Source organism: Marinitoga sp. 1197, assembly GCF_001021165.1.
Classification (GTDB): domain Bacteria; phylum Thermotogota; class Thermotogae; order Petrotogales; family Petrotogaceae; genus Marinitoga.
Map to the genome: position 1 here is coordinate 57672 of NZ_AZAY01000016.1, position 57671 is coordinate 115342.

Sequence of the window (57671 nt, forward strand, 5' to 3'; positions counted from 1 at the left end):
GATCTGTAATTTAAAATTTTTCCATTATAATAAAATATCGAAGAACTTCCCCCATCTAACATCATTGCTTGTTTAATATCTCCTATTTTTTCTAATAATAACTGAGCTTCATCATAATTAATTCCTGGATTTGATTCCATATATCCATCTACTACTATAAATAATACCATATTATTATTATCAATTGCAACTATTGTTCTGGGTGTTTTTCGATTAATAATGCTTGATGAGTAGGCTAATTTCTCTTCTTTTAACGCTTCTTGCATTAAATCATCTGTTACTATTAAAGGACCACCTTCTACCATTTCTTTTATAGATATTTTCTGATTAATGTCAATATTAAAAACAACTTTATCGCCTTCGGATAAATTTGGTATATATTTAGAATATTTCTTATCAATTAGTAATAATCGTTGATCATTTATAGGTTTTTCTTTTCCAACCTTAACTATATAACTATTTTCTATTAATAAGAATATGTAATCATCTTCACTTTCTTTAATTCTTCCTTTATATTCACTTGTGTATAGCTTCACATCACCTTTCCAAGCTGTGTTTATTGCTTTTATCCAGAAAGGTACATCCTTTACATAAATTTTATATTCCATAACTACGTCTTTTATATAAGGATTGTTATATCTATCAATTATAAAACACGGTCTTAAATAAGAAGAAATATGCTGAATCTTTCCATCTGTAATTATTTTTCCTATCGGTTCCAATGTTGAAACATCAAAATAACCACCATTTATTGCTAATAGTGGGTTTACATTATTTAGAAATGTTTCTGCATCCTCAGATGATCCCAAATTATTAAATAAAACCTTTATTTCAAGTTCTTTTGGATTAATTCTTGCAATATGAACTGGTATAATTCTTCCATTTATATCTATCATTTTATTTTCAACTTTTAATAATTCTGTATCAAGTTTTATTTTTTCATTTTCTGCATTTGTATTATCATCTTTTATATTTCTATTTTGCTGTTTTATTTCATTCAACTTTTTTTCTAGATTTGACTTTAGAGACGTTGACGGATTACTAATTTCATTTTTTATTTCTTTTTTGGAATCTGTAGTTGTAGTTTCAGAATTATTGTTTTTTTCAGATTTCTTCTGTATTTTTGTTTTATCCAGATCGAGGATAATATTTCTTTTTGAAATTAGAATATTATAACTTTCAAAATCTTTGATTATATATTTTACAATATTATCTGAAATAATTTTAAAGTCTATATCCTTAGGAACAGGATATTCATTCACCGCTGGAAAAACGATAAACCCACCTTTTTCTCTTTTTATCATTTTTTTATTAATTAAATGACTTAACGTAAATATAATTTTATTAAATGAATATTCTATTTTTATTACTCTTGGGAGGCTTTTATACAGAAAAATATTATTTTCCCATTCAAATGATTTTAAATTTAAAAAATCTTTAACGGCATCTATCAAGACGTATAACTTTTTATCTTTCAAAATTACTGAAGATGAATATGACCTATTAATATTAAAATTAATCCTTGTACTTCCTTTTACTAAATCCAATTCTAATATATCATTATTCTTAGGATTTGATAAGTATATAATATTTTTTGACGGAAATTGCTGCAATTTGAAAAAATCAACAATTGCTTTTGTATTTATGAATATTTTATCTGATAATATTATATTTTCAAATTCTGTCGAATCTCTGGTAATATCTATATAATATATATTAGAAAATATAGTAATAGAAAATACTACAATTAATATAAGAAAAATCTTCTTATACATTATTTACCTCCTATTATTTTTTCATAAATGAGTTTCATTTTCATTTTTCCCGGAGGATTTTCTGATATTTCATATGATTCTTTTAATAATCGCATTGCTTCTTCAACATTACTTTTATCAGAAACATATAATTTAGCAATAACATCACCTTTTTTCACTTTAGAACCTAATTTTTTTAATACTTTAATACCAACAGAAAAATCTATTTCGTCCTCTTTTTTCTTTCTTCCTGCTCCCAATACCATGGACGCAATTCCAACTTTTTCTGTATCTATATGTGAAATAAACCCATCTTTTTCTGCTTTAAATTCCATAATTTTATCTGATATTGGCAGTATATTTTCTGGTTCATCAACAACCCTATCATCTCCACCTTGAGCTTTTATCCACTTTTTCATAATCTCTAATGCTTTACCATTATCTATATTTTCCTTTAACACCTTTCTGGCTTCTTCATATGAATATAATCCTGATAAATCTAACATATTTGCACCTAATTCAATACATAATTCTGTAAAGTCTTCAGGACCTTTCCCTTTTAATGTCTCAATAGCTTCGAGTACTTCCAATGAATTACCAATATTATCCCCTAATGGTTGATCCATATTGGTCACCAATGCTACTATTTTTCTATTATTTAGTTCTGCTATTTCAACCATAGATTTCGCCAATTCTACGGCATCTTCTACATTTTTCATAAAAGCACCGCTTCCAGTTTTTACATCTAATACTATTCCGTCTGAACCAACAGCCAATTTTTTACTCATAATGCTTGCTGAAATCAAGGATATTTCATCTACTGTTGCTGTTACATCTCTTAATGCATATATTTTTTTATCAGCTGGAGCAATATTACCAGTTTGACCAGCTACAACCATCCCAACTTCATTTGCAATTTTAAAAAATTCGTCTTTTGAAATCGCTGTTTTAAATCCAGGAATTGATTCTAATTTATCAATTGTTCCACCAGTATGCCCCAAACCTCTTCCAGATAATTTTGATACCTTTAATCCTGCAGATGCAACCAACGGACCTACCGCAAGTGTTGTTTTATCTCCAACTCCTCCTGTAGAATGTTTATCTATTTTTATTCCTTTTATTCCTGATAAATCTATTACATCTCCACTATCCCTCATAACCATTGTAAGATAATATCTCTCTTCTTTTGTCATTCCTTTAAAATATATTGCCATTAACCATGCTGAAATCTGATAATCTGGTATTTGACCATTCACATATCCATTTATCATAAATTCTATTTCTTCTTTTGTATTAACTTCACCATTTCTTTTTTTATGAATTATATCTACTGGCCTCATTTTCATTTCCTCCTTTAAAAATTATTTTTACAAGTGTTCCTTGGTTTTCTTCACTATCAACTTCTATATAAGCTCTATGTTTTTCCAAAATTTGTTTCACAATATACAAACCCAATCCTGTTCCTGGAACCTGTCTTGTTCGTGATTTATCAACCCTATAAAATAAATTAAATATTTTATTTCTCTCTCTTTCTGGGATACCGATACCTGTATCTTCTATTTCCAATATCACTTCATCATTTTCACGATATAACCTTATATATACTTCTTTTTTTTCTGAATCTTTTATATGTGTGAATTTTATTGCATTATCTAAAATATTATATATTGCCTGCATCAATCTATCTTCATCACCTATAATTGTTAAATCATCTTCTACTTCCAAGAATATATTAATATCCATTTCTTTCGTTAGAGAGTTGAAAATCATATTCATCTTTTTTAATAAATTTGAGAGATTTACTTCTTTAAACTGATATTCATAATCTTTTCTTTCTAATCGGCTAATATCCAGCAAATCATTTATAAGTCTTGTCAACCTTGAAGACTCATCTTCTATTATATTTAAAAATCTTAATGCTTGAGAAGACAATTTTTCATCACTCATTAATAATGTTTCAGAATACCCATGAATTACTGTTAAAGGCGTCTTTAATTCATGTGACATTATGGTTAAAAATTCCCTTCTCATTAACTCTATTTCTTTTTCTTTTGTTATGTCTCTTAAAACAACTATTCTGTAATTCTGATTGTTTTCAGATTCTAAAAAAATCTTCTTTATTTCACAATGAAAAAAAGATTTTTTAGGGCTATAAACTATAATCTCATCACTTATATTTTTATCCTGCCTATAACTTTTTAATATTATATCAATTAAATTATGATCTTCCAAAATTTCAGATAATGTTTTTCCTAAAAAATCTTCTGTAATAAATAAATTTTGAGCACTTTTATTGGCATAATCCAGTATAAGTGTATCTGATACTTCTGAATAAAATACAAGCATAATTGCTTCTGAAATATTGTTTAAAACAGAATAAATATTTTTTCTTTTCATTTTTTCAAACATTACTTTTTTATTTAAACTATTTATTTTTTCTTCTAATGAATGTATTAAATATTCAGTTGCTGGATCATTAGCACTTATTGACAAAACTTTAGACACAGAAGATTTAAGTTTTTCATTTTCTTTTTTTATCACAATATAATTGGAGAAAAATATATATATAAATATACTAAATAACAATAAAATTAATATATAAAACATTCTATCACCTATTTCAAAAAAGCGACAGATAATCTGTCGCTTTTATTTTTAGTAATCTAGCTTTTCTTTTCCAGGATCTCTAAATTTATAACCTTTTCCTCTAACTGTTATAATGTACTTTGGATTTGATGGATCCTCTTCGATTTTGGTTCTTAATCTTCTAATATGTACATCTACCGTTCTTGTATCTCCAAAGTAATCATATCCCCATAATTTATCGAGTAATACATCTCTGCTAAATACTTTACCTTCATTTTTTGCAAGGAATGTCAATAGCTCAAATTCCAAAGGAGTTAATTCTACTGGATTACCTCTGATTAAAACTTCATATCTCTCAGTATCTATCTCCAGATCCTTTGCTATAATCTTTTTTGGGCCTTCTTCTTTAATTTGCATTGCTTGCTGTTGTCTTCTAAATATGGACTTTATTCTGGCAATTAATTCTCTTACATTAAATGGTTTAGTTACATAATCATCACTTCCTAATTCTAAACCTGCAACTTTATCAGCTGGATCATCTTTAGCACTTAAAATTAATACTGGAGCACTTTTGAATTTTTCATTGCTCTTAACAGTTCTAATGAAATCAAATCCATCCATAGAACCTGGTAACATAATATCAACAATAAAGAAATCCACCTCTTTTTCTTCAATCATTTTAACCGCCTCATCTGCATCAGAAGCCAATACTACATCATAACCTTCTTTTGTTAGGTTAAAATTAAGCATTTCGGAAATAGCTGGATCATCTTCAATGATCATAATAACTTTTTTACCCATTTTTGTTCCTCCTTTCAAAATATACATTAAATTATTTTTGATGATTTCTCATTTGTTCTTCTCTTTAGAGCTATTCTATTTACTATAACCTTTTTAAATTCTGCTTCGGCAATCTTTTCCATTTCATCATATACTTCGGCGAAAAATTTGATCTTATTTTCTTTTACATAAATTACTTTTATTTTCATAAAAACTTTAAATCCATACGGAGTTGGTGCTATATGATTTATTCTTGCCGAAGATACTACAGCCACATGATTTGGGATATATGGTTCTAATAATTCAGTTGATGCTCTAAACAATTCCTCAAGTAACGCTGTAGTAGATAATAAATTAAAATCTTTATAATCTTCTTTTTCCGACCATAAAAAACCTTCATCATTAACACTAAAAGAATAGTTGAATTCTTTTCCTTCAAGTTCTTTAACTTTCCCCCAGCTCACCTCCATCATTATTCGCCTCCTTAATTGAGGTATCTTCATTTTTTCCTAATAATTCATTTAATTCGTCACCACTTAAAGTTTCTTTTTCAAGTAGTACTTTTGCTATTGAATGTAATTTATCAATATTTTCTTCTAATATTCCTTTGGCTTTTTCATATGATTCAATTATAATTCTTTTTATTTCATTATCAATTTCATTTGCGGTTTCTTCACTATAATTTTTCATTTTAGCTAATTCTTTACCAAGAAATACTTCTTCCTCTTCTGCACCCCATGCAACTGGTCCTAATCTTTCACTCATACCAAATTTTAGTATCATAATTTTTGCATATTCTGTAGCTTTTTGTAAATCATTTGCTGCTCCACTTGTTATTTGATTAAATACCAGCTCTTCAGCTGCTCTTCCGCCTAAAATCCCAGTTATTCTATCAAGAATTTCTTCTTTTGTCATAAGATATTTATCTTCCAGTGGCAATTGAAGTGTAAATCCCAAAGCTTGATGCCCTCTTGGAACTATTGTAACTTTATGTACTGGATCTGCATTTGGTAATAAAGCCCCTACAATAGCATGTCCCAATTCATGATAAGCAATAATTTTTCTTGTTTTATCAGAAATAACCCTGCTTTTTCTTGCTGGACCGGCAATTACCCTGTCTATAGCTTCTTCTAATTCATTCATATCTATAATAGTTTTGCCTTTTCTTGCAGCGAGCAAAGCGGCTTCATTTATTAAATTTTCAAGATCTGCCCCTGAAAAGCCTGGAGTCCTTCTTGCTAATACTTCAATATCAATATTTGGAGATATTGGTTTCCCACGCATATGTATTTTTAAAATTTGCTCTCGACCTTTCACATCAGGCATATCCAGAATAACTTTCTTATCAAACCTTCCAGGTCTAAGTAATGCTTTATCTAAAATATCTGGTCTATTTGTTGCTGCCATTATAACTATTCCAACTCGAGGATCAAAACCATCCATTTCAACAAGCAATTGATTTAATGTTTGTTCCCTTTCATCATGTCCTCCACCTAAACCTGCACCTCTTTGCCTTCCAACTGCATCAATTTCATCTATAAATATGATAGCTGGTGCATTTGCTTTAGCCTGTGCAAATAAATCTCTAACCCTTGCAGCACCAACACCCACAAATAATTCTACAAAATCAGAACCACTAATATAGAAAAACGGAACCTTCGCTTCGCCTGCAACTGCTCTTGCTATTAAAGTTTTTCCTGTTCCCGGAGGACCAACTAACAAAATTCCCTTTGGCATTCTAGCACCCATTTTATTAAACGCCTGTGGATTTTTTAAAAATTTAACTATATCTTCCAGTTCTTCTTTCGCTTCATTCACACCAGCAACATCATTAAAGGTTATTCTTTCTTTTTCAGGATCATATTTTCTCGCAGGACTTTTTGTAAAATTCATTCCCTGCGGTCCTCGACCGGTTAATGGTCTCAACATAATCATCCATAAAAAAATCAATATAATAAATGGAATCACATAACTTAAAATTCCATATAACCATCCAGACGTAACATCCTGCTTAAAATCCACTTCTATATTTTTTTCTATTAACTTATTAACAAGGTTTGAATCCCTTAATACAACAGGTGCAAACAATTCATATGTTTGTCCATCAATAGTTTTTATGTTTATATTACCTGTATCTTTTACTAAAACTTTTGATACTCTACCTCGTTCTATTAAATCAATAAACTGCGTATAACTAATAGTCAAGCTTGTTGTATCTACTGTCATTCCTCTAATAATAAAAAATATTATAAGACCTATAACAAAATAAACAGCTATAATCCCAAGCAACCTTTTTCTATTATTACTATTTGGTCCTTTATTTTCCGCCAAGAGATTTTACCTCCTTTAATATATAAAGCATATTCTTTTCTTTTTTTAATAATATATTATTAATTTTTCTTTTTCCTTTTGTTTTCATATATAATATTTTCTCAACTTCTTTTTTAGACGGGGGTAACTCATTTAAATCTAAGAAAATCATTCTTAATATCTCTTTATCTAGAAAATCATTTTCTAATATAAACTTATACTCTTCGTTTTCTCTCTGAACGCGCTCTTTATAAATTTCGTTGAGAAAATATCTATATTCCCAGGTTATTTCTGCAAATCTAAAAATTGCATCCTCATACTTTTCATTTATTTCCTTCATCTTAGGTAATATTTCATGCCTTATTTTATTTCTCGCATATTTTGTATCAAAATTGGATTCATCGATAACATATTTAACATTGTTAATTGTAACATATTTTTCCAGATTTTCAAAATTTAAACTTAATATCGGTCTTGTAACATTTTTGTATACAGGTAATACACCTCCTATACCAAAAATACCTGTACCTTTGATCAATCTATACACTACAGTTTCTGACAAATCTTTTGAATAATGAGCAATGGCTATTTTGTTATACATTTTTGACTCTAATATTTCATTGAAAAATTCATATCTCAATTTCCTTGCTGCCTCTTCAATTCCAATTTTATTATCTTTCGCATAGTTTCCTACATCCATTTTTTTAGAATAAAATGGCAGACTTCTTTTTCTACATTCTCTTTTTACAAATAATTCTTCGTCATCAGCATTTTTTCTCAAAGAATGATTAAAGTGGGCAACTCCGAGAGAAATATTTAAATTATCCTTTAATTTAAATAATATGTCCATCATCACCATTGAATCCCTACCACCAGAAACCCCTAATAAAACTCTATCTCCACTTTCATACATATTATATTTTCTTATAAACCTTAATACTTCATACTCCAATTTCATTTTCACATCCCCAATCTTTTTCTTAAATAATTATAACATATTTTTAAAATTTTTCCGAAGCAATATAGTTTAAAATGCCAAAAAGCCAAATAAACGAAAACACAAAAATTATATAAAAATATTGGCTTCCTAAATAAATAAAATATTGTTAAGTGTTTTAGGATTTAATCTTTAAAAATAAAAAAGATTCTCCGCATGGAGAATCTTCTGGAGCCGGTGAAGGGACTCGAACCCCCAACCTACTCATTACGAATGAGCCGCTCTACCGTTGAGCTACACCGGCAATTAATACCAGAGAATATTATATATTTTAATTTTAAAATTGTCAAGGGGGTTTTTTTAAAATATTATGATATAATTTAATATACTAGACTATCTAAAAAGCCTCAAATGAAACGAAGACTCGAAGATTGCCCTTAAAATTATGAATGGATGCCGTCAAAATTACATGGATGTAATGCCGCGAAACAATACACGATGTATTGTTTGAGCGACGGCTGAGAATAAATAATTTTAAGGATAATCGCTGTCTGAGTGAATTTGACTTTTTAGACATCGTATTAATATACTATATTCAAAATAAAAAAAATATATATTATAAATTTTAAAGCAAAATAGCAAATCAAAAAGATTTTTATGGAGGTGGAATTTTTTATGCCATTTGAAAAATATAAGATTTTTGATTCTACAAATTTATCAAAAGGTTTATTAAATATTTTTTCTTTTGATTATATGGAAAATAAAGACAATGCAGAAATTATAATATCAAATAAAAAAGAAAAAATTGAAAAACCTTATATTTTATTGGATAATGAACAATTAAGTTTAATTGAAAATGGTAAAATCATTTCAATATTCGATTTTTCAATTGAAAATTTTCAAATTTTATTATTAAAATTACTATCAAAGATTTTTAAAGAAGAACCATTTAATCTTTTATATTTATTAGAAGAAAAGAGGAAAGAAATCGCTGAATTCATCAAAAATTTAATAGTTCTATTTGAAGTCGAAGATAAGAAAAGTAGTATGAGTCATACTCAAAGAGTTGCATTTTATTCTAAAAAATTTGCTGAATATTTGGGTAAAACAGAAGAAGAGATCAATCTTATTTATGATTTAGCCATGCTTCATGATGTTGGAAGAATAGGAATAGAACAATTAATGCTTTTTTCAAAAACACGTGTATTCGATCTTGAAGAATGGGACCTCGAACATACTGTTGCTGGTTCTGTATTTCTGGCAAATAGAAGAGAATTATGGTATGCTATGGATGTTGTTAGATCACATCATGAACACTGGGATGGAACGGGTTATCCTGATCATTTAAAAGGAGAAAAAATTCCATATTTTGCAAGATTTATAGGCATTATTGACTGGTTTGATTGGGCTACACATACCGCTACTTCCGAACATTTTGGCATATTATCACCAGATGAAGCTATTGATTATATAATTTTTAATTTAGGAAAAAAATTTGATCCCATTCTTGGAAAGGAGTTTGCTAACTTCTTAAAGGACTTTTTATCAAAAGAAAAATTTATATAATCGACTATATATAATATATAAAAGACCGCATAGCGGTCTTTTATATATTATATGTAGTATTTTATAGTGTTAAAATCACTGTCTTTTTCAGTTGCTATAATTTCTCCATATAATGGGCCTGCTGATATTTTATTAATTTTTATTTTAACAAATTTCCCAATCATATTTTCATCACTTTTAAATATCACCACTTTATTATTTATTGTCCTTCCCAAATATGCTCCTGATTTTATTTTATTTTCCTGAATCACCATTACTGTTTTATTTAAATATTTCTCATTTTCTTCATGATTTATTTGTTTCTGTATATTCATAAGATATTGAAATCTCTTATTTTTAATTTTTTTAGGTATATCATCTTCGTAATATTTTGCTGATATTGTGCCTTCACGTGGCGAATATTCTGCTATATTCAATCTTTCATATCTAACTTTTTTTATCAAATCCACTGTTTCCATAAAATCCTCATCTGTTTCACCGGGAAATCCTACAATAATATCTCCTGATATTGTTACATTTGGAACTCTACTTTTTATATCCTTTATTAATTCCAGATAAAATTCTTTTGTATATCTTCTATTCATCTTTTTTAGAATATTATCACTACCAGCTTGAACGGGTAAATGAAAATTTTTAGCTGCTTTTTCATTATTTGCTACCTCATTTATTAATCTATCTGTTATATCTGTAGGGTATGACGTTAAAAACCATATTCTTTTTATCGAATCAAATTTTGAAGCCTCTTTAATTAATATATCTAACTTCGGTTTTCCGTCTCCAAAATCTTTACCATAAGAATCAACATTTTGTCCTAAAAATGTAATTTCTCTATAATTTTTATCATTATAATATTCTACTTCTTTTATAATATCTTCTATAGGTCTACTCTTTTCAAGATGCCTTGTATATGGAACTATACAGTATGTACAATATTTATTGCACCCATATATAATATTTATCCAACCATGATGTTTACTATATGGATGTTTTGGCAAATCTGCTCTTATCTCTTCAAATTTATCACTAAAATCTGCAAATCTTTTTCCATTTTTTGCCCTTAAATATAATTCCTTTATTTCCATATAATTTCTTGTTCCAAAAACAAAATCCACACCATGGAATCTTTTTAAAATTTCTGACCTCTCTTTTTCTGCAACACATCCACCTACACCAATAATAAGATTTTTATTTTTTCTCTTTATTTTTTCATAGTGACCAATAGCTCCATAAAGCTTATGTTCGGCCTTTTCCCTAACGGCACAACTATTTAATATTATAAAATCTGCTTCTTGTGGATTTTCTGTCCATTCGAAGCCTTCTTTTTCTAAAATACCTGTCATAATTTCTGATTCATTCACATTCATCTGACATCCGAATGTTTTTATGTAAAATTTCACTTTTACACCTCCAAATAAACTTATGTTTTATTTTTTAAACTATTAATAAATCCCGGATTACTCCGGGATTTATTAATAATGAATTATTATTCTTCTTCTTCAACTACTTCACCATATTTTTCTTCAGCTTCTACTTTAGCTTTTGTTACTTCTTCAACTGCATCTATTACTTCTTCATCTTCTATTTCTGGTGTTTCGTCATTTCCCATCAGACCTTCTCTACCTTCTATATAAGCATCTGCAATTTTAGATGTTATTAACTTTATAGCTCTAATTGCATCATCGTTACCCGGTATTACAATATCGATTGGATCAGGATCACAGTTTGTATCCACCAAAGCTATAACAGGAAGTCCTAACATGTTTGCTTCTGCAACAGCTATTTGTTCTTTTCTTGGATCAATTAAGAATAATAAATCTGGAATTTTCTTCATTCCTCTTAATCCACCAAGGTTTTTATCCAGTTTTTCATATACTTTTTTGATTTTACTCTGTTCTTTTTTAGGTAGACTTTCAAATTCTTCCGAATTTACAAATTCATCTAATTCTTCTAATTTTTTAATTCTCTTTTTTATTGTTGGGAAATTTGTTAATAATCCACCTAACCATCTGTTATTTACATAATAAGCTCCAGCTCTTTTTGCTTCTTCAGCAATAATTTGTTGAGCCTGTTTTTTTGTTCCAACAAATAAAATTACTTTACCTTCTGCTGATTGTTCTCTAACAAATTCATATGCTTCTTCTACTGCCTTTAATGATTTTTGTAAATCAATAATGTAAATACCCTTTCTTTCTGTAAAAATATACGGTTTCATTTTTGGATTCCATCTTCTTGTTCTGTGTCCAAAATGTACTCCTGCTTCTAACAATTGTTTCATACTAATAACCGACATGCCAACACCTCCATATTTTGGTTTTTACCTCCACCGCATTACGTTTCCGACCCTAACGGGCACCGAGGAAACTACATAACGGTGTGTGAGGTTAATTGATTTTTATTCTTTCTACTTCGCTCCATAAATTTTCTAAATCATAAAACTCTCTTGCATTTTTCGTAAAAATATGAACAATTATGCTTCCACCATCAACTATAAGCCATTCATAACCTTTATCTTTATCATAATACAATAATTCATGTTTTTTCTCTTTAAATTTCTCTACTACTGCATCTCTTAATGCGTTTAAGTGTGTTTCAGAATTTCCTGTCACTATAACAAAATAATCAACAAGTAAAGGAGAATTTTTCATATTTAAAACTTTTATATTTATTCCATCTTTTTCATCTAATATTTTAACTATTTCTTTAGTAATTTCAAATATTTCCTCCTCTGATTTTATATCCACTAATTTTCACCTCCATTACTCTACTGTAACACTTTTCGCCAAATTTCTGGGTTTATCTGGATCTAACTTTCTTAATACCGCAACATTATAAGCAAACAATTGGATAACAGGAGCCATAACCAGAGGATATAATGCTTCATGTGTTTTTGGAACCAATATATATTCATCTGTTAAATGCTTAATCTCATCGTTTCCTTCTGTACTAATAGCTATTATATTAGCATTCCTTGCTTTTGATTCCATTAAATTTGATTTCATTTTTTCATAAAGTGAATCCTTCGGAATTATTGCAAACACAGGGAACTGTTCATCTAACAATGCTATAGGACCATGCTTTAACTCTCCTGCCTGATAGCCGGCAGCATGTATATAGCTTATTTCTTTCAATTTCAAAGCTCCTTCTAAAGCTGTAGGATATCCAAATCCTCTACCAATATACATCATATGCTGATAATTCGAATATTCTCTGGCTAATCCCTTTATTTTCTCATTTAACTTTAACACCTTTTTGTATATTTCCGGCATCTCTTCTATGCCTTTTAATATTGATTCTATTTCATCATTCAACCCATCAGTTAATTCTATTATTTTAGCTCCCAAAGCGTACAATATAGCTATTTGTGCTGTGTATGTTTTAGTAGCTGCTACTCCAATTTCAGGACCTGTATTCATATATATAGCGCCATGAGATTCTCTTGGTATTGTCGATCCAAAAACATTACTTATTGTTATTACTTTTGCTCCTTTTTCTTTAGCTATTCTTATACCTTCCAATGTATCTATTGTTTCACCTGACTGAGATATTGCCAATACCAATGTATTTTGATCTACATGAGGATTCATATATCTGAATTCAGAAGCTACTTCTATATCTACACTTATTCTGGAATATTTATTCATAAAATATTTAAATGTCATTCCCGCATGATAGCTTGTACCACATGCAACTATAAATATTTTTTCTAAATCATTTTTTATAAATTTCTTAAGATTATTTATCTCTGAGATTATAGGTTTTCCATTCTTTATTCTTCCAGTTATCGCTGATTTTAATGCTTCTGGTTGCTCATTCATTTCTTTTAGCATAAAATGCTCGTATCCGCTTTTTTCCGCTGCCTGTTCATCCCAATCTATATGTGTTGGACTCTTTTCTATTTTTTCGCCATCTATATTATAAAATTCAATTTTTCCAGCTTCCAATAAAGCTATTTCATTATCATTCATAAAATATACATCTTTAGTATATTTTATCAATGGAGTTATATCAGAGGCTAATAATGCATAATCTTCATTATATGCTACAACAAGTGGACTTCCTTTCCTTACAGATACAATTTTTTTCTCATCTGTATGAATTACTCCTATCGCATAAGCACCATCTAATCTTTTTATAGCCGATAATACAGATTTAAACAGATCTCCATCATAATACTCCTCTATTAGATGAGCAATTACTTCTGTATCTGTTTCGGATTTAAACTTATGCCCTTTTTCTATTAATTCTTTTCTTAATTCTTGAAAATTTTCAATTATCCCGTTGTGAACCAATGCTATTTTTCCAGTACAGTCAGTATGAGGGTGCGCATTCAAATCTGTAACTCCACCATGTGTTGCCCACCTTGTATGTGCTATACCAATGTGAATATTCGTATTCATTCTATCATTGAGTTCATCCTTTAAATTCGAAATTTTTCCTGTTGCTTTTATTAATTCTATATGTTCATTTTTTGAGAAAGCAATTCCCGCTGAATCATACCCTCTATATTCTAATTTTTGCAATCCAGAAATAATATCCTTTACCTTAACATCTTTTTTCCCGACCAATCCCACAATTCCACACATTGTTTTTTCCTCCTATAACATATCTTTAATCTTATCTATTATTTTATCTTTAACAGCTTTATTCGCTACAAAAAGCGCATTAGAAATGGCCTCAGAATCTGAGGAACCATGAGCTTTAACTAAAATACCGTTTATTCCCAGAAAAAAGGTTCCACCATATTGTCTATAATCAAGGCTTTTTTTTAATCCTTTTAAGGAATTTTTCATTAACATTGCTCCTATTTTGGTGAATATTCCTCCATTTGAAACCTCTCTTTTCAATTCCGATAGGATATAATAAGCAGTTCCTTCAATTGTTTTTAATATATTATTGCCTGTAAACCCATCAGTTACTATAACATCCACATTTTCATCAAATATATTTCTTCCTTCAATAAATCCTGCATAATTTATCTTATCATCTTTTTTCAAAAACTCTGCAGCATCTTTTACTATCTTTGTCCCCTTTGTTTCTTCAGTACCTATATTCAATATATGAACTTTAGGATTTTTTTTACCCAAAAATTTAGCAAAAGCTATTCCCTCTTTTGCAAGAGATATGTAATGTGCCGGTTTAAGCTCTGCATTAGCTCCGCCATCCACAAGAACTCTCGGACCATTTTTACCAGGCAATGGTATAACCAGAGCAGGTCTATCAATTCCTTCAATACGTCCTGTGACAAACGTTCCTGCTGCAAGCAATGCCCCAGTATTTCCTGCACTTACAAAAGCATCCAATTGCCCTTTTTTCATCATTTCATTTCCTATATAAATCGAACTGTTTTTTAATTTTAATACCTCTGTGGGTTTTGTATGATTATCGACTGAATTTTCAGCTTTTATAAATTTTATTTTATTATGCAAATTTTCTGGAATCTTATTTCTAAGATTTTCTTCTCCCCCAATTAAATGCACTTCATCTATTAAATTATTTTTTAAAGCAAAAATCGCGCCCTCTAAATTAGACATGGGCGCGTTATCTCCACCAAATAAATCTAAGCCTATCCTGGCCTTTTCTGGCATTCTTATTCTCCTATTTCCAATATCTGTTTTCCATTATAATATCCACAGTTTAAACATACTCTATGGGGGAGTTTTGGTTCACCACAATTTGGACATTTTGAAACATTTACTTTAATTGCTCTGTATAAGTTTGCTGCTCTTCTTCTATGTGTTCTTGCTCTTGAAGTTTTTTGCTTTGGTACAGCCATTTATAATCCCTCCTAAAAGTTATTATTTTTCTTCTTTAAATAAGTTCAATAATTTTTCAAATCTTGGATCTATATATTCTTCGTCATGCTTATGATCTGGATTTTCATTTAAATCTACTCCACAAATAGGACATAATCCTTTACAATCAACCTTACATAATGGTTTTTCTGGAATCTCCATTAATATTGACTCGATAATTCTATCTGTTATATCTATTTTTTCTTCAGAGAAAAAAATGATATTATCCAGCGTTTCCAGCCTTTCACTTTTTATGTATAAACTCTCCATAGATTTAGAAATATAAAAAGCTTCTATTTCACCTTTAATTTGTTGCTCAAATTCTTTTAAACATCTGGAACATTGTAATTTGACTTTTGTCATTGCACTACCTTTTAATAAGAAACCTTCTGAATTCTTTTCAATATAAAAATCTAAATTTATTGGTGAAGTTATATCAACTATTCCTTCAGGTGTATCAATTTTTTTCCAATTTAATTCAAAAATAAAATTTTCTTTTTCTTCTATTTTATCAAGATCATATATTAATTTTTGATCTCTTAAATTATCATTCAACATAAAAAACACCTCGCGCTTTATTTTACGACAATATCTTTTAATATATAACAAGAGTATGTTAATTTTCTGTTATTTTTTCAAAAAAGATTTCATTCATCCGATAACTTCTTTAATGCTTCTTTAAAATCATGTGGAATAGGCGCTATAAATTCCATCCATTTATCTGTTCTTGGATGAAATACTCCCAGTTTCAATGCATGAAGCATCTGTCTATTTATGCCATGTTTTAAATCTACGCTTCCATATACTTCATCACCAAGCAACGGATGTCCAATATGTTTAAAATGTACCCTAATTTGATGTGTCCTTCCGGTTTTCAAATTTACCCAGGCAAGCGATGCATCTTTGAATTCCTTTATTATCTTATATATTGTAATAGAATCTTTCCCTCCTGGAACAACAGCCATTTTTATACGAATTTGTGGATGTCTTGCAATTGGAGCATTTATTTCTCCATATTTTTGTTTTAGAATCCCTTTTACCAAAGCTATGTATGTTTTTTTGGTTTTTCTATCTTTAAATTGAGAACTTAAAGATTGCTGAGCAAGGTCATTCTTGGCTACAATTATTACTCCAGATGTATTTTTATCCAATCTATGTACGATTCCCGGGCGAACTTCTCCACCAATTCCCTGCAAATCTTTACAATGATATAGTAATGCATTTACCAATGTTCCGCTTACTTTATTAAAAACAGGATGAACTATCATATCTGGAGGTTTATTAATAACTATAATATCTTTATCTTCATATATTACATTTAGCGGTATTTTTTCTGGCATTACCTCTATTATAGGAGGTTTATCCGGCACTTCAATTGATACAATCTCTCCAGATTTTATTTTATAAGCAGGCTTTTTTAATTCACCATTTACTATTATTTGTCCTTGTTTTATCGCTTTTTGAACATAATTTCTCGATATCCAGTCTGGAACCTTCTCAACTACAAATTTATCCAATCTCCAGCCATTTTCTCTATTCGTTACTAAAAAGTTTTCTTCCACGAATTCTTACTCCTTCGCCAATAATATATAGCTAATAAAACTCCTCCAATTGTTACAAAAGAATCTGCAACATTAAAAACAGAAAAATATTTAACATTAAACATATCTACAACATATCCAATTCTAACTCTATCATAAATATTCCCCAATGCTCCACCTATGATAAAAGTGATTGAAATATCAAATAGCATAGATTTATTTTTCTCCAGATGTTTTTTTCTATAAATATAAATGAAAGTCACGACAAACGTTGCTAATATTCCATGCAAAAAAGCATAACCCCGAAATATTCCAAAAGCTATACCTGTATTGGTTACATAAGATAAAGTTAAAAAATCTCCTATAATATGAATCGTCTTTCCTTTTAAAAAATCCTGTGCTAATCTTTTAGAAATTTGGTCTATTATCAATATAATTGGAATTAACCAATCCAAATTAATCACTCACTTTTTGATAGAAAAATGGTTCTATTACTTCCAATCCTAAAGATTTATAATTAAATATTCTTTCTGTAGAACCGACGAATAATACTCCGCCTTTTCTTAAAGAATTTGCAAAATTCTTATATAATTTATTTTTTGCATCCATATCAAAGTAAATAACCACATTCCTACAGGAAATAATATCTATATCTTTTTCAAATTTATCCATTAAAAGATTATGCTGTTTAAATATCACTCTGCTTTTTATTAATGGTAAAACTTCGTATGTATTATTATCCAATTTTTTAAAATACTTTTTTCTTATATCTTCAGGAACATTTACCATGGACCTATCTGAATATATACCTTTTTTCGCCTTTTGAATAACAAATCTATCAAGATCTGTCGCCAAAACTTTTATATTTTTAGGAGCTTTTAATTCTTCAAGTATTATTGCATGCGTATAGGGCTCTTCACCTGTTGAACAACCAGCACTCCATATTTTAGTTTTTGTTCCTCTTTCTTTCAATACCTTTGGAAGAATATTTTTTTTCAGATAATTCCATTTTTCTGGATTTCTAAAAAATTCTGTAACGTTTATCGTTAATTTATCAAGAAACTCATCCCATAATTTTGGATTGTTTTTCAAATCTTCAAAGTATTTCTTATAACTATTATATGTATATTTTCTCATTATCATATCTATTCTTCTTCTTACTCTATGTTGTTTATAACCTCTCAAATCAAGCTGAAAGTGACTTGCAATATTATCCAATAACCACATATACTCTTTATCATCATACGGTGATGAGTACAAACTTTTTTCATCCATAATAACTCCTCCTAAAATTTTAGATTAAATTTTATCCCTATAGTTTTTTTCGAATTTATTATAACATATATATTATCCCTTATTATCGGTATATTAAATTCAAAATTATTTTCTCTTTTTCTAAATATATTACTTCTAACTATATTTTTATTACTTTTAAATTCAAAATAAATATTTACATTTTTATCTAATATTATAAAGTACACTTTTTTCTTTGATATTGTTATTATACTATTAAATATAGACAGGAATGTACCATAATCATATTCTTTATTTAATGTATCAATAAAAAAACCTATTTTTATCTTATCCCCAAAATAATAACCCATTGCCGTTTGGGAAAAATCGTATATATTTATCCAGTAAAAATATTTATTCGATTCCTTTTTTAAAGTTATTCCAGCCATACCATTTGAAACTACATAAGATACAGGATAATCAAAATATGCTTTTTCAAAAGATATTATAAACGAATCATTTGACCATGTGAAATAATATGGATCATAAAAAAAATTATTTTTATATTTGTAATTTATACTAAATCCAGGTTGATAAAATCTTAAATAATTTAATATTTCTTCTAAACTAGAAACATTTATAGAATTAGTACTCAATGGAGTTAAATTTACAAAAAACGAAATACTTGCAACATATAAATTCGTTGCCTCAAAATCAAAATTATAATCTACTTTTATATCTCCATTATTCATATAAGATACATTTATATTATTTGAAAAAGTAATAGTACTTAAAAATATCCATAATATTAATAAGTTTTTTTTCATCAACTCACCTTTAAAAACAAGGGGCATATATAGCCCCTATTAATTAAATATTTTGTGCTAATCTTTCCATTTCTGCATCATCAATTTCAAAATTTGCAAATACCTCTTGAATATCATCACTGTCTTCCAATGCATCGAGCAATTTTAATAATTTTTCCGCATCTGATCCGGCAACTTTAACTGTTGTTTTTGGAATATATGTCAAATTCGATTTCACAGAATATCCCATATCTTTTAAAGCATCTCTAACCTGAACCATATCATCTGGAGAAGCTATAACCTGAATATTTTCATCTTCTATAACGTCTTCTGCACCAGCATCCAATGCTGCCATCATAAATTCATCCAAATCTGCCACTTCTTCTTTAGGAACTACAATCATAGCTTTTCTTTCAAAATTCCAAGCAACAGCACCACTTTCAGCTAAACTTCCACCATGTTTTGAAAGAATATGTCTTACCTCCTGAGCTGCTCTATTTTTATTATCTGTTAATGCTCTCATTATAATAGCAACACCTGCTGGCCCATAACCTTCATACATTATTTCAACATATGAATCAGCATCTGTACCTCCTGCACCTTTTTTTATAGCTGCCTCAATTTTATCTTTTGGCATATTAGCTTCTTTTGCTTTTTCTATGGCTGTTCTTAATCTTGGATTTGATTCTGGATCTGCACCACCTTCTTTAGCAGCAACCGTTAACTCTCTGATTAACTTTGTAAATATTTTTGACCTTTTTGCGTCTTGAGCTGCTTTCCTATGTTTTATATTTGCCCACTTGTTATGACCTGACATAATAAAATACCTCCTTTAAAAATCATTTTTTGAAATTATTTTGATTTTATTATCATCAATGTTGTATCATCATGTTGAGACGCTTTTCCTACAAATTTATCTAATTTCTTTATTATTATATCAATAATTTCTTTTGAATTTTTGTCCTTATTTTTTTCAAATATATCAATTAATCTTTCAAGTTCAAATTCTTCGCTTTTTTCATTCCTAGCTTCAGTTATTCCATCTGTATATAATGCTACATATACTTTTTCATTATATGTTAAGTTTTGACTTTCAAAGACAAATCCTTCCATAATACCTATTGGCATATATTCTGCATCAAAAGTCAATAATTCTTCATCTTTCAATATTAGTGTAGGATTATGCCCACAATTTATCATTTCTATCTTTTTATTTTTATAATCCAACATCATAAAGATAGCTGTTACAAATCTATCTTGAGGAATTTCTCTGGAAATATAATTATTTAAATTAGAAACTATAGTTGCCAAATCCTTTTCTTTTTCCAATTCATGTCTTAAAATAGACCTAAATGATGTCATAATCAATGCTGCAGGAACACTTTTTCCTGAAACATCTGCCAATACAATAAATACTTTTTCTCCTAAATCTACTACATCATAATAGTCTCCACCTATATCATATGCCGGTCTATAAAACGCTTCAATATCAATTTCTTGAAATTCAGGAATTTTTTTCGGCAATAGCGACTTTTGTATTTCAGATGCTATTCTCAGTTGTTCTCCCAATTTTTCCTGCTCTATTTTTTTATTTAAAAAATCTAAAGTATCATAACTAAACGCTATTTGCTCTGCAATAGATTCCATAATTTTTCTATTTCCAGCGGTAAATATACCATTTTTAGAGCCATAAAAAAGAAAAAAACCCCATATTTTTATCCTTGATTCTATTGGTATAAACATTATCGGTATCTCTTTGTGGGTTATTGGATGTTTTTCGAATATCATAGGCTTAATTTTTTTTTCCGCATTCAGATAATCAATAAGCTCTACAGTTCCTTCAAAATCGAGTAAATTAAAGTCGGCATGCAAAATACTAAAATCTTTCCCTGGAGGATAATCAGAAAATTCTCCAACTATAATGTCGTCAAAAGAAATTATGTCTTTTATTCTATCCAATATTTTTTCCATTGATTTTTTAGGATCAAGCGTTTCATGAAGTATTTTTCCTATATCTAATACTGCTGTTAACTCTTCATATAATTTTGATAATTCTTCAACCTGAGCCTCTAATTGTAAAGAAAATTCCTCAAGTTGTATTCTATAATTTTCACTTTCTTCAAACAATTGCTCTATTAAAATTTTTACACGGTTACTAATCTCTTCCAGAGTCTTAGGTTCATCAGAATAATAATTTACCCTATCATTTAACTCATGATAAATTTCTAATCCATGTTGTGTGGCTTTATCCATTTCCAGCCACCACCTGTTTTATAATATCAACAATATTTTTAGGACTAAAAGGTTTTGTAGCCACTTTAAATGCACCTAAAGCCAGCGCAAGTTTTTCATCTTCTTCTCCGCCTTTAGCTGTTAAAACCAATATTGGTAATTTTATTCCTTCTTCCTTCAATTTTTTTAATACTGTAAACCCATCCATTTTGGGCATCATAATATCGAGACACACTGCATCAGGTATCAATTCTTTTATTTTTTGTAGCCCTTCTTCCCCATCTCTGGCTTCATGAACCTCAAATCCTTCTTTTTTAAAATTAAAAGATAGTATTTTTCTCAATACATCAGAATCATCTACAATTAAGATTTTCTTTCCCAATTTAATCCCCCCAAACAGCATCATAAACTATTGGATAAAATATAAAACTTTCTTTAACTTCACTAAAAATTTTCCATATATTGTATATCTTATTATACTTCTGTTTATATTTTAACACATAAATTCCTTTTTTATTTCTATCAATATCAAGATTTATAAACTTATTTCTAATATTTTCATCATTCAGTAATACAAAATTGAATTTTTTAAATAAATTTTCGGAAATATATATTTTAAACAAATAATATTCTATTTTCAATTTATAATTATCTTTTACTTCTTTATACTCTGTTAATTTAAATCCTTCGGATACATAATCGTTAAAGTTTGAAAAGTTATATATTTTTTTTGTATTCAACACAACAAATAATGCTTTATTAATATATCCCAATGGCACAGCCTGAGATATACTTAATTTGGGCTTAGAATGATATCCTTTTGTATATTCTAAATCTATTTTCGCACGTCTGAACATTCTTTCTATCTCTTCTAACGTATCGTTATGAGAAATATACGCTGATTTTCCGAATTTTTTAAACCTTAAAAGGTATTTCATATACTCACTCCAATTATATGATATAATATTTTTGAGTTAATATTATTAAGCAAAAATTATTATATACTATTTTTATTAAAATCATTTTAAATGGAGGAATTTGCATTGAAATATTTTTTATCTGGTATTTTTACTGTTTTAATCATAGCAATCGTACTATTTATCTATACTTTTAATATTTTTGCAAATAAATCTATTTTTTCTATTAATAATAATTATAATACATATGTATTTTCAAATGGAAATGAAATATTACCTCCAAAATTTATATATACGAAATTATCAGAAGCTCCAATAAATCTACTTTTTATTTTGTTATGGTCAGAAGATAGGGATTTTTTTGGACATCCTGGATTCAACTTAAAAGGAACACTTAGATCTATAATAACAAATATAAAAAGTGGTACAACTTATGGTGGAAGCACGATTACACAGCAGGTTGTAAAAAATGTTTATTTATCTCAGAAAAAACGAATTTCAAGAAAAATCTTAGAAATTTTTTTATCATTCTGGGTTGAACATTATTATACAAAAAATGACATTTTAGAGGCATATATAAATATAGCCTACCTTGGTAATGATATAAATGGATTCGGAGCTGCTGCAAAAAGATATTTTGGAAAAGATTTAAAAGATTTAAATTTAGCTGAAATATCAATTTTAGTTGGTATTATAAATGCTCCAGAATATTATAACCCCTATAAATATCCATCAAGAGCTAAAGAACAGGGATTAATAATATTAAACTCATTAAAAAATAATAAATTATTATCCGACGATGAATACAAAATTTATACACAACAATTAAGCAATATTATATTTAAAAAGGTGTTTTTTGATAAAAATAATCTTCAATTATTACTCGCAATAAAAAGTGAAGAATCAAAAATTAAATTACATGGTGGTGGTTATATTGTAAAATCCACTATAAATAGAGATTTATTTGAAACAATTAAAAATTCATGGCAATCTTCACAAAGCGCAATTATACTTGATAATAAAACAGGAAAAATTTTAAGCTTTTTTGGTTCTCAATATGATACTTTTTATTCAAACAGGCAGATTGGTTCAACTATTAAACCATTCTATTATCTATTAGCTTTAAATAAAGGATATAATATCAATGATCTTTTAACTGACGAGCCATTGAAAATTGGAAACTGGAGTCCGAAAAATTTTGATAAAAAATTTAGAGGTGAAGTTACATTTGAAAAGGCTTTAATTGATTCAATAAATATACCTTCAATTAATCTTTTTCGAAATTTAGAAAATACTACTCAAAAATCAATATTTGCCGTAACAGATTTTCTAAAAAAAATAGGTATAAATGGTTTTTATCCTGATGATATAACCCTGTCCCTTGGAACATTGGAAAGTAATGTATATAATATTGCAAGGGCATTTTCCATTTTTCCAAATTATGGAATAATACCAGATTTTTATATAATTGAAGAAATATATGATAAAAACGGAAATTTAATATACAAAAAAATACCTAAAATTGATAGAAAAATACAAAATATTAACAATAATTCATACAATACAATGAATAAAATATTAAAAAAAGTAGTTTTAGAAGGAACTGCTAAAACTTTATTTTCAGTAAAAAAAGAGTTTTATGGGAAAACAGGAACTGCTGAATCATCTGTATGGTTTACAGGATATGATGGGAAAATTACTATTTCTGTAAGAAAAGATGGAAAATTTTTATTATCAACCACGCATGCAATTCCCTTAGCCAGAAAAATACTCAATAATTACTACTCGTATAACTCTTTAGAAAAAGTTCCAATATTCAATTATTTTTTAATATCTTCTTCTAAAAATATTATTGATAATTTCATATCAGAATTTACTACTAAAGACTATTTATCTATCAGTAAAAAAAATTATATTAAATTCATACAAAATATTGAATTGTTATTTCCAGATGAATTTATAAAAGAATATGAAAATTTATCAGAAAATTTAAAAAATCTTTTTGAACTTGATACTTTAACTATTAAAAAATACATAAATTTAATGGATTTACAGGAACCATCTATTTATAATTATTTTTTTAAAGAAAAACTATTTTTAGACTATTATTTCCCTGATCTTTATAATAAAATAAAATAAAACTTTATTAAGAAGGTGTTTTTATGAAAGAATTTTTTAATCCCGGCGAAGTATTATTAAAAGAAAACGAAATATACAATTTTTGCTATTATATAATATCTGGGAAAGTACATACTTCTCTTAGAAATCATGAATTAAGTTCTGGAGAATTTATAGGAACTATGAGTTTTATAACAGGAAAACCCTTATTGGAAAGTTATATTGCTAATACAAAGGTTGAAGTATTAAAACTTGATAAAAATTCTATACAAAAAATACTTGAAGAAAAAGAATTTTCTTTATTTTTAGAGCACATATCAAAATTGTATATAAATTTATTTTTTAAAAGTTTATACAATATAACTCCAAACATATATGAATTATTAATTTCAAAAGCACGAATATCTAATAGAAAAGACTTAATTGAAGATATGGAACTTGATGAGACAGATATATTATTAGCAGAATTGGATCAAATTTTAAATGTTGGTGAAATTTTTGAATCTGAACTTCCAGAAGATCTAGAAACTGCCACAGAAAATTTTAAATCAATGTTTAATAAAGATAACTTAGATTTAGCTGGAATTATTGTTTTTACAACAAATTATATAAGAAAAAATAGCGATAATCCCCAACTCTGTGAAGATTTAATTTATGGTTTTGAAAAATCAATTGAAATCGAAGATAGAGCTTTAGTTAAATATTTCTTATATTTATCCTGTATTTATTGTAATGATAAAAATCAGGTAAAGAATATTCTTGAAGAGTATTTAGAAATATTAAGATTCTGGGGAATTCCAGCATGGGGAGAAATGTTGATTAGAGTTGAAAATTATGAAATTTTTTCCAATATATTTGATGAAAAAAATGTTGGTGATAAAAATGAAATGTGAATTAATACAAAATCTTTCTAAAGATATTCGAGAAATCGCATATATTCAAAATGGTATAGTTATTTCAATTTTAAAATATGAAGATAAAGAAAAACTTGGACAGGTTTTCTGTGATGGAGACTATTTTGGACTTGATTCTTTAGTATTCGGAATAAATATTATAGATTATTATAAGGTAGGAAAAACGCGTTTCAAAAAAGAATCATATCAGTTATTTACTGAACTTTTAAAAGATAAAGATTATTACGATAAATTTTTCTTAAATCTAAAAATAACGTTTTTAGAAATCGCCTCATTTATGCAAAAAAAAGAAGACGAAATTTTATTGTTAAACTTAAGAAAAATATATAATAGAAGCAGCAAAATCAAAGGACTACCAAAAGCTTTTATACTTAATTATATAGATAAAGACAGAATATACAAATTAGTTGAGAAAGAACTAATTAAAGAAGATGATGAATTTTTTTATTATAATCCTGAGTAAATTGAATATATTTTAATATTATTGTCCCATAATATCTGTAATAGAGAATAATCTGAAAAAAATGACATTGAAATTTTTTTCATTTTTGAGTTAAACTATTACTGAATACAAAATATTGAATACAAAATAAGGATGGTGAAAAATTTTGAATACTATGAAAGCCATTATAAAAAAAGAACCAGGAAAAGGCTTTGTATTAGATGAAGTTGAAATTCCGAAAATCAAAAATCCAGATGATGTAAAAATTAAAGTTTTAAATGCATCTATTTGTGGAACAGATTTACATATATGGAAATGGGATGAATGGTCTCAGAAAAGGATTAAAACTCCTCAAATTGACGGACATGAATTTGTTGGTGAAGTTGTTGAAGTTGGTTCGATGGTTAAAGGTGTAAAACCTGGAGATATTGTAGCAGCAGAAACTCATATTCCATGCGGTGTTTGTAAACAATGTAAAACTGGAAATATGCATGTGTGTAAAAACATGAAAATACTGGGTGTAGATAGAGATGGAGTTTTCGCTGAATATGTTGTTGTTCCAGAAATAGTATTATGGAAATTGGATCCTTCCATTCCAAAGGAATTTGCATCTGTCATGGAACCTTTAGGAAATGCCATACATACTGTAACTTCCGTGGACTTAAGAGGAAAATCTGTTTTAATAACAGGTGCTGGTCCCATTGGTGCTATCGCAATTCAAATCGCAAAGATTTCTGGCGCTGCAACTGTAATAGTTAGTGAAATTTCTGAATATAGAATTAATATGGCAAAAGAAATGGGTGCTGATTATATAATAAATCCTCTGGAAAAAGATTTAGTTAAAGAAGTTATGAATTTAACAAACAATGATGGTGTTGATGTATTACTGGAAATGTCTGGAAATCCTGATGCTTTGAATAAGGGAATAGAATCTTTAACAAACGCTGGAGAAGTCGCTATTTTAGGTGTTTTCCCTACAAATCCTGTTCCGTTTGTTATGAATACTGCTGTATTCAAAGGAATTAAAATACATTGTATTACAGGAAGAAAAATGTTCGAAACATGGCAAATCGCTTCAGAATGGTTGAGAACAAAAAGAGTAGATCTTTCAAAATTAATCACTCATATTTTGCCAATAGAAGATTTTGAAAAAGGTTTTGAACTTATGAATTCCAAAAAAAGTGGAAAAATCATATTAAAAATTTCAGAATAAGGGGGAATTTTATGAATTTTTATGATCAATTAAATAATGAAATGAAAGATTTAAAAGAAAATGGTCTTTTTGTAACTATTAGAACTCTAAATAGTGCTCAAGGATCTTGGTTTGAGGTTGATGGCAAAAAAGTTTTAAACCTTTGTTCAAATAATTACCTTGGATTTGCAAACAATGACAGGCTAAAAAAAGCGGCCATTGCTGCGGTTGAAAAGTATGGTGTTGGCCCTGGTGCAGTAAGAACTATCGCAGGTACAATGGATATACATCATCAATTAGAAAAAGAGTTAGCAGAATTTAAAAAAGCAGAAGCAACATTAGTAGTACAATCTGGTTTTAATGCCAATCAAGCTGTTATTCCAGCAATAACTACAGCAGAAGATGCAATTTTATCAGATGAACTAAACCATGCAAGCATTATAGACGGCGTTAGACTTTCAAAAGCAAAAAAATATGTATGGAAACATAAGGATGTTAAAGATCTTGAAGCAAAATTAAAAGAAGCTAAAGAAAATGGTGCAAGAAGACTTTTAATTATAACTGATGGGGTTTTCAGCATGGATGGAGATTTAGCTCCATTACCGGAAATAGTTGAAGTTGCAGAAAAATATGAAGCAATTGTTATGGTTGATGATGCTCATGGTGAAGGTGTTCTTGGTGAAAACGGTAGAGGAATTGTTGATCACTTCCATTTACACTCTCGAGTCGATATAGAAGTTGGAACATTATCAAAAGCATTTGGTGTTGTTGGTGGCTTTATTGCAGGTAAAAAGGTCTTAATAGATTATCTAAAACAGAAAGCGCGACCATTTTTATTCAGCAGTTCTCTTTCTCCAGCTGAAGCTGGTGCAGCTTTAGAAGCTGTAAGAATATTGGTTGAAAGCGGCGAAGTGGTTGAAAAATTATGGGATAATGCTAAATATTTTAATGATAAATTAAATGCTCTTGGATTTGATACATGGCACAGTGAGACTCCAATAACTCCTGTGATGCTTTATGATGCCAAAATTGCAAAAAACTTTAGTTTAAGGTTATTTGAAGAAGGAATTTTCGCTCAATCAATAGGATATCCTACTGTCCCTAAAGGATTAGCAAGAATCAGGGTAATGATCAGCGCTGCACATACAAAAGAAGATCTTGATTTTGCAGTTGAAAAATTTGAAAAAATAGGAAAAGAATTAAATATAATAAAATAAAATCGCAGTTTTCACTGCGATTTTATTTTGTGGAAAAACTTATTTTTTCTCAATATATGAGAGAAATATATGGCTAATTATAAATGATAATACTGTAAATAAAATTATTACAAAGATATCTCCTGATACCATAGAAAGATTATAATTCAATAATGCAACTTTTCTAAATGAATCTATAGAATATTTTATAGGAAGAATATAAGACCATTTATACCAGATAGAATCCTTTGGTATCGAAATCAAAACATCTCCAAATAATATCATTGTTCCTATAAAAACAGCTAATATAAATGTTGTTGTTTTAGTTGTTTTGGATATTGCCGAAATTAATAACCCCAATGTAGCAAACATTAAGACATTTAAGATTATCAAAATTATCATTGATATTTCTCCACCAACAAAATTACTTCCAAAATATTGAAAAACATAATAGGTTATAATACTCGACACTAATCCCAGAATAATATATGTAAACAATTTATATAATGAAAACTCCCATATTTTTAACCCATTTGCTCTATATATATTTAACAATCCGTTTTCTCTTGTTTGAGATACAGAAATACCAATTCCTCCCATTGAAAAAATCAAGATTAGTACCAATATAGCAGACGGGGCTAACATATCCTGAAAATCAAGAGACGCATTTTTTATATTTGTTAAACTGCCATCTTTTATATTCGGAATTTGTATTTCAATCTCTGGTGGGTTTCTATCTTTATCCACCGATATTCCGCCTTTTAATAAAAATTGAGTTGTTGAACCAACAGAAATCTCCGGAATACCAGATAATTCATTAAATAATGCCTTTACAACTGTATAAATTGCAACACTACTATCAAGGTCATTGGGATTAGGTACTAAAATAAGTTTCGTTTCTTTATAATTTTTTAAATCACTCATAAATCCTTTAGGTATTATCAGTATGGAATCATATTCATTACTTTTTATAGCTTCAATTAATTCTGATTTTGTCGTTATTTGAACAGCATCTTTCCATTTAAAAAATTGACTTAAAAAAAGAAATCCAAATTTCCCCAAAAAACTATTATCTTCATTATATACAGCTATTTTATAGTCTGACAACATATTCTCTGGAAATAGATTCGATCCTAAATAAGATAACAAAAATGGGACTAAAATCAATGTCACTAAAAAACCTTTATTTCTAAAAATTTTAATGAGTTCATATTTCATCAACGACAATATTTTCATTAAATCACCTCGTTTTTTCCTAAATCTTTATATATTCTATCAAAAAATTTAAATTGTTCCAAGTATTTTTATGGTATAATTGTTAAAAGAAGATAAAAAAGGAGGTACAAAAATGAATTTTTCTAATCTCACAGTTGTAGAACACCCTTTAATTAAACATAAACTTACTATTATGAGAAACAAAAAAACTGGACCAAAAGAATTTAGAGAACTTTTAAAAGAAATTACACAATTACTAACTTATGAAGCTACAAGAAATCTACCTACAGTAAATATAAATATTGAAACACCTATTCAACAAACAATTGGTGAGATGGTAGAGGATAAAAAAATAACTATAGTTCCTATTTTAAGGGCCGGTCTTGGTATGATGGATGGAATTTTAAGTCTTGTACCAAATGCAAGTATAGGTTTTTTAGGAATTTATCGTGATCCTGAATCTTTAAAACCTATAGAATATTATTTAAAATTCCCACCATTTAGTGAAAATCACTATGTATTCATTGTTGATCCTATGTTAGCAACAGGCTTTTCAATTAGATACGCCATAAAAAAGGTTAAAGAATTTGGTGTTAAAAATATTATTGTTATGTCATTATTAGCGGCTCCGGAAGGCGTTAAAAATATTGAAAAAGATTATCCGGATGTTAAAATTTTTACTGCTGCTCTCGATGAAAAATTAAATGATCATGCTTATATTATCCCTGGTCTTGGCGATGCTGGAGATAGATTATTCAGAACAAAATAACCGATGCAATGCATCGGTTATTTTATTCTTTTATACCTAATAATGCGTTACAATAGCTTTCAGGATCAAAAAGCTGCAGATCATCTTCTTTCTCACCAACTCCAATCAGCTTAATTGGTATATTCAACTCTTTATTAATTGCAAAGGCTATTCCACCTTTTGCGGTACCATCTAACTTTGTGATTACTATTCCGCTTAAATCAATTGCTTCTTTAAATATCTGTGCCTGTATTATACCATTTTGCCCTGTTGTTCCATCTAATACTAAAAGCGTTTCATGTGGTGCATCTGGAATCACTTTTTGAATTACTCTCTTTATTTTTTTCAGTTCTTCCATTAAATTGCTTTTTGTATGCAGCCTTCCTGCAGTATCAATTATAACTACATCTTTATTCTTTGATAACGCATGATTCAATGCATCATATGCAACTGCTGCAGCATCTGAACCATGAGAATGTGCAATTACATTTATATTCAGTCTCTTTCCCCATTCTTTTAATTGCTCAATTGCTGCTGCCCTGAATGTATCTCCTGCAGCAAATACTACATCATTACCATTTTCTTTAAAAATCTTCCCAAGTTTTGCTATGGTTGTTGTTTTACCAGTTCCATTTACTCCAACTACCAGAATAACATATGGTTTCTTTTCTGGAGATAAATTAATTGGTTTATTATCGAGATGTTCTATCATAATATCTCTTAATAAAATTAACGGATCTTCACTCTTTTCTTTTTTATATCTTTCCTTTAATTTCTCAATAATATCTTTTGTGCTTTCAACACCAACATCTGATAAAATCATTATTTCTTCTAATTCTTCCAAAACTTCTTCATCTAATTTTCTACCGGAAAATAATGTTTTAATATTTCCAAAAAATTTATCTCTTGTTTTTTTTAATCCCTGAGCTATCTTATTAAAAAATCCCATAATCAACCTCCTGATTATAATTTTATATCTAGAATATATTTTATCATTAATTTTTCTTATTTCAAAACATATCATAAAAAATTAATACTTAATTATCAGGAACAATCTAATAAATAACTAAATATTAATTTATTATATTTGGAATTTTTGCAATGAAATGGTAAAATATTTTTAGTATTATATGATAAGAATGAGGTGTATAAAATGGGAGATTTCTGGGAAGATTCTACTACCTGCCCCCTTTGTGGGAAAGCTTTTAATTTTACTAAAATTAAATATGATAGTATAAGAATTGAAAAATACGAAGATGATTTAAAACCTATATTTAAGGGGCCAAATCCTCTTAATTTTTCTATCTTAACCTGTCCAAAGTGCGGATTTACATATTTTTCTGAAGATTCTGATGTTTTAAGAAAAACTTCTAAAGAGACAAAAAAAGAACTAAAAAATTATTTAAAAAGAACTCGAGACAAACTTGGAAAAATCAGCAATTCCAAAGATAAGTCGATTGATTTCTTGAAAAAACAATATGCGCTTGCAGGAATTGTTTATCGCATTTTAAATCGTCCAGGAAATGTTGCAAAAAGTCTTATCAGACTTGCATGGGTTTTCAGGGATGAAAACAAAACCATGGAAGAATTAAAATTATTAATTTCTGCTGTAAATATTCTTGAAGATAATTTTAAAGACCTAAATTCTGACGAAGAACTTATATTATATTATTTTTTTAAAGGTTATACAAATTTGCGTATAGGGAAAAAAAAGGAAGCCAAAGAATTTTTCAACAAACTTATTGGAAGATATAAAAAATCAAGAAATCCTTATGTAAAAAAAGCTGAATTTTTGAAAGGTGATATATGATGAAAAGATATATATTTATTTTGATAATTGTAATTTTGCTTTTTAACTCATGTTCCTTATTTCAACAAACAAAAAACAATTCAGAAGACAGATTAAAAAATATTGAAAATGAAATAGCACTTTTAAAACTCTCTATAAATAACTATGAGAATTCTTTAAAACGAATCAACGAAAATATTACCGTTTTTAATGAAAAAGTAGATAGCCTCTCTGATACTATTATTTTATTGAAAAAAAACATAAATAGTATATATTCTACAATGGATGCTTCAAATACAAATATTCAAAAAATTTTGAAAAAATATGATTCCGAATTAAATACCCTGCATAACTCACTGAAAAATCTAAAAACAGATATTTCAAATTTTTCCAATATAAAAGATGAAACATATTATAATGAAATTATAACGGCTTTAGATAATAGACTTCAAGAAATTTCGAATAAATTAAATGACTTAAATAAAAATACAATAAAAAAGAATGAATTTGATACTTTAATCAAAAAATATATAACTAAAGATTCAACTATATTTGAAAATGATAAAATTTATGTGGATTCAAAATTTAATTTGTTAAATAAACAATTTGAAGATACTATAAAATCTTTAAACAAAGATATAACTACTCTAAATTCAAGCATAACAAATATTAATATTTCCATGTTTAGCAAATATACCGAACTATTAAACTATATAAATCACAATAAAAATAATTTTTCATCTGTAGAAAAAAATATTAATAATTTAGATAAGCGTCTTACTTACTTAGACAAAATTAGTAAACATTTAGATAATAAGTTGTCCGATTTAGAGAAAAACATTTATAATATTACACTTAGTTCCACAGAAATTAAAAAATCTATTGATATTTCTGTGAAAGAAAATATTGATAACCTATTAAAAACTGTAAATTCACTGGATAAAATATGGCAAATAAATTTTGAAACACTTGAAAAAGATTTAGATTCCTTAAAAAACGATTATTCAACATTTAAAAATAAAACAGATGATTTAATAAATGAAGAAAACTTAAAAAAATATGTTTATTCTTCTGTTGAAGCTGAAACTCAAAGAGAAGTAGCTAAACTATTTTATAAAACTAAAAGTGAAGAATTACTTAAAATAAAAAATCTGGAAGAAAAATTTGCAGTTTTAGATAACACTATTGAAGATTTACAAAATTCATTTGAATTATTATCTTCAAGACCTTTAAATACTTTTGATGAAAAGTTTAAAACAAAATTAGATGAATTAGAACGTGAATTGACAAATGCTTTGATTTCATTTTCTAACGCTGAGATAAAAGAACTTTTTGGAAGTAATGATCAGATAATTTATAAAATAAAATCTGGTGATACATTAAGCCAAATTGCTTTAGCATTCGGATTGGGATATAATGGTGTAGATTTAATAAAAGTAGTTAATAATATTGATGATCCAAGAACTATTAGAGTTGGACAAAAAATTATTATCCCTGTAAAAAATATAGAGAAATTTTTGACCTGGCCATTAAGTTATACTTTACCTTCAAATTATGAACGTATTGTTATAAGATTTGGTGACAGAATATCTACTGGAGTATCTATAGGCCTTGGAATACTGCCGTTAAAAGATGAATATATTAAACCAGCTTTGCCTGGGAAAATAGTAGATACTGGAAAAATGAAGAATAATTCATATTATATTAAAATAGATCATGGTAATGGTGTTTTAACTGTTTATTCAAATCTCCTTTCCATAAAAATTAAAAATGGACAATGGGTTGATAATAGCACAATAATCGGAACAGTAAAAAAAGATAAATTATTTAATTTTGAAATATGGAAAAATGGTGAGCCTAAAGATCCTATGAGATTATTTTTCAAGTATATTGGTGATTTTAAAGCTACATTTTATACAGAATGGGATGATAAAATCATATACTACCCGGCATTTAGATTAACAAAGTCACAAAAGGTCCCAAGACCCTGGGTAACCGTAGCAGCTGATCCAGATTTTTTACCCTTAGGTACTGTTATATATATTCCAGAATTCAGAAATTCACCTAATTATGGCTTTTTTGAAATTGAAGATATAGGTTCAAAAATAATTGGAAATAAATTGGACATATATATTAATGACGTCAGATTTGCTCAAAATACTAAAAATGTAAATGTATATGTTGTTGGCAAAAAAAGCAGGAGGTAAAATTATGGGATTGACAGTTAAAAGCAGTTATGCTTTAAGAGCGTTATATGAATTAGCTATATTTCATAAAAGCGGCATAAAAAGAGTTTCTATAAACGAATTATCTTCTAAACAAAAAATACCAAAAGATTTTTTGGAAAAAATTTTTAGTGAATTAAGAGAATATGGCATCGTTGATTCTGTAAGAGGTCGATATGGTGGCTACGCTTTAAGTAAAGAACCTCAAGATTTAAAATTAAGCGAAGTAATTTATATACTCGACAAACCCTTCCAGTCATATGAATGTGTTGTAACGGGAAAATGTGAAACTCTTGGTTCCGAGTGTGCTGTAGGATACATATGGAAAAAAATAAATACTATTTTAATGCAGGAACTTTCTAAAATAACTCTTGCTGATTTAGTTAATTTAGGAGAAAAAATTGAATTAATGGGAGGAAACACTGTTGAAGAAAAAATTAATAATGTTGATGAGCGGGGGAGTTGATAGCTCCGTTGCGGCTTTTTTAGCAAAGCAAAATGGATATGATATTATAGGCGTTCATTTCAAAACAATGCCTGATGATATATTTATCAAAATTCCTGAAAAGAAAAAAATTTGCTGTAGTCCTTCTGATACATATGACGCAATGAGAATAGCTGATAAACTTGGCTTTGAATTAAAAATTATTAAAATTTATGAAGAGTTCAGAGAAAAAATTATCGATTATTTTATAAATGATTATAAAAATGGGGTTACTCCAAATCCATGTATATTATGTAATAAATATTTCAAGTTTGGTCTTGCTATTGATTTATTAAAAGAATACAATGCAGATTATGTTGCTTCCGGACATTATGCAATAAGAGAATTTTCAGAAAAATACAATACATATGTAATTAAAAAAGGCGTTGATAAATCAAAAGATCAATCATATTTTCTTGCATATATTGATAAAAAAGCAATTCCGAAAATCTTTTTCCCTAATGGTTATTATACCAAAGACGAAATAAGAAAAATTGCAAAGCAGTTAGATATAAATATAGCTAAAAAGGTTGATAGTCAAGAGTTGTGTTTTATACCTGATAATGATTATAGAAGATTTCTAAAAGAAAATAAAGTTATTATTTCAAAAGGCGAAGTACTGGATTTATATGGAAATGTTATAGGCGAACATAGCGGATATACTAATTACACTATTGGGCAAAGAACAGGAATTAAATATTTCAAAAATCCAAATATAAAAATGCATGTTTATAAGATAATACCTGAAACTAATCAAATCATTGTTGCTCCTACTGAGAAAGTTTATTTTAAAGGTTTAATTGCAGAAGATTTTAATTTTATTGTAGATTTTGAAAAAATTGAGGCAAAATGCAGAATTAGAAAGAGAAATGAAGAAAAGGATGCCTACATAAAGAAAATAGATTCTGATAAAATAGAAGTAATTTTCAAAGAACCTATTTTTGCAGTTACTCCAGGTCAGTTTGCCGTTGTTTATGATAATGATGGAGTTATATTAGGGTCTGGGAAAATTAAAACATACTTATAATACTTACGGAGGTTTGAAATGACAAGAGCTATATATCCTGGTAGTTTTGATCCTATAACCTTTGGTCACTTGAATATAATTAACCGTGCTTCTAAAATATTTGATGAATTATATGTTGTGGTTTTGCATAATGTTAATAAAAGATATTTTTTTACAAAAGAAGAAAGAATTAAAATTACAAAAGATTCATTAAAAGATTTTCCAAATATACATGTTGAAAGCTATGAAGGGTTACTAGTAGATTATGCAAAAGAAAAAAAAATAAATGTTGTTATAAGAGGATTAAGAGCTGTTTCTGATTTTGAATACGAACTTCAACTTGCCAATGCAAATAGATCGTTAAATAAAAATGTGGAAATTTTATTTCTGATGACGGATACAGAATTTTCTTTTATTTCGTCCACAATAGTAAAAGAGGTAGCAAAGTTTGGCGGGAATATTTCTCAATGGGTTCCAGAAAATGTGGAGAAAGCGATAATTAAAAAAATTAGTAATAACACTGTTTAGAAAAAGAAAAGTAATTATGTTAAAATATTTATGAATTTAAAGAAATTATTAGGAGGGAATTGAAATGGCTATAACTGCTGCAGATGTTAAAAAGTTAAGAGATGCTACCGGTGCTGGAATGATGGATTGTAAAAAAGCTTTAATAGAAGCTGAAGGTGATTTCGACAAAGCGGTCGAAATTTTAAGAATAAAGGGAGCTGCTAAAGCTGCTAAAAAAGCAAGCAGGAGCACTGGTGAAGGTATTATTTATTCATATATTCACCATAATGAAAAGATTGGTGTTTTATTAGAATTAAATTGTGAAACAGATTTTGTTGCAAGAACTGAAGAATTCCATGAATTGGCAAAACAAATTTCTTTACAAATAGCTTCAATGAGACCAAAATGGATAAAGAGGGAAGATGTTCCGGAAGAAGTTATTGCTAAAGAAAGAGAAATATATAAAGAAGAAATGAAAGAATCTGGAAAACCAGAACATATTATCGAAAAAATAGTTGAAAATAAAGTTAACAAATTTTATGAAGATAACTGTTTATTAGAACAGGAATTTGTGTTTGCAGAAGAAAAAGGCCAAAAAATTAAGGATCTTATTACAAACGCAATTGCTAAAATAGGAGAAAATATTCAGGTTTCAAGATTTTCAAGATTTGAAATAGGTGAATAGGGTGGTCTTTGTCCACCCTTTTTTTTAAGGAAAAAGGGGGAGAGTTTATGTATAAACGAATACTATTAAAGCTCAGTGGAGAAGTCCTTTCTGGAGAAGATAAAAAAGGTTTTGATGAAAAATCTCTTGAATATCTTTCCAATGAAATAAAAGAAGTTGTAAAAAATGGAATTAAGCTTGGAATGGTTATTGGTGCCGGTAATTTATTCAGAGGGCGCGAATTACAGGATGTTACAAATAGCATTGGGGATCACATAGGAATGCTTGGAACTGTAATTAACGCTCTTTACTTAAAGGATTACTTTGAGAAAAAAGGAATTAAAACAGTTGTTGTATCTCAAATTGTTAACCTACCCTCTGTAAGAATTATACATTATGATGATATAGAATTATATTTTAATGCTGGATATGTTGTTATTTTTGCTGGTGGAACATCTAATCCTTTCTTTACCACAGATACGGCAGCTGCTTTACGTGCTGTTGAAATGAAAGCAGATGTTTTGATTAAAGCAACAAAAGTGGATGGAATATATAATAAAGATCCTAAAAAATTTGAAGATGCTAAAAAATATGATAAAATATCATATGATGAAGCAATAAATTTAGGTTTGAAAATTATGGATACTGAAGCTTTTTCAATATGTAAAAGATATAAAATGCCTATTATTGTTTTAAATTTCTTTAAAAAAGGAAATTTAATGAATTCCTTATTCGATTCAAAAATAGGAACTTTTGTTAAACCTTAGGGAGGTGGAATTTATGTGGTATGATGAAATTGTAGCTGTAAATGCAAGAGAAGTTTTAGATTCAAGGGGCAATCCAACAGTTGAAGCTGTTGTTGAATTAGTTAGTGGCGCAACAGGCAAGGCTATTGTTCCATCTGGAGCATCAACAGGAAAATTTGAAGCTTTAGAATTAAGAGATGGCGATAAATCAAGATTTAAAGGTAAAGGTGTATTAACTGCTGTCAAAAATATAAATGAAATTATCGCAAAAGAATTAGTAGGTCTTAATGTTTTTGATCAGCCACTTATTGATAAAGTTATGTTAGAACTCGATGGCACAGAAAACAAATCAAAATTAGGTGCAAATGCTATTTTGGCAGTTTCTATGGCTGTTGCAAGAGCTGCAGCAGATTCCTTAGGATTACCTTTATATAAATATTTAGGCGGACCAAACGCAAAGGTTTTACCTGTACCTTTAATGAATATTATAAATGGCGGTGAACACGCTGATAATAATTTAGACATTCAGGAATTTATGATTGTTCCTGCAGGATTTGATAAATTTTCTGATGCATTACGAGCAGGCGCTGAAGTATTTCATTCATTAAAATCATTATTAAAAAAGGAAGGTCATGTTACAGCAGTTGGTGATGAAGGTGGTTTTGCACCAAATCTTAATTCAAACGAAGAAGCTATTCAATTTATTATAAAAGCTATCGAAGATGCTGGATATAAAGCAGGTGAACATGTATTTATCGCTTTAGATTGTGCTGCTTCAGAATATTATGACGAAGAAAAGAAGGTATATAATATTGATGGAAAAGAATTAACAGCGGAAGAAGCTATGGAATATTATGAAATGTTAGTTGATAAATATCCAATTGTTTCTATTGAAGATCCATTTGACCAGGAAGATTGGGAAGCTTATAAGAAATTCACCGAAAAAGTTGGTAACAAGGTACAAATAGTTGGTGACGATTTATACGTAACAAATGTAAAAAGATTACAAAAGGGTATCGACATGAAAGCTTCAAACTCTATTTTAATCAAATTAAATCAAATAGGATCGGTTACAGAAACATTGGATACTATGGAATTAGCCATGAAATCAAACATGACAAATGTCGTTTCTCATAGATCAGGCGAAAGTGAAGATACGTTTATTGCAGATTTAACAGTTGCTATGAATGCTGGATTCATCAAAACAGGTTCATTATCAAGAAGTGAAAGAATTGCAAAATATAATCAATTATTAAGAATAGAAGAAGAACTTGGTGAAATTGCAGAATTTAGAGGATTAAAAGCTTTCTATTCAATAAAAAAATAAATAAAAGTTAAAAGGCGCTAAAGCGCCTTTTAACTTTACCAGTATGAACTTTCTACATTTTCCCATTTCATATCTAATATCTTTTCTATTTCTCTCAATAGTTTCTTTCTTTTACTACTATATTTGGGTATTTGAAAGTTTATAAATTTAACATGTTTATTTTCAAACTCACTTAATACCTCAATATATTCAATAATTTCCTGATTTAAATTATATCGAAACGTATTTAAAAAAATTAAATTATTTTTGTATTTAAAAACATTGCTCTTATATATATCTATATTTTTTAATGAAATCGTACTTTCGGTAAACTTGGCTATTAAAACATTCTTAAACTTTTTCTCAAAAAACATTTTTTTAAATTCATCTATATCTCTAATATTATTTATTTTTATGTATAAGTTGTTTAACATATATTTTACACCATTAAAAAAAAGGTCTTTTTCTAAATCACTAAATTTTTCTTCTTTTATAAGTAAAAAACCATCAAAGTCCAAAATTCTTTTTCCAAACGAATATATATAAAATTCTTTTGTTGTCTTTAATATTTCTAAATATTCTTTTGTTATATTGTAATTTTCAGAAACATATATATTATATGAAAAATAATCTATTTCGTTAATTCTTTTTTTGTAAAAAGATATATAAATAATATCTTCATAAACTCTTATTGCATCGATTATATTATTTTCTATATCTTCAAATGTTTCTACATCACGGAAAATAACTTTATTTATATGCTTCAGTTTTTTTATACTTGTTTTTATTAAGTTCTTATCTTCTATTCCAAGATTATAAGAAATCCTGAATAATTCTTTAGAAATATTATTTTCATGCTTAAAATATCTTCTCATCCAGAAAATTAATATTCCGGAAAAAAAGAATGTTATCATAGAAAAAAATACTATTGAAAATTTCGATAGATTTTTACTTTCAAAAATAGAAAGAACATAAACACTATCTCCAAAATCTGCTTTATTAATTGTATATAATTTCCCATTAAAATAAAATTTTTTTATTTTTTCTTTAGATAAAAATATTTTAGAATATATAAAATAAGGTAAAGATACTTTGGGCCAGATTAATTTCGTTCTATTATCCACTATATAAAATTTAATATCATCCGTTGAAAAACTTTTTAAATGATCAAATTTCACTTTTATTTCAAAAGAAATATAAGCTATTGGTATCTGGTCAATATCAAAAATAAATGTAGTCAAATAAAAATAGTTTTCATTATTAAATGAAAAAACAGGAGAACTTTTTATTAAATTTGTGCTGTTTTCCAATTCTTTCAAATTATTTTCAAATATCGTATAATTTAAAAAATTAATTTTTTTCGGATATATAATATTTCCACTAAAATCACTTATAATTATTTTTCCATTGAATAACACAACATCTTTTTTTTCATTAATATATTCATCTAATCTATTATATGTATTATTAAAAATTATGTTATTTGATACGTGATTCCCGGAAGAAAATATAATAAGTGATTTTACATATGAATTAATTCTAATATCGTTGCTAAAAATTTGAGAAAAATTAATATATCTCGCATTATAGTCATTAATTATATTAACAACAGAAACAGAAGAACGGTCTACTATTTCTTCAACCGTTCTTTCAACATACATCATATTTACAATAATCAAAATTAAATATAATAATATAAATATAACTAAACTAAAAACAAAAAAATCTTTAAAAACTTCATGTTTTTTCATTTCATCACCAATTAATTATTTGATAATGCCACCACAAATTTTACAGTTTCTTCAACATCTGCTATTGAAACCATTTCATGAGGCGTATGTATATATCTTGTAGGTATTGATATTGTTCCTGAAGGTATTCCTGACTTTGTCGTCTGATATCCTCCCGCATTAGTTCCGCCAAATAATAAAACTTCCATCTGATATTTTATATTATTTTTTTCAGCTACTTCTTTTAATGTATCTACAACAAATTTATCACTTACAGTATATCCATCTTTTATCTTTATACACGGGCCCTCATTTAATTTCATAGACATCCTTTTAAAAGCCTTTGGAGTATCTGCAGAAGCCGTAACATCAAGCGCTATTGCCATATCTATGTCATAATTATAACCAGCTACCGATGCACCTATTAATCCTACTTCTTCCTGAACAGTAAAAGCGAAAATGATTGTATTTTTAGGCGTGTCTATTCTCTTTATTGCCTCAATCATAATAGCACAACCTATTCTATCATCGAGTGCTTTTGAGATAACTTTATCTCCTAAATCATTAAATTGTGCATAGTAGGTTCCAAATGTCCCTATAGGTGCTATCTTTTCTGCTTCTTCTTTTGAAGAAACTCCTATATCAACAAATAATACATCAAAACTTAAATTATTCATGTTTTTAGAATATTCTTCCATGGTTTCGCCTTCAAACCCAATTACACCAATATGCCCATTAAATTGAACCTTAGCCCCTATTAAAACCTTTGGGTTAACACCACCAACAGGCTCTACTCTTAAAAAGCCACTATCTGTGATATGTGTAACTACAAGTCCTATTTCATCCATGTGTGCATCAAACAATATCGTCTTTTCTCCTGAACCCTTTTTTATAGCAATTAAATTCCCAAGCTTATCCACTTTATATTCATCAACATATTCCTTTATTTCGTCTATAATAATTTCTCTAATTTTCTTTTCTCTACCACTTGGAGAATTGATTTCTGTTAATTTTTTTATTAAATCTTTCATTATTTTAATATCCTCCCTTCAAGAACTAATAATTCTAATAATTTATATCCGTTGATATAATCATTAATGTCTATAATTGTATTAGGTGAATGAATATAACGTGATGGCACTGCCAATATTCCAGATGGAATACCATCTAATGTTGTTGCAAGCCTTCTGGCATCTGTTCCTCCTGCAGTTCTCATTTTAAACTGCAATTTTATGTTATTTTCCTTTGCCACTGATATAATTTTATCAAAAATTTCTTTTGATAATACCACACCTGAATGCATAAAAAATGTAGCAGGTCCATTACCAAGATGTGTTGCCCATTTATCTTTATCCAATAAAGGATAATCTCCTGCTGTAGTTCCCTCTAAAACCAGAGCTACATCAGGTTTAATATAATGCGCAGCTACACCACTTCCACGCAATCCAACCTCTTCCTGTACAACAAAAGCAAAATAAGTATCATATTCTGGCTTATACCCTTCCTGAATTTTATCAATTAAATTCATCATCCACGAACAACCTGCTCTGTCATCGAACGCTTTTGAAACTGCTCTATCACCACTCATATAAAATTTTGTATCAAATGTTACCATATCTCCCAATTTTATTTTTTTCTTTAATTCTGTTTTTTCATAACCTGTATAAACTTTAAAAGATGTATAATCCGGTTTTGATTTTCTTTCATTAGTATTTAATAAGTGTATGGGTTTAATTTGTACTATAGATAAAATTTCTCCTTTAACTTTAAGCCTTTGAGCAAAAACCACACGAGGATCAACTCCACCTACTGGAGAAATATGAAAGGTTCCATCATCATTTACTTTAGTCACCATAAACCCTACTTCATCCATATGTGCAAGCAACATGACCTTTTTTGATGAATCTTTCCCTTTTATTTTTGCTATTAAATTTCCCATAACATCTACATGATATTCATCCACTTTATTTTTTATTTTTTCAAGAATATATTCTCTAACCTTTTCTTCTTTACCAGAAATTCCAGGTAACTCTGTAAGTTCTGGCAAATATTTTAAAAGCTCATTCATCATTTTCACCTTCTTTGTTATAATCTACAATAAATTGCGCTATTAATCTTGCTGTATTGTCTACATCAGAAGGATCAACAACTTCTACAGAAGAATGCATATTTAAAATTGGTATAGATATACCTATTGTTTTAATACCTTCTCTAACTATCTGAACAATGTCTGCTTCAGTTCCGCTTCTTATAGGTAATGGCTCAATTTGATGCTTTATATTATATTCTTCTGCTATTTTTATTATTTTTTCTGTTACTTCATTATTCATAGTTGGTCCTATCGCTATTGCCGGCCCTTTTCCCATTTCTATTTTTTCAAAATGTGGTGGTGTATCACTCCCAAAAGTGACATCTACAATTATTCCGATTTCTGGATTTACCTCATAACTAGTTCTTTTTGCACCTTTTAATCCTATTTCTTCACCCTGGTTAAATAAAAAATAAATGCTTTTATCTTCAATTTTATATTTCTCTAAATATTCGAGAGTTTTTAATAAAACTGCACATCCTGCTCTATCATCAAGAGCTTTACCTGTTATTTTATTATTCAATTCTTCTGATTTTACATCTACAACGCCAATATCACCAACTTCAATATCTTCTGTTCCACCATCAATAGAAAAATCCACATATAGGTTATCGAAATCTGGTGCAGTATTTCTATGTTCCTGCTTTTGAAGATGTGGTGCGAGCATTCCTACAATTCCTAATTTAAATCCCTGTTTCGTTTTAAACTTAACCCTTTTTGAAATCAATGTTCTTGGATCAACCCCGCCTATAGTATGAACCATTGCAAATTGTTCATCAATTATTTTTGAAATAACTAACCCTATTTCATCCATATGAGCAAACAGTCCTATTTTATTACTTCCATTCCCATATTTTATTCCTAAAGATCCTTTTCCTGCATCAAAAATCTCTATATTATTTGAAATTTTAATCACCAGATCTTTAATTGTCTCTTTCACTTCATTTTCATACATTGAAACACCTATAGCATCGCTTAATTTTTTTAGAATTTCTGTTGTTTTCATCTTATAACCTCCATCATAATTCTATAGGTTCAACATTTATCTGATCATTATCATAATGTATTGATACTGGCCCTTTTGGCCATGCGTAATTATTTAAGACTATTCCGCATATTTCCACAAGAGGTGATTCCATTTCTGCTGCTACTATAAATGTATTTTTATGCTGCGTCATTCCAACTCTAACTGTACCCTTTATTTTACCAAATACTATCACACTCCCTCCAGCTCTTATTTCTGAACCCTGATTCACATTACCAAAAATAATTATATCTCCTGGATTATCAAGTATCTGACCAGAGCGCACATGTTTCTTATATATATTAGTACCACTTAATCTAAATTCTTTCTTCTTTTTTTTGATTTCTGGAAGATCTTCAAAATATGCTCCTGATAAATATAATTTTTTCTCCTTTGCCAGCTTTCCTATTTTGGGTACAATTGAATACATTTCTGGATTTTTTATCAAAACATAGAACCCATCACCTTCTGAAAAAAAGTTATTCAGCTTATCTAAATTTTCAGAAAGTTTTTCCAAAAGTTGCTTTTGTGTAACGTTTTTCTCAAGAAAAAAAATGATGTCTCCATCAATAAATTTAGGATATACAATATCTTTTTCCGAAGCCATACAAAAAACCTCCTGTAATTTTCAATTAATATCTATATAATATAATAGCATATAATTATCGTTAATACCAATTTATTATTCTTATCATATCTAAGATAATCCTTAATTATCAGCTGAAATTATCTTTTATTGCAGATTTTTTCATTAGCAAAAAAGAAAAAAATATTGTAAAATATAATCGTGTCGTGAAATATTTAACCCAAAAAAATCCAGAAATCTGCGGAGGTGCTTTATGTATCAGGATAAAAAATTAATTGAAATTTCAGAGAAGAAGAAAAAATGGGAAGAAACAACCTTAAAAAAGACACTCGAAAGATTTCCAGAAAGAAAAAAACATTTTAAAACTACTTATAATGAAGAGGTAAAGCGTTTATACACACCTGAAGACATTAAAAATATTGATTATTTAGAAGATATAGGATTTCCAGGGGAATATCCTTTTACTCGTGGCGTTCAACCTACAATGTATAGAGGAAGATTCTGGACAATGAGACAATATGCGGGTTTTGCTTCTGCTGAAGAATCCAATAAACGATATAAATATTTATTAGAACAGGGACAAACAGGTCTTTCAGTTGCTTTTGATTTACCTACTCAAATAGGATATGATTCAGATCATTCAATGTCAGAAGGTGAAGTGGGAAAAGTAGGCGTTGCTATAGACTCTTTAAAAGATATGGAAATACTTTTTGATGGTATACCTCTTGATAAAGTAAGTGTTTCTATGACTATTAATTCTACAGCTTCAATATTGCTCTCAATGTTAATAGCTGTTGCTGAAAAACAAGGGGTAGAACAAGAAAAGTTGAGAGGAACTATACAAAACGATATATTAAAAGAATATATAGCAAGAGGCACATATGTATTTCCTCCAGAACCTTCGATGAAAGTAATTGTAGATATATTTGAATATGGTTCCAAAAATCTCCCTAAATTTAATTTAATAAGTATAAGTGGATATCATATAAGAGAAGCTGGCGCAAATGCCGTTCAAGAAGTCGCATTTACATTAGCTGACGGATTGGCATATGTTGAAGCTGCTGTTAAAGCAGGGTTAGATCCAAATATATTTGGAAAAAATTTATCCTTTTTCTTCAATGCCCATAACAATTTTATTGAAGAAATTGCAAAATTCAGAGCTGCAAGAAAATTATGGGCTAAACTAATGAAAAATAAATTTAATGTCACAAACCCTGCTGCATTAAGATTAAAATTTCACACTCAAACTGCAGGTTCCACATTAACTGCTCAACAACCTTTAAACAATATAATAAGAGTTACCTTGCAGGCTTTAGCCGCTGTTTTAGGTGGAACTCAATCACTGCATACGAATTCTTATGACGAAGCTCTTGGATTGCCTACGGAGTTATCTGCTACAATTGCTTTAAGAACACAACAAATAATAGCATATGAATCAGGGGTTACTGAAACAATAGATCCTTTTGCAGGATCATATGTTATAGAATCTTTAACAAAAGACATTGAGGAAAAAGCTATGAAATATATAGAAAAAATTGAAGAAATGGGAGGAATGGTAAGAGCAATTGAAAATGGTTATGTTCAAAAAGAGATATTAAATTCTGCTTATGAAACACAACTATCTATAGAAAATTCCGAACAGATTATTGTAGGATTAAATAAATTTACAGTAGAAGAAGAACATAACGGAACCATTTTAAAAGTGGATCCTATCGTTGAAGAAAAACAAAAAGAAAAATTAAAAAATCTAAGAAAAGAAAGAAATAACGACGAAGTAAAGAAAAATCTGTTAAAATTGGAAAATGCTGCAAAAAACAATGAAAATATTATGCCATATATTTTAGACGCAGTGAAATCATATGCTACATTGGGTGAAATCACAAATGTTTTAAGAGACGTCTTCGGCGAATACCACGAAGCTGTAATATTATAACAAGGGAGGATTAAGGATGAATAAAATAAGGGTATTGGTAGGAAAACCCGGTTTAGATGGTCATGATAGAGGAGCTAAGGTCGTTGCAAGAGCATTAAGAGACGCTGGAATGGAAGTTATATATACTGGAATAAGGCAAACTCCAGAAGATATTGTAAATACAGCTTTAGAAGAAGATGTAAATATCATAGGATTATCAATACTATCAGGAGCACATATGAAATTATGCGAAAAAGTGTTGAAATTATTAAAAGAAAAAGATGCAGATATTCCCGTATTTTTAGGTGGAATTATACCAGAAGATGACATACCAACTTTAAAAGAAATTGGGATTGTAGAAGTCTTTGGTCCTGGAACTCCACTTGAAACAATAATCAGCAAGGTGAAAGAAATTGTATATTCAAAAAAAGCTTGAAAATATAATAGAAAAGTTCAAAAATGGTGAAAAATATGCTTTAGCACAGGTAATATCCCTTGTAGAAAACAATATAAATTATGCCTGGGATATAATAAAACAACTTCCAAACCCCGAAAAAGATACACAAATAATAGGAATAACCGGAAGTCCTGGTGCTGGAAAAAGTACATTTTTATCAAAAGCTGTTAATGAATGGAGCAAAAATAATTTAAAAATAGGTATTATAGCTGTTGACCCATCAAGCCCATTTTCCGGTGGCGCTTTTCTTGGAGATAGAATACGTATGAGAAATTTGTCCGGTAAAAACAATGTTTACATAAGAAGTATAGCTTCTCGAGGCAGCGTTGGTGGTTTATGCGATTCAATATATGATATTGTAGATGTTATGAAATCATTTGGATTTGATAAAATAATTATAGAAACTGTTGGTGCAGGACAATCTGAAATAGAAGTAATATTTGTTGCAGATACTGTGCTCCTTGTTTTATCTCCAAATACCGGTGATGAAATACAGATGTTTAAAGCTGGAATAATGGAAATAGCTGATGCCTATATAATAAACAAAATGGATTTACCAGAAGCTGATAAATTTATTTTACAATTGAAAAACACATTATCTCTGGAAAATGAATATAAATCAAAAATCATATTACCTGTTAGCGCTATACAAAACAAAGGTATTATAGAAAGCATAAATTGGATTGATACACATTTTAATGAATTAAAAAATTCAGGCGAATATGAATATAGAAAAAAAAGAAGAATAAAAAGAAGAGTTAGAAGCTCTATTATAAGAAATATAGATAATATAATAGATGACTCAAATATAGAATTTGAAAATATAAAAGATTACAAAGAAAAAATAATGAAATATATATGTGAGGAGGAAAAAAATGAAAAAGATTGATCATATTGGAATTGCAGTAAAATCCATTGATAAAGCTTTAAATTTATATAAAAATTTATTAAATTTAGAAATAACAGGAGAAGAAATTCTTGAAAATAGAGGATTAAAGGTCGTTTTTATAAAAGCTGGTGATACAAGAATAGAATTATTAGAGCCTTTGCATGAAAATTCTGAAATTTCTGGATTTTTAAATAAAAAAGGCGAAGGAATACATCATATAGCATACGAAGTGGAAAATGCCAGTGAAATGATAAAGAAATCAAAAGAATTGGGAATAAAACCTTTAAGTGACGAACCAAAAGATGGTGCTCATAACACAAAAGTTGTTTTTTTACATCCAAAAACAACAAATGGCGTATTAGTTGAATTAGTTGAACATAAATAGTATAATAAATATAATACTCTTGAAGGGAGTGTAATAAATGGATGAGAAGTTTCAAGAAATATACGAAGAATTCTTAAAAAGAAAAGAAAAGTTATATGAAGGTGGCGGAGAAACAAAAATAGAAAAACAACACAAACTCGGCAAGTTAACTGCAAGGGAAAGAATCGAATTATTGGTGGATAAAGGGTCATTTGTTGAAACGGATTTATTTGTAAAACACAGAAGCACAAACTTTGGTCTTGACAAAAAAATATTTCCATATGATGGAGTAATAACAGGCATCGGAACAATTAATGGTCAGAAAATTGCAATATATTCTCAGGATTTTACCGTTCAAGGTGGTTCTCTTGGAGAGATGCATGCAAAAAAAATTATGAAAATTCAGGATATGGCTATGAAATATGGAATTCCAATTATTGGAATTAATGATTCTGGAGGTGCAAGAATACAGGAAGGCGTCGACTCACTATACGGATATGGTGGAATATTTTATAGAAACACCTTAGCATCTGGAGTTATTCCACAAATCACAATAATTGCAGGACCTTGTGCTGGTGGTGCTGTATATTCTCCAGCAATCACCGATTTTATTATAATGGTCGACAATACATCGCAAATGTTCATAACTGGACCTCAGGTAATAAAAGCTGTTACAGGTGAAAATGTTGATAAAAACCAACTTGGCGGCGCTATGGCTCATAATGCAAAAAGCGGTGTTGCTCATTTTATTGCAGAATCAGATGAGGATGCTATGAATATAGCCAAAAAACTCTTATCATACATTCCTTCTAACAATTTAGAGACTCCAGAAGATTTTGATTTTGATAATAATTTTGATTTACCTGAAAAGATTTATGAAATAGTATCTCCAAATCCAAAAAAAGGATATGATATTAGAGATATTTTAAATCTGGTGTTAGATAAAAATTCTTTCTTTGAAGTGCATAAATACTATGCCACAAATATAGTTGTGGGATTTGGTAGATTAGGAGGAAAAAGTGTTGGAATAATTGCTAACCAACCAAAGGTATTAGCTGGAGCTTTAGACATAAATTCTTCAGATAAAGCTGCAAGATTTATAAGATTCTGTGATGCGTTTAATATTCCTATTATTACATTTGTGGATACTCCGGGATTCTTACCAGGTGTTGGTCAGGAACATGGAGGAATAATCAGACATGGAGCTAAATTATTATATTCATATAGTGAAGCAACTGTACCAAAATTGACCGTGATTTTAAGAAAAGCTTACGGGGGCGCTTATATAGCCATGGCATCTCAACATATAGGGTCTGATTTTGTATTTGCATGGCCAACTGCAGAAATTGCTGTTATGGGATCAGAAGGAGCAGCGAATATTATATTCAGAAAAGATATACAAAATTCGGAAAATCCAGAAAAAACAAGAATGGAAAAAATTGAAGAATATAAAAAAGAATTTGCAAATCCTTATGTTGCAGCTGGAAGAGGTTATATAGAAGATGTTATAGATCCAAAAGAAACCAGAAAAGTTTTAATTCAAACATTATATATATCTGAATCAAAAGCTGAACCAAGACCAAATAAAAAACATGGAAATATTCCATTATAAATGGTGGTGTTATTATGAATAATGTTTTGTCAATTACTCTTGTTGGAATAGTTATAGTTTTTCTTGTATTGTTTATATTAAGTATGTTTTTTATATTTTTCAAATTTTTATCTCCATCAAATGAAAGAAAAGTAAAAAAGGAAATAAACATGCCTCATACAAACCCAAAACCTGTTGAAGATAAAAATATTATCAACATTAATGATGATGAAGAAATAGTTGCTGCTATAATGGGAGCAATATCGATGATTATGGAAAACAAAAAATTTAAGATAAAAAGCATTCAAGAAACTACATTATCACAAAGAAAAAATAAAAGCATGTGGGGAGTATTACCATCTGCTATTACCTGGAGAGCAAAAAGATTAGGAGGGAGAAAATGATAAGAAAGTTTAATGTTAAGGTAAATGGAAAAAATTATGCAGTGGAAGTAGAAGAATTAGAAAATAACAGTACCGCATCTCAACCTGCACCACAACCTGTTGCTCAGCCACCTGTACAATCTGCACCAATATCAAGGCCAGCACCAGAGCCTACACCTGTTATGCAAAAACAAAAACATACATCTGTATCTGACGGAAAAAATGTTGTAAAAGCTCCATTACCTGGTGTTGTCGTAGATATAAATATTGCTGAAGGTAATAGAGTATCAAAAGGGCAAAAACTATTGGTAATAGAAGCTATGAAAATGGAAAACGAAATATTAAGTGATTATGATGGCGTTGTTGAAAAAATACTTGTTAAGAAAGGTGACAGTATAGAAGGGGATCAAGATTTAATTATAATTTCATAATAAATCAGAATGTTACCACAAATAATAAAAAGGAGAATTTATTCTCCTTTTTATTATTTGTGTACCTTTCTAAAAAGTCCTAAGATTTTAAGAATAGTTTTATCTAAAAATTTATTTTTTCTATCAAATGAGTATTTTTGCTAATTTTTTTGTATCCAAGTTCCATATTTTTTATTATTTTAAAAAGCTTATAGTTGCTTTAGATATTAAATTAAAAAACGAATGAAAATATTTATACTATATATTAAGCTAAAAATTATAACGTAATACAATTTTTTATTCTTTAATTCGTCAGAAAATAAAAAGACCATAACCACTATTCCAACAAAATTGGTAACCAAAAACAATAAATAAGAATTTATTTTAATACCTAAAAATAAAATTCCAATTAGCAAAGACATAATATAGCTTATCAATATTCCAATTGATAATTTTAATTCATTTATGCTTATACTCAAAAATTTAAAAATTATTTTATTTAAAAATATTCCGATTATAAACGAAAGAAAAAACACAAATAATGCAAGAAATATAATCAAGATATTTAAAAACGAAATATTTATATCTATACTTTTAGATAAGTCGACAATAATTTTTTTTATTGAGATGTTTTTCTGAAAATATTCAAAAACAAAAGATACAAAAATATATGACGCACCTATATAAGTTATTAAAAAGTATATATGTTCTTTTTTAATCATAAAACATCCCTTCCTTTTTTAAAGTTAATTCAATAAAATTATAGCTATTTAAATTCCCATGATAAGTAAATATTACTATAGTTCTTTCTGAACTTCTTTGGTTTAACTCGGCAAATAAAATATTCTGTGTTTTTAAATCCAGATGAGAAATCGCCTCATCAATAATAATCATGTCCCACATATTTGGTATAAAAATAAGAGAAAAAATTGTTTTTAAATTTGTTCCAACTGATGCTTTATATGGAAATATGGAGGCATCTTCTATATTCAACTTTTTTAAAACTTTTTCAATAAAATCTTTCCTAATATTTATACTATGATAAAACATAAATAATTCAATATTTTCTTTTAATGTTAACCAATTCTCATTTAATGAAAATTCTGGAATATACAATATTCTTTTTAAGTTATTTTTATATATTCCTCCACTAAATTTTTCAATGTTCGAAATACATCTAAGAAACACACTTTTCCCAATTCCATTTTCTCCTTTTAACCAGTATATGTTATTATAAAAAACATAAGAGATATTTTCAAAAATTATTTTTTCTCCATATTTTTTATAACAATTTTTAAGTTCAAGCATTCTATCTGATCCTCCTAGCATATACTCACCTTTTTCTTAATTTAAGCACATAAAAAGATATTAATTTGTGAATGTTGAATATATATAAAAATACCAGAAATGCAAGTTTAAAAAATTCACCATATATTTTATTATAAAAAGATATTTTCAAAAAAATATTATTATACATATCTGGAATCAAAAAGATTATTATTACATATATTACAAAAATAATCAGAAAAAAATGATTTATTTTTTTTCTAAACTCAAAAGATTTATAATGAATGAAAATATAAATTTTAATTATATACCATACAAGTAAAATTAGATTTATAAAAAATAATAGAATGTAGATACTTAAATCTTTAGAAATTAATACAAAAATAAAAAATAAAAATATAATAGCAGTAAAAAAAAGCCCTATTTTAAATTCATACGAATTTAAAATCCAGTATTTATATGGATACTTTGTGGTTTTGAAAAATGCATATTTGCTATATAAAACCTCAAAGTTTAACTGTTTTTCTTCTAAAATTAATTCTAATTCAGCCATCAAAAAAATCATTAAAAAATATTCAGCAATATACATATTAAAGAAATAATATGTTATAATCATACCAAAAAAACAAATATAAATTCAACATATTCACTTATTGGATATCTTTCAAAAAAAAGCCTTAAAGAAATCAATGGATTCATTTCCTTTTTTAGATAAAAATCTTTTTCAGAATACTTTTTATTATTAATAATAATTTCTTTAAATTGCGAAAACCATGTTTGATATAAAAATAAAATATTGATGATAATAACAGGGATTAAGAATAATATTTTTATCTTCAATATATATACTAAAACATATATAAAAAGAAGTGAAAACAAGATATATTTTATTTTTTTAGTATATACTTTTATAAAAAGATATGTAATCTGAAATAAAAAATTAATTGCTAAAAATACTATCTTTTCATATTGATGTAAATATAATAAAAATAATATTATATTCGAAATTATATATACACTAATAAAAGGATTCATTCTTAAAAATGTGAAAACAATAAATTTGACTGCCGTTTTTTTAGAGGTTAAGTAGTGTAAATTTCTGTATTGTTTGAAATAAGTTATAATATTGGGATAGTTGTAATGAACCAATAAAAACGAAAAAAATAAAACACTTATAAATGAATTTCTATTAAAAAAGAAAACATATATAAATAAAGAACCTATAATCATAAATATATATATATAACAATAAATAAAAGAATTTATAAATACATCTTTAACTATCTTAAAATTATCAATCCAGTATTTCATAAGTAATTTGATATTTATCTCCTCCTTAAAAAAAGAAGAATGATTATTAATCATTCTTCTTTTTTGATTACAAAAATCAAATTACCACATGGTTGCGTATTTTTTCCCATACTTTTTAATCATTTTTTTTGCAACTGCTACTATTCCAGCTGTAATAGCCTCCGTTCCAATAATTGCTGTGACTATTGAAATAATAGTTGCGATAGTTGAAAATGTATCAATAATATCTATAACTTTTTTTGCTGCATATGTTGAAATTCCAAGCATGGAAGCCAAATTCAGAGGTGAAAAAACAAAAAATACAATAAAATTAAAAGCTATAATACTTACTGCAAGAAATACAATTTTTTTCACAAAATCCCTCCCTTTTGATAAATTTACATACTTTGAAATAATAATTTTATATAATTCCGATTTGATGTTATCAAAAAAAAAAAAAAATCAATACTATAGAGTAAAATTTAAGTAAAATTATAATTAATTTTTCTTTTATTAAATTTAATAAATTTACATAATTATATTATCACCTAATATGTTTTTATAGTTAAGTTTTTGTTTATTATCAAAGATATTCTAATTAAAATGATGATGAATTAAATATTTTAACCATCTATTATATAATTCTTCTGAATCCATTTTATCATTTAAATACATTATAAAATCAGTACTGAAAAATTTAAATAATATATAATCTGTTTTTTTATCAATTTTTATTGCTGTTTTCAATTGTTTTGCAACTATATCTTCTTTTTTATCTAATTCTTCTAAAAATTTTTCATCTGGCATAATCGTATTATTATATTTATAAAATTTTTTAGCCACTTCTGTTTTTGATAAATATTCCATTACTTTTTCAGCTTCACTTGATTTATTTAACAACACCCATTGTTGACCACCCATTGGAGAAAAACTCCCATCAATTCCAGAAGGGATAATTGAAACTCCAAAATCAAAACCTTTTTCCTTGTATGTAGAAAAACTCCATGGGCCATTGAATATTATATCCACTTCCCCACGGACAAACATATTTATCATATCATCATAAAAATTTTCTGTAATTTTTGGAATTAAATTATTCTTATATAAAAATTTTATTTTTTCCGCTATATTAATAAATCTTTTCTTATTGACATTTGAAGTTAAAAAATTTTTATCTTCACTTAAAAAGATAGCGCTCATCCACCATCCTGAATTATATGGCATATAAAATACATAGTCTTCAATTTTATTTTTATCAAATGTTGGAGAATTAATATTATTTCCATATATATCTTTTGTATTATTTTCTATATAATCCCATAATTCGTTTAATGTTTGTGGTGGTTTTTTTATATGTTTTTTATTATATAACATAACAAGGCAATCTACTGATTGTAATATTGGTTTATCTTTTATATATGATTCAAACCATTCAGGTGTTTTTATATCTACTCTTGCAATATCAATTTTACGATTTAAATCAAGCAGTTGCTTTATCCTTGAAAAATGTCCCGAAAATGGGATTCTCTCAATGTTAAACTTGACCATATGAAATAATTTGTATGAGTTTAAAATTTTTTCCAATCCTTTTGTTTCACTTTCAGACATTTGTGTTACTATATTTATATTTTTTCTGGGAAATATAGCATATATGCTGATTAAAACTACAATGAAAATTATCAGCACTACTTTAAATTTCATTTTTTCATCTCCCTATATATCCCTTTTATTTCTTCTATATTTTCCAGAAAAATTTCTACAATTTCTGGATCAAAATGTTTCCCTTTCTCTTCTATTATTATTTCTATAGATTTTTCAATGGAAAATGCTTTTTTATAAGGTCTTTCTGAAACAAGAGCATCAAAAACATCACATATCGCTACTATTCTTCCCTCTATAGGAATTTCTTTACCTTTTAATCCATATGGATATCCACTTCCATCATATTTTTCATGATGATATAAGGCTATCCTTGAAGCGAGATCAAAAAAACCATCATCTATTTTTTTTAGAATTTTATAACCTATTTCCGCATGTTTTTTCATATATTTATATTCTTCATCAGTTAATTTTTCTGGTTTTAATAGAATTGAATCAGGTATTCCTATTTTTCCAATATCATGCATTTGCGCTGCATAATAGTAATCCTCAATTAAATTTTTGTCTTTTAATATTTTTGAAGCTATTATTTTTGATATTTTACCAACTCTAATTATATGATTTCCCGTTATTTCATCTCTAAATTCTGAAATATTACCAAGAAGACTTATTATTTCTTGTATCAACCTTTTATTTTTAGATATATAATCTATATTATTTTTAAACATTTTATCCAGAGTTTTTCCTATTCGATCTATCTCTTTTATATAAGTTTTAGAAATATGATAATCAATTTTTTCTCCATTTAAAATATTCTCTCCTATACTTTCAACTTCACTGGAAAAATCTTCTATTGCATATTGTATTCTTAAATAAAATTTTTTATCTATAATATAAGAAATTAGAAATATTAAAATTATCAATACAGATCATTGAATTGATTCATTTAACATATAGCTCTTTAAATCCATACTAATATCAAATAGAACGTATATTGGATATACCCCGTAAGTGCTATCGTTAAATCTTACATAATAATATTTTCTTCCTATTTTTATAATATTATTATTAATCAATTTTATTTCCTTTATATTTTCTTCTACTTTCACATTTGATACTATTATATTTCTATTAAATCCCATTACAATATAATTACTATCCAGATTAATTTTTCTAATTGTATTTTTTACAATTGGTGGAAGATATATTATCCTTAAATATAATTTATTTTTTTTATAATAATAATTATATAATTCTTTATTTTCAATGACTGAATATCCATTAAATGCTCCAACCTCTTTTAAAGCATTTAATACTTTCTCCGAAGCCTTTATTATATTATAACTTTTTGCTTTTTCTAATTCATTGTCTATTTCCTTTGTTAATTCTGAAAAGAATATATTGGTAATTTTATTAAACATTCCTTTTTTATACTTTATTTCTTCCTTTATATCAAAATATATTGTTGTCGGAAACAAAAAAATAAATATTAAAATAAGCAAAAGAAAACTTTGCTTATTAAATATTTTTTTTATTGAATATTCTTTCATTTTATCACCTTTAGCTTTTATATTCATAAATATATAATATTTGTTTTCCATTTATAATCTTTTTTTTCTTATTAGCTTTCTTTCCAAAAAATGCTTCAAAATTTTCATGTGAAGTTATAATAGAATAGTTGAAATATGGAAATGTTTTCCTCAGATATCTCATTTGTTCGTAAATTTTTTCTGCATGAGCCTTATCCTTCAACCTTTCACCATATGGAGGATTTGTTATTATATATCCTTCACTATAATCTAATTTTATGCTCTCCATATTTCTTTTTTCAAAACGTATAAATTTATTTAGTTTAAATATCTCAGCATTTTTTCGTGCTATCTCTATCATCTTAAAATTTTTATCAAAACCAAAAAGTTTAAGCTCCCCATATTTAATAATTTCCAGAGATTCTTTTTTATATTCTACAAACTTTTTTTCATCAAAATTAGACCACGTTTCAAATGAAAATCTCCTATATATTCCAGGATCCATATTTATTCCATACATTGCTGCCTCTATTGGAATGGTTCCTGAACCACAAAAAGGATCTATCAATACATGTTTTCTTTTCCAGCCTGCTTTCAAAACCATTGCCGCTGCAATAGTTTCGCGAAGAGGTGCTTCGCTTACGAGTTTTCTATACCCACGCCTATGTAATCCTTCGCCAGTTGTATCCAATGTTAAAGTTACTATGTTATTCTTTATATATACACGCAATTTGTATATTCCGGTTTCTTCATTATATACATTTATTTTATATTCTTTTTTTAATTTTTCTATTATAGCTTTCTTTACAATTGATTGAATTACTGATTGATTATATAAAATAGATTTTGAAGTTCTTACCTTATCAACTATTATTTTACCATTTTTAGGAAAATAATATGACAAATCCAAATTCATTATACCATCATATAAATCATCAAAACTTTCCACATTAAATTCTGCAATTTTTATAAAAATCCTTTCTGCTGTTCTCAATTTTAAATTTAACTTATAATAATCATAAGCTTTACCAGAAAATTCTACCATACCATTATTTGCATTTTCTATTTTGTAATTCAGCTTTTTTAATTCATTTGACAATATTTTTTCTAAACCTATTGAACATAATGCTATATAATTCAACTTCCTCACTCCCAATATTTAAATATTCTTATTTTAATTATACCACCTATTTTTTAACATAATATTTTATTTTCAAATTGATAAAAAAGCTAATTTTATGTTATAATATTTGAGTATTACTGTTTATAGTAAAAAATCAAAATTTTTCATACATTTTAAGGGAGGGACACCATGAAAACTCTTGGCAAATTTGTACTGTACTCTATAATCGCTCTCATGAATGCCGGATTAATATGGTCTATATTTATATTATCCGGTCTTGGAAATTACGGACTTTCAGTTGTTATCGGCGCATTTGTAATACTTGCTAATATCGCTATTTTTTCGAAAAAAGGATATCCATATAGATACACCTTGCCCGCAATGTTCTTTCTTTTTATTTTA

At 27.8% G+C, this 57671-nt stretch carries 61 protein-coding genes and 1 tRNA gene (2 of these 62 cut by a window edge); 23 read left to right on the forward strand and 39 right to left on the reverse strand.

The window, feature by feature from the left end:
* From X275_RS05155 to X275_RS05190, 8 genes are all read right to left on the reverse strand, one after another.
* On the reverse strand, positions 1-1775 hold the 5' portion of the coding sequence (locus tag X275_RS05155) for a phosphodiester glycosidase family protein (RefSeq protein ID WP_047267843.1). It extends 55 nt beyond the left edge of the window; only the first 1775 of its 1830 coding nucleotides appear in the window; its start codon is at positions 1773-1775; its stop codon lies off the left edge, out of view.
* Positions 1775-3094: a pyrimidine-nucleoside phosphorylase gene (locus X275_RS05160; protein ID WP_047267844.1), complete on the reverse strand. Its 1320-nt coding sequence runs from the start codon at positions 3092-3094 to the stop codon at positions 1775-1777. Before X275_RS05160 ends, X275_RS05155 begins: the two co-directional genes overlap by 1 nt.
* Positions 3069-4295 carry a sensor histidine kinase gene (locus X275_RS05165; RefSeq protein ID WP_197072600.1) on the reverse strand — a complete coding sequence of 409 codons (1227 nt, stop codon included), beginning with the start codon at positions 4293-4295 and terminating at the stop codon, positions 3069-3071. Before X275_RS05165 ends, X275_RS05160 begins: the two co-directional genes overlap by 26 nt.
* 114 nt (positions 4296-4409) lie before the next feature.
* Positions 4410-5141: a response regulator transcription factor gene (locus X275_RS05170; RefSeq protein WP_047265723.1), complete on the reverse strand. Its 732-nt coding sequence runs from the start codon at positions 5139-5141 to the stop codon at positions 4410-4412.
* 26 nt (positions 5142-5167) lie between these two features.
* On the reverse strand, positions 5168-5590 hold the full coding sequence (locus X275_RS05175; RefSeq protein WP_156168694.1) for a thioesterase family protein: 423 nt from the start codon (positions 5588-5590) through the stop codon (positions 5168-5170).
* Positions 5565-7451 (reverse strand): ATP-dependent zinc metalloprotease FtsH, encoded by a 1887-nt coding sequence (ftsH, locus tag X275_RS05180; protein ID WP_047267847.1) that lies wholly within the window; start codon positions 7449-7451, stop codon positions 5565-5567. Before ftsH ends, X275_RS05175 begins: the two co-directional genes overlap by 26 nt.
* Positions 7438-8388, reverse strand: a complete 951-nt coding sequence (gene tilS / locus X275_RS05185) for a tRNA lysidine(34) synthetase TilS (protein ID WP_047267848.1) — start codon at positions 8386-8388, stop codon at positions 7438-7440. The genes ftsH and tilS overlap by 14 nt, the downstream gene beginning before the upstream one ends.
* 208 nt (positions 8389-8596) lie before the next feature.
* A tRNA-Thr gene (locus X275_RS05190) sits at positions 8597-8671 on the reverse strand.
* Between the two features lie 371 nt (positions 8672-9042).
* Between X275_RS05190 and X275_RS05195 the strand changes: the two genes are divergently transcribed.
* A complete protein-coding gene (locus tag X275_RS05195) occupies positions 9043-9933 on the forward strand; it encodes an HD-GYP domain-containing protein (protein ID WP_047267849.1) in 891 nt (296 codons plus the stop codon).
* Between the two features lie 47 nt (positions 9934-9980).
* Here X275_RS05195 and miaB read toward each other — a convergent pair whose 3' ends face one another.
* The 15 genes from miaB to X275_RS05270 form a co-directional block, all read right to left on the reverse strand.
* Positions 9981-11330, reverse strand: a complete 1350-nt coding sequence (gene miaB / locus X275_RS05200) for a tRNA (N6-isopentenyl adenosine(37)-C2)-methylthiotransferase MiaB (RefSeq protein ID WP_047267850.1) — start codon at positions 11328-11330, stop codon at positions 9981-9983.
* 86 nt (positions 11331-11416) lie between these two features.
* Complete coding sequence (gene rpsB / locus X275_RS05205) at positions 11417-12223, reverse strand: 30S ribosomal protein S2 (protein ID WP_047267851.1); 807 nt, start codon at positions 12221-12223, stop codon at positions 11417-11419.
* A 91-nt stretch (positions 12224-12314) separates the two neighbouring features.
* Complete coding sequence (gene rsfS, locus X275_RS05210; protein ID WP_084825117.1) at positions 12315-12674, reverse strand: ribosome silencing factor; 360 nt, start codon at positions 12672-12674, stop codon at positions 12315-12317.
* 15 nt (positions 12675-12689) lie between these two features.
* Positions 12690-14516, reverse strand: a complete 1827-nt coding sequence (glmS, locus tag X275_RS05215) for a glutamine--fructose-6-phosphate transaminase (isomerizing) (RefSeq protein ID WP_047267852.1) — start codon at positions 14514-14516, stop codon at positions 12690-12692.
* A 12-nt stretch (positions 14517-14528) separates the two neighbouring features.
* The gene (plsX, locus tag X275_RS05220) at positions 14529-15518 is read right to left on the reverse strand and encodes a phosphate acyltransferase PlsX (RefSeq protein ID WP_047267853.1); all 990 of its coding nucleotides are present in this window, start codon (positions 15516-15518) and stop codon (positions 14529-14531) included.
* A 2-nt stretch (positions 15519-15520) separates the two neighbouring features.
* Positions 15521-15706, reverse strand: coding sequence for a 50S ribosomal protein L32 (gene rpmF, locus X275_RS05225; protein ID WP_047265731.1), 186 nt, complete (start codon positions 15704-15706; stop codon positions 15521-15523).
* A gap of 22 nt (positions 15707-15728) precedes the next feature.
* The gene (locus X275_RS05230) at positions 15729-16283 is read right to left on the reverse strand and encodes a YceD family protein (protein WP_047267854.1); all 555 of its coding nucleotides are present in this window, start codon (positions 16281-16283) and stop codon (positions 15729-15731) included.
* An 89-nt stretch (positions 16284-16372) separates the two neighbouring features.
* Positions 16373-17287, reverse strand: a complete 915-nt coding sequence (locus X275_RS05235; protein ID WP_047267855.1) for an RluA family pseudouridine synthase — start codon at positions 17285-17287, stop codon at positions 16373-16375.
* Complete coding sequence (lspA, locus tag X275_RS05240) at positions 17269-17721, reverse strand: signal peptidase II (RefSeq protein ID WP_047267856.1); 453 nt, start codon at positions 17719-17721, stop codon at positions 17269-17271. The genes X275_RS05235 and lspA overlap by 19 nt, the downstream gene beginning before the upstream one ends.
* 1 nt (position 17722) lies before the next feature.
* The gene (locus X275_RS05245) at positions 17723-18541 is read right to left on the reverse strand and encodes a CheR family methyltransferase (protein WP_047267857.1); all 819 of its coding nucleotides are present in this window, start codon (positions 18539-18541) and stop codon (positions 17723-17725) included.
* Between the two features lie 11 nt (positions 18542-18552).
* On the reverse strand, positions 18553-19326 hold the full coding sequence (locus X275_RS05250) for a hypothetical protein (protein ID WP_156168696.1): 774 nt from the start codon (positions 19324-19326) through the stop codon (positions 18553-18555).
* Positions 19327-19369: 43 nt separating this feature from the next.
* Positions 19370-20122 (reverse strand): YebC/PmpR family DNA-binding transcriptional regulator, encoded by a 753-nt coding sequence (locus tag X275_RS05255; protein WP_047265737.1) that lies wholly within the window; start codon positions 20120-20122, stop codon positions 19370-19372.
* A 35-nt stretch (positions 20123-20157) separates the two neighbouring features.
* Positions 20158-21558 carry a PP2C family protein-serine/threonine phosphatase gene (locus X275_RS05260; protein ID WP_047267859.1) on the reverse strand — a complete coding sequence of 467 codons (1401 nt, stop codon included), beginning with the start codon at positions 21556-21558 and terminating at the stop codon, positions 20158-20160.
* Entirely contained in the window at positions 21551-21919 is a 369-nt protein-coding gene (locus tag X275_RS05265; RefSeq protein ID WP_047267860.1) for a response regulator transcription factor, read from the reverse strand. Before X275_RS05265 ends, X275_RS05260 begins: the two co-directional genes overlap by 8 nt.
* A 1-nt stretch (position 21920) precedes the next feature.
* Positions 21921-22475 (reverse strand): TIGR03936 family radical SAM-associated protein, encoded by a 555-nt coding sequence (locus X275_RS05270; RefSeq protein ID WP_047267861.1) that lies wholly within the window; start codon positions 22473-22475, stop codon positions 21921-21923.
* Positions 22476-22580: 105 nt separating this feature from the next.
* Here X275_RS05270 and X275_RS05275 point away from each other — a divergent pair, with 105 nt between their 5' ends.
* From X275_RS05275 to X275_RS05295, 5 genes are all read left to right on the forward strand, one after another.
* Positions 22581-24593 carry a transglycosylase domain-containing protein gene (locus X275_RS05275; RefSeq protein ID WP_047267862.1) on the forward strand — a complete coding sequence of 671 codons (2013 nt, stop codon included), beginning with the start codon at positions 22581-22583 and terminating at the stop codon, positions 24591-24593.
* Between the two features lie 23 nt (positions 24594-24616).
* Entirely contained in the window at positions 24617-25465 is an 849-nt protein-coding gene (locus tag X275_RS05280) for a cyclic nucleotide-binding domain-containing protein (RefSeq protein ID WP_047267863.1), read from the forward strand.
* Entirely contained in the window at positions 25440-25949 is a 510-nt protein-coding gene (locus X275_RS05285; RefSeq protein ID WP_197072601.1) for a hypothetical protein, read from the forward strand. Before X275_RS05280 ends, X275_RS05285 begins: the two co-directional genes overlap by 26 nt.
* 154 nt (positions 25950-26103) lie before the next feature.
* Positions 26104-27141, forward strand: a complete 1038-nt coding sequence (tdh, locus tag X275_RS05290; RefSeq protein WP_047267902.1) for an L-threonine 3-dehydrogenase — start codon at positions 26104-26106, stop codon at positions 27139-27141.
* 11 nt (positions 27142-27152) lie between these two features.
* A complete protein-coding gene (locus X275_RS05295) occupies positions 27153-28337 on the forward strand; it encodes a glycine C-acetyltransferase (protein ID WP_047267865.1) in 1185 nt (394 codons plus the stop codon).
* Between the two features lie 39 nt (positions 28338-28376).
* Here the strand turns inward: X275_RS05295 and X275_RS05300 are convergent, their stop codons facing one another.
* Complete coding sequence (locus X275_RS05300; protein WP_047267866.1) at positions 28377-29552, reverse strand: ABC transporter permease; 1176 nt, start codon at positions 29550-29552, stop codon at positions 28377-28379.
* 112 nt (positions 29553-29664) lie between these two features.
* Here X275_RS05300 and upp point away from each other — a divergent pair, with 112 nt between their 5' ends.
* Positions 29665-30300 carry a uracil phosphoribosyltransferase gene (gene upp, locus X275_RS05305; RefSeq protein WP_047267867.1) on the forward strand — a complete coding sequence of 212 codons (636 nt, stop codon included), beginning with the start codon at positions 29665-29667 and terminating at the stop codon, positions 30298-30300.
* 22 nt (positions 30301-30322) lie between these two features.
* Here the strand turns inward: upp and ftsY are convergent, their stop codons facing one another.
* Positions 30323-31228, reverse strand: a complete 906-nt coding sequence (gene ftsY / locus X275_RS05310; protein WP_047267868.1) for a signal recognition particle-docking protein FtsY — start codon at positions 31226-31228, stop codon at positions 30323-30325.
* 204 nt (positions 31229-31432) lie between these two features.
* Here ftsY and X275_RS05315 point away from each other — a divergent pair, with 204 nt between their 5' ends.
* The 8 genes from X275_RS05315 to eno all read left to right on the forward strand — a co-directional run bounded on the left by X275_RS05315 (position 31433) and on the right by eno (position 39027).
* Positions 31433-32089, forward strand: coding sequence for a DUF2225 domain-containing protein (locus X275_RS05315; RefSeq protein WP_047267869.1), 657 nt, complete (start codon positions 31433-31435; stop codon positions 32087-32089).
* A complete protein-coding gene (locus tag X275_RS11050; RefSeq protein ID WP_052913651.1) occupies positions 32089-34275 on the forward strand; it encodes a peptidoglycan DD-metalloendopeptidase family protein in 2187 nt (728 codons plus the stop codon). Before X275_RS05315 ends, X275_RS11050 begins: the two co-directional genes overlap by 1 nt.
* 4 nt (positions 34276-34279) lie before the next feature.
* Positions 34280-34759 carry an RrF2 family transcriptional regulator gene (locus X275_RS05325; RefSeq protein WP_047267870.1) on the forward strand — a complete coding sequence of 160 codons (480 nt, stop codon included), beginning with the start codon at positions 34280-34282 and terminating at the stop codon, positions 34757-34759.
* A complete protein-coding gene (mnmA, locus tag X275_RS05330) occupies positions 34719-35804 on the forward strand; it encodes a tRNA 2-thiouridine(34) synthase MnmA (protein WP_084825121.1) in 1086 nt (361 codons plus the stop codon). Before X275_RS05325 ends, mnmA begins: the two co-directional genes overlap by 41 nt.
* 18 nt (positions 35805-35822) lie before the next feature.
* Entirely contained in the window at positions 35823-36311 is a 489-nt protein-coding gene (coaD, locus tag X275_RS05335; protein ID WP_047267871.1) for a pantetheine-phosphate adenylyltransferase, read from the forward strand.
* A 64-nt stretch (positions 36312-36375) separates the two neighbouring features.
* Positions 36376-36975: a translation elongation factor Ts gene (tsf, locus tag X275_RS05340; protein WP_047267872.1), complete on the forward strand. Its 600-nt coding sequence runs from the start codon at positions 36376-36378 to the stop codon at positions 36973-36975.
* A gap of 47 nt (positions 36976-37022) precedes the next feature.
* Positions 37023-37721 (forward strand): UMP kinase, encoded by a 699-nt coding sequence (gene pyrH / locus X275_RS05345; RefSeq protein ID WP_047265752.1) that lies wholly within the window; start codon positions 37023-37025, stop codon positions 37719-37721.
* Between the two features lie 13 nt (positions 37722-37734).
* Positions 37735-39027: a phosphopyruvate hydratase gene (eno, locus tag X275_RS05350; protein WP_047265753.1), complete on the forward strand. Its 1293-nt coding sequence runs from the start codon at positions 37735-37737 to the stop codon at positions 39025-39027.
* Between the two features lie 35 nt (positions 39028-39062).
* Here the strand turns inward: eno and X275_RS05355 are convergent, their stop codons facing one another.
* The 5 genes from X275_RS05355 to X275_RS05375 are packed head-to-tail and all read right to left on the reverse strand — an operon-like array spanning position 39063 to position 44456.
* Positions 39063-40757 carry a hypothetical protein gene (locus X275_RS05355; protein ID WP_047267873.1) on the reverse strand — a complete coding sequence of 565 codons (1695 nt, stop codon included), beginning with the start codon at positions 40755-40757 and terminating at the stop codon, positions 39063-39065.
* Positions 40758-40768: 11 nt separating this feature from the next.
* Positions 40769-41767 (reverse strand): M42 family metallopeptidase, encoded by a 999-nt coding sequence (locus tag X275_RS05360; protein WP_047267874.1) that lies wholly within the window; start codon positions 41765-41767, stop codon positions 40769-40771.
* On the reverse strand, positions 41767-42804 hold the full coding sequence (locus tag X275_RS05365; protein ID WP_047267875.1) for a M42 family metallopeptidase: 1038 nt from the start codon (positions 42802-42804) through the stop codon (positions 41767-41769). The genes X275_RS05360 and X275_RS05365 overlap by 1 nt, the downstream gene beginning before the upstream one ends.
* A complete protein-coding gene (locus tag X275_RS05370; protein ID WP_047267876.1) occupies positions 42797-43831 on the reverse strand; it encodes a M20/M25/M40 family metallo-hydrolase in 1035 nt (344 codons plus the stop codon). Before X275_RS05370 ends, X275_RS05365 begins: the two co-directional genes overlap by 8 nt.
* A 13-nt stretch (positions 43832-43844) precedes the next feature.
* A complete protein-coding gene (locus X275_RS05375; RefSeq protein ID WP_047265758.1) occupies positions 43845-44456 on the reverse strand; it encodes a septum site-determining protein MinC in 612 nt (203 codons plus the stop codon).
* Between the two features lie 232 nt (positions 44457-44688).
* On the opposite strand from X275_RS05375, the gene X275_RS05380 reads away from it, so the two are divergent.
* Genes X275_RS05380 through X275_RS05410 form a run of 7 tightly spaced genes read left to right on the forward strand, consistent with a single transcriptional unit; the run spans position 44689 to position 50462 of the window.
* Positions 44689-46368, forward strand: coding sequence for an acyl-CoA mutase large subunit family protein (locus tag X275_RS05380; RefSeq protein WP_047267877.1), 1680 nt, complete (start codon positions 44689-44691; stop codon positions 46366-46368).
* 16 nt (positions 46369-46384) lie between these two features.
* Entirely contained in the window at positions 46385-46783 is a 399-nt protein-coding gene (locus tag X275_RS05385) for a cobalamin B12-binding domain-containing protein (RefSeq protein WP_047267878.1), read from the forward strand.
* On the forward strand, positions 46761-47693 hold the full coding sequence (meaB, locus tag X275_RS05390; protein ID WP_052913653.1) for a methylmalonyl Co-A mutase-associated GTPase MeaB: 933 nt from the start codon (positions 46761-46763) through the stop codon (positions 47691-47693). The genes X275_RS05385 and meaB overlap by 23 nt, the downstream gene beginning before the upstream one ends.
* Positions 47680-48078, forward strand: a complete 399-nt coding sequence (gene mce / locus X275_RS05395) for a methylmalonyl-CoA epimerase (RefSeq protein WP_047265761.1) — start codon at positions 47680-47682, stop codon at positions 48076-48078. The genes meaB and mce overlap by 14 nt, the downstream gene beginning before the upstream one ends.
* A 37-nt stretch (positions 48079-48115) precedes the next feature.
* Positions 48116-49669 carry an acyl-CoA carboxylase subunit beta gene (locus X275_RS05400; RefSeq protein ID WP_047265762.1) on the forward strand — a complete coding sequence of 518 codons (1554 nt, stop codon included), beginning with the start codon at positions 48116-48118 and terminating at the stop codon, positions 49667-49669.
* 14 nt (positions 49670-49683) lie between these two features.
* Positions 49684-50052: an OadG family protein gene (locus X275_RS05405; protein WP_047265763.1), complete on the forward strand. Its 369-nt coding sequence runs from the start codon at positions 49684-49686 to the stop codon at positions 50050-50052.
* Positions 50049-50462: a biotin/lipoyl-containing protein gene (locus X275_RS05410; RefSeq protein ID WP_047265764.1), complete on the forward strand. Its 414-nt coding sequence runs from the start codon at positions 50049-50051 to the stop codon at positions 50460-50462. Before X275_RS05405 ends, X275_RS05410 begins: the two co-directional genes overlap by 4 nt.
* Before the next feature lie 206 nt (positions 50463-50668).
* Here X275_RS05410 and X275_RS05415 read toward each other — a convergent pair whose 3' ends face one another.
* From X275_RS05415 to X275_RS05455, 9 genes are all read right to left on the reverse strand, one after another.
* Complete coding sequence (locus X275_RS05415; RefSeq protein ID WP_047267879.1) at positions 50669-51163, reverse strand: hypothetical protein; 495 nt, start codon at positions 51161-51163, stop codon at positions 50669-50671.
* Entirely contained in the window at positions 51156-51749 is a 594-nt protein-coding gene (locus X275_RS05420) for an ATP-binding cassette domain-containing protein (RefSeq protein WP_047267880.1), read from the reverse strand. Before X275_RS05420 ends, X275_RS05415 begins: the two co-directional genes overlap by 8 nt.
* Positions 51750-51774: 25 nt before the next feature.
* Positions 51775-52317: a hypothetical protein gene (locus X275_RS05425; protein ID WP_197072603.1), complete on the reverse strand. Its 543-nt coding sequence runs from the start codon at positions 52315-52317 to the stop codon at positions 51775-51777.
* A 23-nt stretch (positions 52318-52340) separates the two neighbouring features.
* Positions 52341-52763 (reverse strand): hypothetical protein, encoded by a 423-nt coding sequence (locus X275_RS11690; RefSeq protein ID WP_197072604.1) that lies wholly within the window; start codon positions 52761-52763, stop codon positions 52341-52343.
* 357 nt (positions 52764-53120) lie between these two features.
* The gene (locus X275_RS05435; protein ID WP_442914811.1) at positions 53121-53363 is read right to left on the reverse strand and encodes an uberolysin/carnocyclin family circular bacteriocin; all 243 of its coding nucleotides are present in this window, start codon (positions 53361-53363) and stop codon (positions 53121-53123) included.
* Positions 53364-53612: 249 nt separating this feature from the next.
* The gene (locus X275_RS05440) at positions 53613-54719 is read right to left on the reverse strand and encodes an extracellular solute-binding protein (RefSeq protein ID WP_047267884.1); all 1107 of its coding nucleotides are present in this window, start codon (positions 54717-54719) and stop codon (positions 53613-53615) included.
* Positions 54716-55540, reverse strand: a complete 825-nt coding sequence (locus tag X275_RS05445; RefSeq protein WP_052913655.1) for an HD-GYP domain-containing protein — start codon at positions 55538-55540, stop codon at positions 54716-54718. The genes X275_RS05440 and X275_RS05445 overlap by 4 nt, the downstream gene beginning before the upstream one ends.
* A gap of 6 nt (positions 55541-55546) precedes the next feature.
* On the reverse strand, positions 55547-56218 hold the full coding sequence (locus X275_RS05450; protein WP_047267885.1) for a hypothetical protein: 672 nt from the start codon (positions 56216-56218) through the stop codon (positions 55547-55549).
* Positions 56178-57287, reverse strand: coding sequence for a THUMP domain-containing class I SAM-dependent RNA methyltransferase (locus X275_RS05455; protein WP_052913657.1), 1110 nt, complete (start codon positions 57285-57287; stop codon positions 56178-56180). Before X275_RS05455 ends, X275_RS05450 begins: the two co-directional genes overlap by 41 nt.
* Positions 57288-57458: 171 nt before the next feature.
* Between X275_RS05455 and X275_RS05460 the strand changes: the two genes are divergently transcribed.
* Positions 57459-57671, forward strand: partial view of an ABC transporter permease subunit gene (locus X275_RS05460; RefSeq protein WP_047267887.1) — the 5' portion only. 1569 nt of this gene lie beyond the right edge of the window; only the first 213 of its 1782 coding nucleotides appear in the window; the start codon lies at positions 57459-57461; its stop codon lies beyond the right edge, outside the window.

What these genes read in the sequence shown, in the direction of transcription:
- X275_RS05160 (WP_047267844.1), bottom strand. Translation starts at nt 3,094, where the DNA reads ATGAGGCCAGTAGATATAATTCATAAAAAAAGAAATGGTGAAGTTAAT.
- X275_RS05170 (WP_047265723.1), bottom strand. Translation starts at nt 5,141, where the DNA reads ATGGGTAAAAAAGTTATTATGATCATTGAAGATGATCCAGCTATTTCC.
- X275_RS05175 (WP_156168694.1), bottom strand. Translation starts at nt 5,590, where the DNA reads ATGGAGGTGAGCTGGGGGAAAGTTAAAGAACTTGAAGGAAAAGAATTC.
- tilS (WP_047267848.1), bottom strand. Translation starts at nt 8,388, where the DNA reads ATGAAATTGGAGTATGAAGTATTAAGGTTTATAAGAAAATATAATATG.
- X275_RS05195 (WP_047267849.1), top strand. Translation starts at nt 9,043, where the DNA reads ATGCCATTTGAAAAATATAAGATTTTTGATTCTACAAATTTATCAAAA.
- rpsB (WP_047267851.1), bottom strand. Translation starts at nt 12,223, where the DNA reads ATGTCGGTTATTAGTATGAAACAATTGTTAGAAGCAGGAGTACATTTT.
- glmS (WP_047267852.1), bottom strand. Translation starts at nt 14,516, where the DNA reads ATGTGTGGAATTGTGGGATTGGTCGGGAAAAAAGATGTTAAGGTAAAG.
- plsX (WP_047267853.1), bottom strand. Translation starts at nt 15,518, where the DNA reads ATGCCAGAAAAGGCCAGGATAGGCTTAGATTTATTTGGTGGAGATAAC.
- rpmF (WP_047265731.1), bottom strand. Translation starts at nt 15,706, where the DNA reads ATGGCTGTACCAAAGCAAAAAACTTCAAGAGCAAGAACACATAGAAGA.
- X275_RS05230 (WP_047267854.1), bottom strand. Translation starts at nt 16,283, where the DNA reads ATGTTGAATGATAATTTAAGAGATCAAAAATTAATATATGATCTTGAT.
- X275_RS05245 (WP_047267857.1), bottom strand. Translation starts at nt 18,541, where the DNA reads ATGGATGAAAAAAGTTTGTACTCATCACCGTATGATGATAAAGAGTAT.
- X275_RS05250 (WP_156168696.1), bottom strand. Translation starts at nt 19,326, where the DNA reads ATGAAAAAAAACTTATTAATATTATGGATATTTTTAAGTACTATTACT.
- X275_RS05255 (WP_047265737.1), bottom strand. Translation starts at nt 20,122, where the DNA reads ATGTCAGGTCATAACAAGTGGGCAAATATAAAACATAGGAAAGCAGCT.
- X275_RS05260 (WP_047267859.1), bottom strand. Translation starts at nt 21,558, where the DNA reads ATGGATAAAGCCACACAACATGGATTAGAAATTTATCATGAGTTAAAT.
- X275_RS05270 (WP_047267861.1), bottom strand. Translation starts at nt 22,475, where the DNA reads ATGAAATACCTTTTAAGGTTTAAAAAATTCGGAAAATCAGCGTATATT.
- X275_RS05280 (WP_047267863.1), top strand. Translation starts at nt 24,617, where the DNA reads ATGAAAGAATTTTTTAATCCCGGCGAAGTATTATTAAAAGAAAACGAA.
- X275_RS05285 (WP_197072601.1), top strand. Translation starts at nt 25,440, where the DNA reads ATGTTGGTGATAAAAATGAAATGTGAATTAATACAAAATCTTTCTAAA.
- tdh (WP_047267902.1), top strand. Translation starts at nt 26,104, where the DNA reads ATGAAAGCCATTATAAAAAAAGAACCAGGAAAAGGCTTTGTATTAGAT.
- X275_RS05295 (WP_047267865.1), top strand. Translation starts at nt 27,153, where the DNA reads ATGAATTTTTATGATCAATTAAATAATGAAATGAAAGATTTAAAAGAA.
- X275_RS05300 (WP_047267866.1), bottom strand. Translation starts at nt 29,552, where the DNA reads ATGAAAATATTGTCGTTGATGAAATATGAACTCATTAAAATTTTTAGA.
- upp (WP_047267867.1), top strand. Translation starts at nt 29,665, where the DNA reads ATGAATTTTTCTAATCTCACAGTTGTAGAACACCCTTTAATTAAACAT.
- ftsY (WP_047267868.1), bottom strand. Translation starts at nt 31,228, where the DNA reads ATGGGATTTTTTAATAAGATAGCTCAGGGATTAAAAAAAACAAGAGAT.
- X275_RS05315 (WP_047267869.1), top strand. Translation starts at nt 31,433, where the DNA reads ATGGGAGATTTCTGGGAAGATTCTACTACCTGCCCCCTTTGTGGGAAA.
- X275_RS11050 (WP_052913651.1), top strand. Translation starts at nt 32,089, where the DNA reads ATGAAAAGATATATATTTATTTTGATAATTGTAATTTTGCTTTTTAAC.
- X275_RS05325 (WP_047267870.1), top strand. Translation starts at nt 34,280, where the DNA reads ATGGGATTGACAGTTAAAAGCAGTTATGCTTTAAGAGCGTTATATGAA.
- coaD (WP_047267871.1), top strand. Translation starts at nt 35,823, where the DNA reads ATGACAAGAGCTATATATCCTGGTAGTTTTGATCCTATAACCTTTGGT.
- tsf (WP_047267872.1), top strand. Translation starts at nt 36,376, where the DNA reads ATGGCTATAACTGCTGCAGATGTTAAAAAGTTAAGAGATGCTACCGGT.
- pyrH (WP_047265752.1), top strand. Translation starts at nt 37,023, where the DNA reads ATGTATAAACGAATACTATTAAAGCTCAGTGGAGAAGTCCTTTCTGGA.
- eno (WP_047265753.1), top strand. Translation starts at nt 37,735, where the DNA reads ATGTGGTATGATGAAATTGTAGCTGTAAATGCAAGAGAAGTTTTAGAT.
- X275_RS05355 (WP_047267873.1), bottom strand. Translation starts at nt 40,757, where the DNA reads ATGAAAAAACATGAAGTTTTTAAAGATTTTTTTGTTTTTAGTTTAGTT.
- X275_RS05360 (WP_047267874.1), bottom strand. Translation starts at nt 41,767, where the DNA reads ATGAAAGATTTAATAAAAAAATTAACAGAAATCAATTCTCCAAGTGGT.
- X275_RS05365 (WP_047267875.1), bottom strand. Translation starts at nt 42,804, where the DNA reads ATGAATGAGCTTTTAAAATATTTGCCAGAACTTACAGAGTTACCTGGA.
- X275_RS05370 (WP_047267876.1), bottom strand. Translation starts at nt 43,831, where the DNA reads ATGAAAACAACAGAAATTCTAAAAAAATTAAGCGATGCTATAGGTGTT.
- X275_RS05375 (WP_047265758.1), bottom strand. Translation starts at nt 44,456, where the DNA reads ATGGCTTCGGAAAAAGATATTGTATATCCTAAATTTATTGATGGAGAC.
- X275_RS05380 (WP_047267877.1), top strand. Translation starts at nt 44,689, where the DNA reads ATGTATCAGGATAAAAAATTAATTGAAATTTCAGAGAAGAAGAAAAAA.
- X275_RS05385 (WP_047267878.1), top strand. Translation starts at nt 46,385, where the DNA reads ATGAATAAAATAAGGGTATTGGTAGGAAAACCCGGTTTAGATGGTCAT.
- mce (WP_047265761.1), top strand. Translation starts at nt 47,680, where the DNA reads ATGAAAAAGATTGATCATATTGGAATTGCAGTAAAATCCATTGATAAA.
- X275_RS05400 (WP_047265762.1), top strand. Translation starts at nt 48,116, where the DNA reads ATGGATGAGAAGTTTCAAGAAATATACGAAGAATTCTTAAAAAGAAAA.
- X275_RS05405 (WP_047265763.1), top strand. Translation starts at nt 49,684, where the DNA reads ATGAATAATGTTTTGTCAATTACTCTTGTTGGAATAGTTATAGTTTTT.
- X275_RS05410 (WP_047265764.1), top strand. Translation starts at nt 50,049, where the DNA reads ATGATAAGAAAGTTTAATGTTAAGGTAAATGGAAAAAATTATGCAGTG.
- X275_RS05415 (WP_047267879.1), bottom strand. Translation starts at nt 51,163, where the DNA reads ATGATTAAAAAAGAACATATATACTTTTTAATAACTTATATAGGTGCG.
- X275_RS05420 (WP_047267880.1), bottom strand. Translation starts at nt 51,749, where the DNA reads ATGCTTGAACTTAAAAATTGTTATAAAAAATATGGAGAAAAAATAATT.
- X275_RS05425 (WP_197072603.1), bottom strand. Translation starts at nt 52,317, where the DNA reads ATGTATATTGCTGAATATTTTTTAATGATTTTTTTGATGGCTGAATTA.
- X275_RS11690 (WP_197072604.1), bottom strand. Translation starts at nt 52,763, where the DNA reads ATGAATCCTTTTATTAGTGTATATATAATTTCGAATATAATATTATTT.
- X275_RS05440 (WP_047267884.1), bottom strand. Translation starts at nt 54,719, where the DNA reads ATGAAATTTAAAGTAGTGCTGATAATTTTCATTGTAGTTTTAATCAGC.
- X275_RS05450 (WP_047267885.1), bottom strand. Translation starts at nt 56,218, where the DNA reads ATGGAAAACAAATATTATATATTTATGAATATAAAAGCTAAAGGTGAT.